The sequence below is a fragment of the Streptomyces sp. NPDC107550 genome, assembly GCF_055639095.1.
In genome coordinates, this window is record NZ_JBVKBC010000036.1 from 1 (window position 1) to 56,374 (window position 56,374).

Annotated in this window: 49 protein-coding genes and 2 pseudogenes (1 of these 51 cut by a window edge); 22 read left to right on the forward strand and 29 right to left on the reverse strand. The window is 73.2% G+C overall.

Going from position 1 to position 56,374, the window contains the following annotated elements:
* From ACZ7LY_RS30125 to ACZ7LY_RS30240, 24 genes and pseudogenes are all read right to left on the reverse strand, one after another.
* Positions 1–161: pseudogene (locus ACZ7LY_RS30125) on the reverse strand (methylmalonyl-CoA carboxyltransferase); the annotation flags it as partial.
* Positions 158–982 carry a 4'-phosphopantetheinyl transferase family protein gene (locus ACZ7LY_RS30130; protein WP_471627899.1) on the reverse strand — a complete coding sequence of 275 codons (825 nt, stop codon included), beginning with the start codon at positions 980–982 and terminating at the stop codon, positions 158–160. The pseudogene ACZ7LY_RS30125 and the gene ACZ7LY_RS30130, both read right to left, overlap by 4 nt.
* Positions 979–1,938: a Gfo/Idh/MocA family protein gene (locus tag ACZ7LY_RS30135; RefSeq protein ID WP_471627900.1), complete on the reverse strand. Its 960-nt coding sequence runs from the start codon at positions 1,936–1,938 to the stop codon at positions 979–981. Before ACZ7LY_RS30135 ends, ACZ7LY_RS30130 begins: the two co-directional genes overlap by 4 nt.
* Positions 1,935–3,335 (reverse strand): NDP-hexose 2,3-dehydratase family protein, encoded by a 1,401-nt coding sequence (locus tag ACZ7LY_RS30140; protein ID WP_471627901.1) that lies wholly within the window; start codon positions 3,333–3,335, stop codon positions 1,935–1,937. Before ACZ7LY_RS30140 ends, ACZ7LY_RS30135 begins: the two co-directional genes overlap by 4 nt.
* Positions 3,336–3,465: 130 nt before the next feature.
* Positions 3,466–4,212 carry an NAD-dependent epimerase/dehydratase family protein gene (locus ACZ7LY_RS30145; RefSeq protein ID WP_471627902.1) on the reverse strand — a complete coding sequence of 249 codons (747 nt, stop codon included), beginning with the start codon at positions 4,210–4,212 and terminating at the stop codon, positions 3,466–3,468.
* Positions 4,213–4,280: 68 nt separating this feature from the next.
* On the reverse strand, positions 4,281–5,585 hold the full coding sequence (gene rfbH, locus ACZ7LY_RS30150) for a lipopolysaccharide biosynthesis protein RfbH (RefSeq protein WP_471627903.1): 1,305 nt from the start codon (positions 5,583–5,585) through the stop codon (positions 4,281–4,283).
* Positions 5,582–6,640 (reverse strand): NAD-dependent epimerase/dehydratase family protein, encoded by a 1,059-nt coding sequence (locus ACZ7LY_RS30155; protein ID WP_471627904.1) that lies wholly within the window; start codon positions 6,638–6,640, stop codon positions 5,582–5,584. Before ACZ7LY_RS30155 ends, rfbH begins: the two co-directional genes overlap by 4 nt.
* Positions 6,630–7,613: a dTDP-glucose 4,6-dehydratase gene (rfbB, locus tag ACZ7LY_RS30160; protein WP_471627905.1), complete on the reverse strand. Its 984-nt coding sequence runs from the start codon at positions 7,611–7,613 to the stop codon at positions 6,630–6,632. Before rfbB ends, ACZ7LY_RS30155 begins: the two co-directional genes overlap by 11 nt.
* Positions 7,610–8,677, reverse strand: coding sequence for a glucose-1-phosphate thymidylyltransferase (locus ACZ7LY_RS30165; RefSeq protein ID WP_471627906.1), 1,068 nt, complete (start codon positions 8,675–8,677; stop codon positions 7,610–7,612). The genes rfbB and ACZ7LY_RS30165 overlap by 4 nt, the downstream gene beginning before the upstream one ends.
* A 25-nt stretch (positions 8,678–8,702) precedes the next feature.
* Complete coding sequence (locus tag ACZ7LY_RS30170) at positions 8,703–9,830, reverse strand: nucleotide disphospho-sugar-binding domain-containing protein (RefSeq protein ID WP_471627957.1); 1,128 nt, start codon at positions 9,828–9,830, stop codon at positions 8,703–8,705.
* Between the two features lie 2 nt (positions 9,831–9,832).
* The gene (locus ACZ7LY_RS30175) at positions 9,833–10,414 is read right to left on the reverse strand and encodes a dTDP-4-dehydrorhamnose 3,5-epimerase family protein (RefSeq protein ID WP_471627907.1); all 582 of its coding nucleotides are present in this window, start codon (positions 10,412–10,414) and stop codon (positions 9,833–9,835) included.
* The gene (locus ACZ7LY_RS30180) at positions 10,396–11,628 is read right to left on the reverse strand and encodes a nucleotide disphospho-sugar-binding domain-containing protein (RefSeq protein WP_471627908.1); all 1,233 of its coding nucleotides are present in this window, start codon (positions 11,626–11,628) and stop codon (positions 10,396–10,398) included. The genes ACZ7LY_RS30175 and ACZ7LY_RS30180 overlap by 19 nt, the downstream gene beginning before the upstream one ends.
* Positions 11,629–11,665: 37 nt before the next feature.
* On the reverse strand, positions 11,666–12,958 hold the full coding sequence (locus ACZ7LY_RS30185; protein ID WP_471627909.1) for an activator-dependent family glycosyltransferase: 1,293 nt from the start codon (positions 12,956–12,958) through the stop codon (positions 11,666–11,668).
* 79 nt (positions 12,959–13,037) lie between these two features.
* Positions 13,038–14,249: an MFS transporter gene (locus ACZ7LY_RS30190; protein WP_471627910.1), complete on the reverse strand. Its 1,212-nt coding sequence runs from the start codon at positions 14,247–14,249 to the stop codon at positions 13,038–13,040.
* Positions 14,250–14,269: 20 nt separating this feature from the next.
* On the reverse strand, positions 14,270–16,303 hold the full coding sequence (locus ACZ7LY_RS30195) for an SDR family oxidoreductase (RefSeq protein ID WP_471627911.1): 2,034 nt from the start codon (positions 16,301–16,303) through the stop codon (positions 14,270–14,272).
* Positions 16,304–16,305: 2 nt separating this feature from the next.
* Positions 16,306–17,241 (reverse strand): aromatase/cyclase, encoded by a 936-nt coding sequence (locus tag ACZ7LY_RS30200; RefSeq protein ID WP_471627912.1) that lies wholly within the window; start codon positions 17,239–17,241, stop codon positions 16,306–16,308.
* Between the two features lie 67 nt (positions 17,242–17,308).
* Complete coding sequence (gene fabG, locus ACZ7LY_RS30205) at positions 17,309–18,094, reverse strand: 3-oxoacyl-ACP reductase FabG (RefSeq protein WP_471627913.1); 786 nt, start codon at positions 18,092–18,094, stop codon at positions 17,309–17,311.
* 124 nt (positions 18,095–18,218) lie between these two features.
* Positions 18,219–18,488, reverse strand: a complete 270-nt coding sequence (locus ACZ7LY_RS30210; RefSeq protein WP_471627914.1) for an acyl carrier protein — start codon at positions 18,486–18,488, stop codon at positions 18,219–18,221.
* Between the two features lie 242 nt (positions 18,489–18,730).
* Entirely contained in the window at positions 18,731–19,957 is a 1,227-nt protein-coding gene (locus ACZ7LY_RS30215) for a ketosynthase chain-length factor (RefSeq protein WP_471627915.1), read from the reverse strand.
* Positions 19,954–21,234, reverse strand: coding sequence for a beta-ketoacyl-[acyl-carrier-protein] synthase family protein (locus ACZ7LY_RS30220; RefSeq protein WP_471627916.1), 1,281 nt, complete (start codon positions 21,232–21,234; stop codon positions 19,954–19,956). The genes ACZ7LY_RS30215 and ACZ7LY_RS30220 overlap by 4 nt, the downstream gene beginning before the upstream one ends.
* Positions 21,231–21,557, reverse strand: coding sequence for a TcmI family type II polyketide cyclase (locus tag ACZ7LY_RS30225; RefSeq protein ID WP_471627917.1), 327 nt, complete (start codon positions 21,555–21,557; stop codon positions 21,231–21,233). The genes ACZ7LY_RS30220 and ACZ7LY_RS30225 overlap by 4 nt, the downstream gene beginning before the upstream one ends.
* Positions 21,558–21,570: 13 nt before the next feature.
* A complete protein-coding gene (locus tag ACZ7LY_RS30230; RefSeq protein ID WP_471627918.1) occupies positions 21,571–23,058 on the reverse strand; it encodes an FAD-dependent monooxygenase in 1,488 nt (495 codons plus the stop codon).
* 303 nt (positions 23,059–23,361) lie between these two features.
* Positions 23,362–24,222, reverse strand: coding sequence for a hypothetical protein (locus tag ACZ7LY_RS30235; protein ID WP_471627919.1), 861 nt, complete (start codon positions 24,220–24,222; stop codon positions 23,362–23,364).
* Between the two features lie 169 nt (positions 24,223–24,391).
* Positions 24,392–25,129: a TetR/AcrR family transcriptional regulator gene (locus tag ACZ7LY_RS30240; RefSeq protein ID WP_471627920.1), complete on the reverse strand. Its 738-nt coding sequence runs from the start codon at positions 25,127–25,129 to the stop codon at positions 24,392–24,394.
* A 120-nt stretch (positions 25,130–25,249) separates the two neighbouring features.
* Here ACZ7LY_RS30240 and ACZ7LY_RS30245 point away from each other — a divergent pair, with 120 nt between their 5' ends.
* The 3 genes from ACZ7LY_RS30245 (at position 25,250) to ACZ7LY_RS30255 (ending at position 28,722) form a co-directional block, all read left to right on the forward strand.
* Positions 25,250–25,849, forward strand: a complete 600-nt coding sequence (locus ACZ7LY_RS30245; protein ID WP_471627921.1) for an NADPH-dependent FMN reductase — start codon at positions 25,250–25,252, stop codon at positions 25,847–25,849.
* Positions 25,850–25,879: 30 nt separating this feature from the next.
* A complete protein-coding gene (locus ACZ7LY_RS30250) occupies positions 25,880–27,502 on the forward strand; it encodes an MDR family MFS transporter (RefSeq protein ID WP_471627922.1) in 1,623 nt (540 codons plus the stop codon).
* Between the two features lie 101 nt (positions 27,503–27,603).
* Positions 27,604–28,722 carry an NADH:flavin oxidoreductase gene (locus ACZ7LY_RS30255; RefSeq protein WP_471627923.1) on the forward strand — a complete coding sequence of 373 codons (1,119 nt, stop codon included), beginning with the start codon at positions 27,604–27,606 and terminating at the stop codon, positions 28,720–28,722.
* 69 nt (positions 28,723–28,791) lie between these two features.
* Here the strand turns inward: ACZ7LY_RS30255 and ACZ7LY_RS30260 are convergent.
* Positions 28,792–29,863 (reverse strand): annotated as a pseudogene (locus ACZ7LY_RS30260) (Rv2578c family radical SAM protein).
* Between the two features lie 196 nt (positions 29,864–30,059).
* Here ACZ7LY_RS30260 and ACZ7LY_RS30265 point away from each other — a divergent pair.
* The 10 genes from ACZ7LY_RS30265 (at position 30,060) to ACZ7LY_RS30310 (ending at position 43,840) form a co-directional block, all read left to right on the forward strand.
* A complete protein-coding gene (locus ACZ7LY_RS30265) occupies positions 30,060–30,503 on the forward strand; it encodes an SRPBCC family protein (RefSeq protein WP_471627924.1) in 444 nt (147 codons plus the stop codon).
* A gap of 274 nt (positions 30,504–30,777) precedes the next feature.
* On the forward strand, positions 30,778–33,228 hold the full coding sequence (locus ACZ7LY_RS30270) for an MFS transporter (RefSeq protein WP_471627925.1): 2,451 nt from the start codon (positions 30,778–30,780) through the stop codon (positions 33,226–33,228).
* A gap of 416 nt (positions 33,229–33,644) precedes the next feature.
* On the forward strand, positions 33,645–36,050 hold the full coding sequence (locus tag ACZ7LY_RS30275) for an ATP-binding SpoIIE family protein phosphatase (RefSeq protein ID WP_471627926.1): 2,406 nt from the start codon (positions 33,645–33,647) through the stop codon (positions 36,048–36,050).
* Between the two features lie 156 nt (positions 36,051–36,206).
* Positions 36,207–36,932: a class I SAM-dependent methyltransferase gene (locus ACZ7LY_RS30280; RefSeq protein ID WP_471627927.1), complete on the forward strand. Its 726-nt coding sequence runs from the start codon at positions 36,207–36,209 to the stop codon at positions 36,930–36,932.
* 181 nt (positions 36,933–37,113) lie between these two features.
* On the forward strand, positions 37,114–37,947 hold the full coding sequence (locus ACZ7LY_RS30285; protein WP_471627928.1) for a M55 family metallopeptidase: 834 nt from the start codon (positions 37,114–37,116) through the stop codon (positions 37,945–37,947).
* Complete coding sequence (locus tag ACZ7LY_RS30290) at positions 37,940–39,310, forward strand: M20/M25/M40 family metallo-hydrolase (RefSeq protein ID WP_471627929.1); 1,371 nt, start codon at positions 37,940–37,942, stop codon at positions 39,308–39,310. The genes ACZ7LY_RS30285 and ACZ7LY_RS30290 overlap by 8 nt, the downstream gene beginning before the upstream one ends.
* A gap of 83 nt (positions 39,311–39,393) precedes the next feature.
* The gene (locus ACZ7LY_RS30295; RefSeq protein ID WP_471627958.1) at positions 39,394–41,418 is read left to right on the forward strand and encodes an LpqB family beta-propeller domain-containing protein; all 2,025 of its coding nucleotides are present in this window, start codon (positions 39,394–39,396) and stop codon (positions 41,416–41,418) included.
* Positions 41,415–42,335, forward strand: a complete 921-nt coding sequence (locus ACZ7LY_RS30300) for a S66 peptidase family protein (RefSeq protein WP_471627930.1) — start codon at positions 41,415–41,417, stop codon at positions 42,333–42,335. The genes ACZ7LY_RS30295 and ACZ7LY_RS30300 overlap by 4 nt, the downstream gene beginning before the upstream one ends.
* Positions 42,336–43,011: 676 nt before the next feature.
* On the forward strand, positions 43,012–43,254 hold the full coding sequence (locus tag ACZ7LY_RS30305; RefSeq protein ID WP_471627931.1) for a LapA family protein: 243 nt from the start codon (positions 43,012–43,014) through the stop codon (positions 43,252–43,254).
* 28 nt (positions 43,255–43,282) lie between these two features.
* A complete protein-coding gene (locus ACZ7LY_RS30310) occupies positions 43,283–43,840 on the forward strand; it encodes a GNAT family N-acetyltransferase (RefSeq protein ID WP_471627932.1) in 558 nt (185 codons plus the stop codon).
* Here ACZ7LY_RS30310 and ACZ7LY_RS30315 read toward each other — a convergent pair.
* On the reverse strand, positions 43,809–44,159 hold the full coding sequence (locus ACZ7LY_RS30315) for a DUF6204 family protein (protein WP_471627933.1): 351 nt from the start codon (positions 44,157–44,159) through the stop codon (positions 43,809–43,811). The two genes, ACZ7LY_RS30310 and ACZ7LY_RS30315, sit on opposite strands and share 32 nt — an antisense overlap.
* A 201-nt stretch (positions 44,160–44,360) precedes the next feature.
* On the opposite strand from ACZ7LY_RS30315, the gene ACZ7LY_RS30320 reads away from it, so the two are divergent.
* The gene (locus ACZ7LY_RS30320) at positions 44,361–46,310 is read left to right on the forward strand and encodes a DUF5107 domain-containing protein (protein ID WP_471627934.1); all 1,950 of its coding nucleotides are present in this window, start codon (positions 44,361–44,363) and stop codon (positions 46,308–46,310) included.
* A 293-nt stretch (positions 46,311–46,603) separates the two neighbouring features.
* Here the strand turns inward: ACZ7LY_RS30320 and ACZ7LY_RS30325 are convergent, their stop codons facing one another.
* From ACZ7LY_RS30325 to ACZ7LY_RS30335, 3 genes are all read right to left on the reverse strand, one after another.
* Positions 46,604–47,929, reverse strand: a complete 1,326-nt coding sequence (locus tag ACZ7LY_RS30325; protein WP_471627935.1) for an amidohydrolase — start codon at positions 47,927–47,929, stop codon at positions 46,604–46,606.
* A 35-nt stretch (positions 47,930–47,964) separates the two neighbouring features.
* Positions 47,965–49,281: an amidohydrolase family protein gene (locus ACZ7LY_RS30330; RefSeq protein ID WP_471627936.1), complete on the reverse strand. Its 1,317-nt coding sequence runs from the start codon at positions 49,279–49,281 to the stop codon at positions 47,965–47,967.
* 345 nt (positions 49,282–49,626) lie between these two features.
* Positions 49,627–49,983 (reverse strand): VOC family protein, encoded by a 357-nt coding sequence (locus ACZ7LY_RS30335; protein WP_471627937.1) that lies wholly within the window; start codon positions 49,981–49,983, stop codon positions 49,627–49,629.
* 89 nt (positions 49,984–50,072) lie between these two features.
* On the opposite strand from ACZ7LY_RS30335, the gene ACZ7LY_RS30340 reads away from it, so the two are divergent.
* From ACZ7LY_RS30340 to ACZ7LY_RS30375, 8 genes are all read left to right on the forward strand, one after another.
* Positions 50,073–50,426: a phage holin family protein gene (locus tag ACZ7LY_RS30340; RefSeq protein WP_471627938.1), complete on the forward strand. Its 354-nt coding sequence runs from the start codon at positions 50,073–50,075 to the stop codon at positions 50,424–50,426.
* Between the two features lie 425 nt (positions 50,427–50,851).
* Positions 50,852–52,732, forward strand: coding sequence for a transketolase (locus ACZ7LY_RS30345; protein WP_471627939.1), 1,881 nt, complete (start codon positions 50,852–50,854; stop codon positions 52,730–52,732).
* A gap of 46 nt (positions 52,733–52,778) precedes the next feature.
* Positions 52,779–53,714 carry a non-homologous end-joining DNA ligase gene (ligD, locus tag ACZ7LY_RS30350; RefSeq protein ID WP_471627940.1) on the forward strand — a complete coding sequence of 312 codons (936 nt, stop codon included), beginning with the start codon at positions 52,779–52,781 and terminating at the stop codon, positions 53,712–53,714.
* Positions 53,715–53,759: 45 nt separating this feature from the next.
* A complete protein-coding gene (locus tag ACZ7LY_RS30355) occupies positions 53,760–54,131 on the forward strand; it encodes a gas vesicle protein GvpO (RefSeq protein ID WP_471627941.1) in 372 nt (123 codons plus the stop codon).
* Between the two features lie 89 nt (positions 54,132–54,220).
* Positions 54,221–54,640, forward strand: coding sequence for a gas vesicle structural protein GvpA (locus ACZ7LY_RS30360; RefSeq protein ID WP_471627942.1), 420 nt, complete (start codon positions 54,221–54,223; stop codon positions 54,638–54,640).
* Complete coding sequence (locus tag ACZ7LY_RS30365) at positions 54,637–55,386, forward strand: GvpL/GvpF family gas vesicle protein (protein WP_471627943.1); 750 nt, start codon at positions 54,637–54,639, stop codon at positions 55,384–55,386. The genes ACZ7LY_RS30360 and ACZ7LY_RS30365 overlap by 4 nt, the downstream gene beginning before the upstream one ends.
* Positions 55,387–55,390: 4 nt before the next feature.
* Positions 55,391–55,618: a gas vesicle protein GvpG gene (locus tag ACZ7LY_RS30370; protein WP_471627944.1), complete on the forward strand. Its 228-nt coding sequence runs from the start codon at positions 55,391–55,393 to the stop codon at positions 55,616–55,618.
* Positions 55,615–56,374, forward strand: the 5' portion of a protein-coding gene (locus ACZ7LY_RS30375) for a DNA primase (protein ID WP_471627945.1). It continues 41 nt past the right edge of the window; the window shows 760 of its 801 coding nt (coding positions 1–760); it begins with the start codon at positions 55,615–55,617; the stop codon falls past the right edge of the window. Before ACZ7LY_RS30370 ends, ACZ7LY_RS30375 begins: the two co-directional genes overlap by 4 nt.

The following is a 56,374-nucleotide window of genomic DNA, read 5'->3' on the forward strand; positions in this document are numbered from 1 at the left end:
CGCTCGCGCGCCGTCAGCTTGCCCTTGGCGTGCTGGGCCGCGGTCGCCTTCTCACTCGGGCCGGCCAGAGCCTGCTCACGGATCGCGTGCAGCTCGGCCGTACGCCCACGGGAATCGGTGGGTCCGGCCGCGGCCGGGGGCCGGTCGTCCAGTGTGGTCATGGGAGTTCCTCCTCACGCGTGTCACACGCATCGAAAGCAAGGGCGGGTGCGGGGCCTGGGGAGACGGGCGAGAAGCTGCCGCGGCCCAGGTGGCGGCCCGTGAGCACCGCCTCGGGGGCGAGCCGGCGCACCACGGCCCGGGGTGCGGGCCCCCTGATCGCCGCGGCCGCCGCGTGCCGGGGGCCGTACGGCACGTCGAGGACGCTCCAGCCGTTCGGCCGGGTCGGCGCGTCCGGGCCTCCCTCACCGAGGTACACCTCGGACGTCCAGCCGCCCACCCCGGCGCCCGTCCCCTTCAGATACGCCTCCTTGCGGGCCCAGAGCCGCGCGAAGAATGGCGGGCGGTCCGGTGCGCCGAGCCCGTCCAACTCCCGCTGCTCGTGCGGGTGGAGCGCCGAGCGGCAGAGGTCCACCCGCTCCGGGCCCGGCACCCCCTCGACGTCGACGCCCACCGGTGCGCGGGCCACGCCGATGAGCACCGCCCCCCGGCTGTGCGACAGGGAGAAGTGCGGGGCGCCCGGCCCGGCGCCGGTCAGCACTGGACGGCCGTGCGGGCCGCCGCACCGGGGGCAGTCCGCTCGGGTGAACGCCAACTCCCGTGGCGGCGTGCGCAGATAACCGCCCAGCAGGCGGCGCAGCGCGACGTGCGCGGCCACGTACAGGGCGCGGTCGCCGGGCCGCCGGAAGGCGTCTGCGCGGCGCCGCTCACCCGCGTCCAGTTCGTCGGACGCGAGCGGCCCCTGCCGTGGCGGCGTCAGCAGCCAGAGGGCCAATTCATCTTCGTCCAGATGGAGTTCATCGGGTCCGGGCGTGGTCGTCATGTGCCGTGGTGGCGTACGTCGTCCAGCAGGGCCGCCTGCCGGAGCGTGTCCGTGCGCGGGGCCGACCCGGCGCGGACGGCGGTGACGAACGCGGCGACGGTGGCCGCGACCTGATCGGCGGGCTCAAGGCGGATCTCCTCCGTGCCGCCGCCCCGGTGCAGCCCGATCACGGGCACGAAGTCCGCCGGCGGGGTGAAGGCGCGGTCCACGGTGATCCGGCCCTCGCTGCCCCACAGTTCGTACCGGGACGCGTACGCGTGCTCCATGCCGAACGTGACGTGCGCGGTGACCCCGCCGGGCGTCGCCAGCAGCGCGGCGCCGGACGTCTCGACCTCCCGCCCGGCGCCCCGGGTGAGGCGGGCACCGGCCACGGCGAGATCGTGCCCGAGGAAGTGCAGGGCGGCCCGCAGCGGATAGAGGCCGACGTCCGCCAGCGCGCCGCCACCGAGCCCGGCGGAGTACCGGATGTCGTCAGCGGGGAACGGCGGGACGGCGAACTCCGCGCGCAGGACACGGAGTTCGCCGATCCGCCCGTCGGCGACGAGGCGCCGCACCGCCTCGTGCCGGGGATGGTGGACGAACATGACGTTCTCCATCAGGGCCACGCCCTGCTTCGCCGCGAGGTCCAGGAGCCGCCCGGTGCTCTCCTGGTCCAGGGTCAGCGGCTTCTCGGCCAGGACGTGCTTGCCCGCGTGCAGCGCCGACTCCACCCACGGGGCGTGCAGCGCGGCCGGCAGGGGCACGTACACCGCGTCGATGTCGTCGGCGCCGAGCAGTGCCTCGTACCCCTCGACGGGACGGCAGCCGAAGGTGGCGGCGACCTGTTCGGCCCGGGCCCGGTCGCGGCTGGCGACCGCGGTGAGCGCCAGATCGGGGGAGGCGGCGAACGCGGGCAGCATCCGGCGCACCGCGATGTCCGCGCAGCCGAGCACGCCGATCCGCACCGGCCCGCTCATCGGGGCGCCCCCGTGGTGGCGTTGAGGCAGGCCAGCAGGGTGCGGGCCTGGACGTTGAGATAGTGGCCGTGGCGCACCAGCCAGGTGAGCTGGTCCGGCGTCACCCAGGCGTACCCGGCCGGCGGCTCGTGCGGGACGCCGAGGGCGTCGGCGTCGACGAGCAGGTACCGGCTCTCGGCGTTGAGGAACCGGCCGCCCTCCTCCGAGTGGACGGCCTCGTACCGGATGCTGTCCGCCGGGGCCGCGAGCACGGCGTCGAGGAACGGCGGACGCTGGTCGGCGGGCACGTGCGCGTAGTTCCCTGGCGTGTACTGGACCGTGGGGCCCAGCTCGACCGTGTCCAGGAAGCCGCCCTCGACCCGGGCGTGCACCAGGACGTGCGGCACCCCGTCGAAGGCGCGGGTGAGGAACGCGGTGACGCCGAGGCCCACCGGTTCGAACAGCGGCTGGGCCCAGCCGGTGACCTCGCGGTTGCCGGCCTGCACGGCGACGGCGACCACCTTGAAGTACCGGCCCTCCTCGTGCTCGACCGTCATCTCGTCGCGCCGCCAGCCGGGCAGAGCGGCCAGCGGGACGCGCTCGGCGTGCACATCGTGCCGGGAGCGCTCGGCGGTGATCCAGGACAGCAGCTCCGCGTCGGACAGCACGGCGCCGGACGCCCGCTCGGGGACGGGCAGGCAGGACAGGACCGTACGCGCGTCCATGTTGACGACATTGTCGCGGTGCAGGAGCTGCGCGATCTGCCCGAGCGTGAGCCAGCAGAAGTCGTCGAGGAGCGGCACCTCGCCGTCCGTCAGCACGATCATGTTGCGGTTGGACTTGTGGAAGAACCACGAGCCGTGCTCGGACTGGAGGACGTCCGCGACGACCCGGCCGCGGCCCGGACCCACGAAGTGCTCCAGGTACTTCACGTCCGCGCCCTTGTGGACCTTCGTGTAGTTGCTGCGGGTGGCCTGCACGGTCGGGGAGAGCTGGAGCAGGTTCGGGTTGCCGGGCTCCATCTTCGCCTGCATCAAGAAGTGCAGGACCCCGTCGAACTCCTTGGCGAGGATGCCCAGGATGCCGACCTCGGGCTGCTTGATGATCGGCTGGTGCCACTCCGCGTACGGGCCGTCGCCGAACGGGGCGCCCCGCTCGGTGACGTGCAGGCCCTCGACCGTGAAGAAACGGCCGCTGCGGTGTTCGAGGTTGCCGGTCGTGCCGTGGAACGACCAGCCGTCCAGCTCGGCGAAGGGGATCCGGTCCACGCGGAAGGTGTTGGCGCGGCCCCGCTCGGCGAGCCAGTCGGCGAAGCCGGCGGTCGTCAGATGGGCGCCCCGGGTGGTGGCGGCCGACAGCGCGAGCCGGTCCGCCAGCAGCTTCACGTCCTCGCGCGGCTGAAGGGTCAGTGGCGGCATCGGAGAACTCCCTGTGTTCGACGTGTGCGACGGGATGGACGTGTGCGACGGGATGGTGGAGGAGCCGGGGCCGAGGTCGTGGCCCGCGGCCCGTCAGATGTCGGCCGGGTACGGCGTGGCGGTGCCCCTGTCACACGTACAGGGAGGCCGTGAAGGCGCCGAGGACCCGGCGGTGGTAGTCGGGGCCGAAGCCCATCCGCGCGACCTGCGGGACGAGGGCGCGCAGCTTCTCGGTGGAGATGACGTGCTGGCGCACGCCCGTGTCGTGGAACTCCTTGCGCGCCGTGAGCCCGAGGTCCCGCGCGAGATGGTCCACGATGTCCTCCACCGGCACCGCGAAACCCGACGCCACGTTGACCGTCTCGGCGCGCAGGTCCGCGGCGAGCAGCCGGTCGACGACGGTGATGACGTCGCCCACGTCGATCAGGTCGCGGGCCGCGCCCCGGTGCACGCGGACCACGCCTTCGCGCAACTGCCGTACCAGCGTGGGCAGTAGTTGGTGCTCGGGCTGGTCCGGGCCGACCAGATGGCCGAGCCGGAGGATGAGGTGGTCCGTCCCGGTGCCGCGCAGCAGTTCCTCCAGGGCGAGCTTGTGCGCGCCGTAGGGGGTGCAGGGCGTCACCGGGACGTCCTCCCTGCCGGGCCCTTCGGCGAGCCCGTACATGCCGGTGGCCGCGGTCGAGAAGAACAGCAGCCGCCGCCCCTCGTCCGCGCACCGCTTGGCGACCTCGCCCACGAGCGCCGCCTCGCGGGCGAAGTCGTCGTCCGAGGTGCCGCTCGCCCAGGACACCCCCGCCGCCAGGGCCACGGTGTCCGGGTGCCGGTCGGCCAGCGGGCGCAGGTTCCGCGCCAGGAAGCCGGTTCCCACGATGTCCATACGTCGTCGTCCCGATCTGTGGAGGGGTAGGGGCCGCATCTGCGGAGAGAGGTGAGGAGCCGGCCGGCTCAGCCGCGCGCGGCCACGAACTCCTTGATCGAGGCGGTGACGTAGTCCAGCATCTCGTCGGTGAGCCCCGGGTAGACCCCGATCCAGAAGGTGTGCTCGGTGATGAGGTCGCTGTTGGTCAACTCGCCCACGATCCGGTGCGGTTGGTCGATGTAGGCCGGGTGGCGGGTGAGGTTGCCCGCGAAGAGGCGGCGGGTGCCGATCTTGCGCTCCTCCAGGAAGTCGACCAGTTCGGCGCGGCGGAACGGCGCCTGTGGGTCCACGGTGATCACGAAGCCGAACCAGCTCGGCTCGGAGCGCGGGGTCGGCTCGGGCAGCAGCAGCCCCGGGACGCCGTCCAGGCCCTCCCGCAGCCGCCGCCAGTTGCGCTGCCGGGCCTCGATGAAGGAGTCCAGCTTGGCCAGCTGGGTCAGGCCGAGCGCGGCCTGGATGTCGGTCGCCTTCAGGTTGTAACCGACGTGCGAGAAGATGTACTTGTGGTCGTAGCCGGCGGGCAGCTTGCCGAGCTGGTACTTGAACCGCTTCAGGCACCGGTCGTTCTCGCCCGGCTCGCACCAGCAGTCCCGGCCCCAGTCCCGCAGCGACTCCACGACCCGGGCCAGGGCCAGGTTGGATGTCAGGACGCAGCCGCCCTCGCCCATGGTGAGGTGGTGGGCCGGATAGAAGCTGACGGTCGTCATGTCGCCGAAGGTGCCGGTGAGCTTGCCGTCGTACAGCGAGCCGACCGCGTCACAGTTGTCCTCGATGAGGAACAAGTCGTGCTGCTCCGCGAGTTGGGCGATCTCGGTGACCTCGAAGGGGTTGCCGAGCGCGTGGGCGATGATGATGGCCCGCGTCTTCGGGCCGATCGCCGCCGCCACCCGGTCGGCGGTCGCGTTGTACGTGGTGAGGTCCACGTCCACGAACACCGGGACCAGGCCGTTCTGCAGGATCGGGTTGACCGTCGTCGGGAAGCCCGCCGCGACGGTGATGATCTCGTCGCCCGGCTTCAGCCGCCGGTCCTCCAGGGTGTGCGAGGTGAGGGCCGACACCGCCAGCAGATTCGCCGACGAACCCGAGTTCGTCAGGTGCGCCTTGCGGCGTTTGAGGCGCCGGGCGAACGCCGACTCGAACTTGCGCGAGCTGGTCCCCGCCGCGATGCGCATCTCCAGGGCCGCCTCCACCAGCGCCGCCCGGTCGTGCTCGTCGAGGACGGCGCCGGACGGCCAGATCTCCGTCGTGCCCGGGACGAACTCCCGGGTGGGGGAGACCTCGTGGTGGTACGCGCGGACGCCGTCGAGGACCAGGTCCTTGCGGTCGCTCATGATCGTTTCCCTTCTTCGGCCGGTGCGTCGGCCGGGTGCGGAAGTGGCGGGGCGGGCAGCGCGTGCCCCGGCGGCAGTACGGAGGCGAGCAGGTCGTGCAGGGAGTCGTCGAGCGCGTGCAGCGGGCGCCAGCCGAGCAGGCGCCGCGCGCGGGTGACGTCCAGGCACTGCCGTGCGACGTCGGTGCGGGAGTTCGGCGCCTCGGCGGCCTCGCTCACCGGCAGGTCGATCCCGCTGAGCGTGATCATCCGGTGGATCAGGTCCCCCATGGGTACGGCGGTGCCCCGGCCGATGTTGACGGCCTTCCCGGCGACGGCCGCCTCCGGGGCGGCGATGGCGGCCAGCACCGCCGCCGTGGCGTCGCGGGCGTCCACCAGGTCGCGGGCCGCGCGCAGCGGGGGGAGCCGCAGTTCGTCGGGCTTCTCGCCGCGCGCTTCGGCGCGGGCCGCGGCGCCGAGATGCGCCGCGACCCGGCCGAAGAGACTGCCCTCGGGGACGCCGGCGCCGATCACGTTGGCGAGCCGCAGCACCACGCCGTCCACCCCCCGCTCCCGGGCGCGCAGGACGGCCCGCGTGCCCTGGAGCTTGGTGCGGCCGTACGGGGTGACCGGCGCGGGTTCGTGCTCCTCGCCGGTCGCGGCGTCCGGGGCGCCCGCCCCGTACTCGTGGACGGTGCCGAGCTGGACCAGGCGTACCGGCGGACCTGGCAGCGCCGCGAGCGCGGTGACGACCCGCTCGACCAGCTCGGCGTTGCCCGCCGCCATCTGCGCCTCGTCGGCCTGCCAGGCCCGGCCGGCCGCGTTGACCACGGCATCGGCGCCGGCCGTCGTGAGGACCGCCGCGATCTCCCGCGCCGACGCCGTCACCAGATCGAGGCTCACGGCCGACACACCGGGTGCGACGGCCGCCGCGGACAGCGCCGACGCGGTACGGGAGACCAGGTGCACCCGGGCGCCGCCGGCCGCGCACGCCGCGCCGACGCGGCGGCCGAGGAACCCCGTGCCGCCGAGGACCACGACCGAGCGCCCGGCCAGGGGTCGCGCCTCAGAGCGCATGGCTCGTCCCGTGCTTCACGGTCTTCCACCAGTCGGGGTTGTCGCGGTACCAGGCGACCGTGTCGGCGAGGCCCTGCTCGAAGCCGATCCGGGGCGCGTAGCCGAGCTCCTCGCGGATCTTCGACTCGTCGATCGAGTAGCGCAGGTCGTGCGCCTTGCGGTCGGCGACGCGGCGGATCATCTCCTCGCCCGCGCCCGTCAGCTCCAGCAGCCGCTCGGTCAGGGCGAGGTTGCTGTACTCGTTGCCGCCGCCGATGTTGTAGATCTCGCCCGCGCGGCCCCCGTTGAGCACCAGATGGATGCCGCGGCAGTGGTCGTCGACGTGCAGCCACTCGCGGACGTTGCGGCCGTCCCCGTACAGCGGGACCTGGCGGCCCTCCAGCAGGTTGGTGACGAACAGCGGGATGACCTTCTCGGGGTGCTGGTAGGGCCCGTAGTTGTTGGAGCAGCGGGTGATGGACAGGTCCACGCCGTGGGTGCGCCAGTAGGTCCGCGCCACCAGGTCCGAGCTGGCCTTCGACGCGGCGTAGGGGGAGTTGGGCAGCAGCGGCCACTCCTCCGTCCAGGAGCCCTCGGCGATCGAGCCGTACACCTCGTCCGTCGACACGTGCACGACCCGCTCGATGCCGCTCTCCAGCACCGCGTCGAGCAGCGTCTGGGTGCCGAGCACGTTCGTACGGAAGAACTCGCCGGCGCCCTCCAGGGAGCGGTCGACATGCGACTCGGCCGCGAAGTGGACCACGGCGTCGTGGCCGGGCAGCAGTTCGCGCAGCAGGTCGCGGTCGCACACGTCGCCGCGGACGAACACCAGCCGCTCGTGCGCGGCGGGCAGGTTCTCCCGGTTGCCCGCGTAGGTCAGCTTGTCCAGGGCGGTGACCTGGGCGCCTTCCCAGCCGGTGTACTGGTCGGCCAGCAGGCCGCGTACGAAGTGGGAGCCGATGAAACCGGCCGCTCCGGTGACCAGGATCCTCATGCCGCGACCTCCACTCGGGTGTGATCTCCGACGACCAGGCAGTGATGGCCCGTGCCCTGGCCGGTGGTGCCGATGGACGCGGCGCGCCCGATCAGCGAGTCCCGCAGGCCGCGCACGCCGGTGACCGACGCCTCGTCCAGCGCGATGGAGCCTTCGAGCCGGCTGTCCGTCACCGCGCAGTCGCGCCCGATGGACGTGTAGGGGCCCACCTGGCTGTCCTGGACGACCGTGCCCGCGCCGATGAGCGCGGGCCCCTCGATCCGCGAGCGCACGACGCGCGCCCCCGCCTCGACCACGACCTGGCCGACGAGGACGCTGTCGGCGTCGACCTGTCCCTCGACGCGCGGGGCCAGACCGTCCAGGAGGTGGTTGTTGCACTCCAGGACGTCCTCGACCCGCCCGGTGTCCTTCCAGTAGCCGTCGTAGAGGCTGGCGCGCACGTCGGCGCCGGAGGAGACCAGCCACTGGACGGCGTCGGTGATCTCCAGTTCGCCGCGGGCGCTGGGCGCGATGGACGCCACCGCCTCATGGATCGCGGCGGTGAAGAAGTACACCCCGATCAGGGCCATGTCGCTGCGCGGCTGCGCCGGCTTCTCCACCAGGCGCAGCACCTCGCCGTCGGGGCCGAGTTCGGCGACACCGAACGCGCGCGGGTCGGGGACCTTGTGCACGACGACCTGGGCGGCCGGGCGCCTGCGCGCGAACTCCTCGCCGATCTCGGTGACGCCGTCGGGCAGCATGTTGTCGCCGAGGTACATCACGAAGTCGTCGTCGCCGAGGAAGCCGCGGGCGACGGAGACGGTGTGGGCCAGGCCGCGCGGCGCGTCCTGGGGGATGTAGGTGATGCGGACGCCGAGCCGGTCGCCGTCGCCGAGGACGGCCTCGATCTCGGGGCCGCGGTTGCCGACGATGACGCCGACCTCGGTGACCCCCAGCTCCCGGACACTGTTCAACACATGCACGAGCACGGGGGTGTTGGCGATCGGGATGAGTTGTTTGGGCATGGAATAGCTGAAAGGCCGCAGGCGGGTCCCAGATCCGCCGGCGAGCACCAGAGCCTTCATCGAGAGGTCCTCTCGGTTCGTGTGTTCATGCCGGTACGAGCGTGTCGACCACGCTCGCGGGCGAGGGCATGGCGGCGATCTCCCTGGAGAGGTCGCGGGCCCGTTCGCCGTAGGTGTCCTTGGACAGCAGTTCCTGGCAGGCGTCCGCGATCGCGTCGGCGGTGTCCTCACCGGGCAGCAGCGTGATCGCGGCCCCGTGATCGGCGACGCGGCGGGCCGGCTTCTCCAGCACGGCGCCGCGCGGGATGAGCAGTTGGGGGATTCCGGCGTTCAGCCCGGTCAGGGTGGAGACACCGCCCCCGTGGTGGACGAGCGCGTCGCAGGTGGGCGCCACCACGTCGAGCGGCACCCAGCCGGCGCGGACGCCGGGCAGGTCCGCGCGCAGGGCGTCGGCGACCGAGTCGGGCGCCGCGACGATCAGTTCGACGTCCCACGCGGCGACGTCCTTGGCGAGACCGCGCAGGAAGGCGAAGTTGTGGTCGTAGCTCTCCTTGGCGACCCGGCTCCCGGACGTCACGAGGACGCGGCGCCGCTCGCCCCTGCCGTACATCCAGGGTTCGAGGCGCCGCTGGGCGTTGGCCGGGACGTACCGCATCGGCCGGGCCGGGGCGGCGCCGGCGGGTCGCAGGCTCGGCGGGCAGATGTCGACGAAGACATCGGGGTCGGGCAGCCGGTCGAGCCCGAACCCGGCCAGTTCCGGGCGGAGTTCGGCGTCCGCGCCGGGATGGATGCCGTCGGCCTCGATGGCGTCCCAGGTCTGGCGCACATGCGGCACGCCCAGGTGCAGGGCGAGCAGCGGGGCGACGTAGCTCATCGTGCCGCCGACGATCAGCTCGGGCCGCCAGGCACGGCAGAACTCCAGCATCCGGGGGAGGCTGGACGCGGCCATGCGGGCGAACCAGCGCCCGGTGAAGAGGGCCTGCTCGGCCGGGTCGGAGGGGATCTCCTCGGGCCGCCCGGCGCGGTCCGTGGTGATGAAGTGCCGGATCGGCAGCTCGGTGGTGGCGACGCCGGGCAGGCCCGACGCGGTGATGACCGGGACCATGTCGTCGTTCGCGGCCATGACGACCTGGTGGCCCGCGTTGCGGGCGGCGGTGGCCAGCGGCGCGAGGGCGAAGACCGTCGCCGGGCTGCCCGCCGCCACGAAGAGCATTCTCACGCTGTTCCCGCCTTGCTGAATCGGGGCAGGAGACCTGCCTGTACGGCCTCGGCCACGGTCGGCGCCTTCGCGTCCTTGTCCGAGATGAGGGGTGCTTCGGGGCAGTTCCAGGGCAGCGCGAGATCCGGGTCGAACGGGTTGATGTCGATCTGCGTGCCCGGCACGTACGCGGAGGAGACGACGTAGCAGATGCAGGCGTCGTCGGTGAGCGCGAGGAAGCCGTGGCCCACGCCCTCGGGGACGTAGAGGGACCGGCCGGAGTCCGCGTCGATCTCGTTGACCTGGTGCTCGCCGAAGGTGGGGGAGCCGACGCGCAGGTCCACGACGATGTCGCGCAGCACCCCCCGCACGCAGGTGATGTATTTGGCCTGCCCGGGGGGTATGCGCACGCTGTGGATGCCGCGCAGGGTGTGCCGCCGGGAGACGGAGTAGTTGATCTGCCGGGGCTGGAACGCGGCCCCGGTCGCCTCCTCCAGCAGGTCGCCGCGCCAGGACTCGTAGAACGCCCCGCGCTCGTCCGGGATCTGGTCGGGAGTGATCAGATAGGTGCCGGGGATGGTCATTTCCTCGATGTGCACGGCACGTTCGCCTCTCTCGGTTCGGTGGCCGTCCGCGCCCGTCGTACGAGATCGGCGGCCACGTCGGCGGGGGACGGCATCGCCGCCATCTCCGCGCCGAGCCGCCGGGCCGATCCGGCGTAGCGCGGGTCGGACAGCAGCTCGTCCAGGGCCAGGCCGACGAGCCGCGCGTCGTCCTGCTGCTCCGGGGTCTCGAAGGCCAGCGCGGCGCCGGCCGCGGTGAGCCGGTCGGCCAGGGGGAAGTGGTCCGCCAACTGCGGCAGCACCAACTGCGGGAGCCCGAACGCGGTCGCGGTCATCGCCGTACCCGCGCCGCCGTGGTGGACCATCGCGTCGCAGGTCCCGAGGAACAGGTGCAGGGGCAGCGGATCGACGACGCGCACGTTCTCCGGCAGCGTGCCGACGCCCGCGCGGTACGCCGGCGGCAGCGTGACGAGGAGTTCGGTGTCAGGGCGGGCGGCGAGGGCGTGCAGCAGACCCCGGATGAACGGCTCGCCGTGCAGGGACGGGGTGTTGCCGAGCGAGACGGCGACGCGCCGCCGCCCGGCGCCCGGGCCCGGGTCCGCCCGCACCCAGGCCGGCGTCTCGGCGCCCCCGCTGTAGGGCACGTACCGGATCGGCACGCCCGCGTCGCCGCCCGGGATCCGCAGGCCCGGCGGGCTCGGGTCGAGCAGCACGGCCGGGTCGGGCAGGCCTGCGGGGTCCGGCGCCCCGGACGGGCCGGGGCCCTGCGTGGGCGCGGGAGCGTCGGCGCGTACGAAACGGCGGGCGGGTCCGGAGATCGCGTCCACCGTCCACCGGTGATGCACCACCGGCACACCCCGCCGGGCGCCGATGAGCAGGGAGCAGTACTCCAGCGGGTCGGCGACGATCAGGTCGGGGCCGTACGCGTCGGCGAGGGCGCTGTAGCGGTCGAGGTGGGCCGTGGCGTGCGCCCACCACAGCCTGCCGTAGCCGCCGAGCACCTCGGGCGCGGGCCGGGGCCGGGCCTGGAGGGGCCGCTGCCCGGCGGGCAGGCCCCGCAGCAGCATGGCGTCGACGTCGAACGGCTCGCCCACCGCGACGGCGGTGAGCCCGGACGCCCGGACCGCGCCCACCACATCGGGCTGGCAGAGCACCGTCACCTCGTGGCCGGCCGACCGCAGCGCCCACAGCAGGGGCACCAGGGGGAGATAGTGGGACGGGACTGGGGTGGTGATCACCAGTACGCGCATCGGGGAGTGGGTCCTTTCCGGCGCCGCGGGCACGCGGTCAGCGGCGCTCGGCGGTCAGGCGCTCCAGCAGAGGCACGATGTCCTTCGGCGCGGGCGCGGCGAGCATCTCGTCGTACAGGCGGCGGGCGCCGAGCGAGAACGACGGCTCCTGGAGCAGCCGTTCGAGCTGCTTGTGCAGGCCCGCGACGTCCAGCGCGCCGGGGTCGGCGACCAGGCCCGCACCCATCTCCTCCACGTAGCGGGCGGTGACCATCTCGTCCCACATCGGCAGCGGCACGACGAGCTGGGGCACCTGGAAGTGGACGGCGGCGGCGAACGTGCCGCCCCCACCGTGGTGGATGACCGCCGAACTGGTCGGCAGGACCTGGTTGAGCGGCACGTACTCGACCGCGCGGACGTTGTCGGGCAGGGTGCCGACCGCGGCGAGCTGCTCGTCGTTGAGGGTGGCGACGACCTCGATGTCCTGCGCCGACACGGAGTCGAAGAACTCGCGCATGGGGAAGCCGCTGTACTTGCCGAACAGCTTGCGGCGGCTCACCCCGAGGGTGAGCACCACGCGCGGCCGTTCCGGCTGGTGGTGCAGCCAGGCCGGCAGGGGGGCCGCGCCGGTGTAGGGGACCCGGCGCACCGGGACGTGCGTGAGGTCGAGCGGCAGCCGCATCCGGGACTGGGTCAGGTCCACGGTCCACTGCCCGAGCAGCATCTCGTCGCTGAACTCAAGACCGTACTGCTCCAGGATCGGCCCGTACCAGCCCGCCCACGGGTGCTCGGTCAACTCGGCTTCCGGGTCGGCCAGTTCGCGCTTGGTCCGTTCGTGGATGAGGGCGATGTTGTCCGTGCCCCACACCAGCCGGGCGTGCGCGGCGCCGGTGACACGCGCGGCCACCGGCGCGGGGAACATCAGCGGGTCCCACAGCACCAGATCGGGCTGCCAGGCGCGGGCGAAGTCGACGAGGTTGTCCAGGACGGGCCTGCGGCCGCCCGGCTCCGCGGGCTCGGGGTAGTGCATCCGGAACATGCCGGTGAGGATCGCGCGCGCCGTCCGCCAGCTCTGCGACTCCTCCGGCTCGAACGCGTCGAAGGCGAGCGAGGGACGGTTCGGCGCGCTGTCCCCGGTGTTCTTGCTCAGGGCCTCCGGCAGTTCCTCCGGCGAACCGAGCGGGACGGCCGTGAGCCCGGCCGCGCCGATGTTCGTGATCACCCCCGGGTCCACGACGCCCGCGTGGCTCGCCACGACGACCTCGTGCCCGGCGCTCTGCAGCGCCCAGGCCAGCGGGACGACGGGATACAGGTGTGCCGTCGCCGGGAAGATGGTGAACAGGACACGCATCGTTGAGACTCCGTTCGGATTCGAGTGCGCCGGGGCGCGCCGATGGGGGAGGAACCGGGGTGCGTGCGGAACCGTGCCGTCAGGGCGTGGCGCCGCGAGCGCCGGGGCGGGCCGTGCAGGCGACGAGTGCGCCCGTCACCGACAGGGCTGTCAAGAACGCGAGGGCGCCCCGGTAGCCGCCGCCGAGGAACACGGCCGTCGCCGGCAGCGCGAGCACCGCCCCGAGCTGCACGGCCGTCTGGTAGACCGGCACCGCGCCGGCCCGCTCCCCGGCCGCGATCCCCGCCGTGGCCTGGAGGTTGAGAGCCGCGAAGGACAGCACGAAGCCGGCCTCCACGAGAAGCAGCGCGGGCAGCACGCCCGTGACGTACGCGGTGGGCGCCCCGGTCAGCAGGGCGGTCCCGCAGCCGAGCGCCGCGGCACCGCTCCCGGCCCTGATCAGCCGCTCGGTGCCGAAGCGCGCCACCATCCGGCCGGCGAAGGGCAGCGCGAACGCCAGCGGCACGCACGCCGGGAGGAACGCGAGCGCCGTGCGCCAGGCGTCCCACCCCCACTGCTCGTGCAGCCGGTGGCTGAGCAGCATCAGCAGGCCCAGATACGTGCCGTTGAGCGTCGCCGCGCACAGGGCCGAGCGCAGGAACGGCGCGTTGTGCCGCAGCCGTGCCAAAGTCGCCCCGAGCGGTGTCGCGGGCGCCGGAGCGGTGTCGCGCGGGATGAGCCGGGCGCCGGCCACCAGCAGCAGCAGGGCGACGGGGGCGGGGAACACCGGGTTCCAGCGCCAGCTCAGTGCGGTCAGCGCCCCCGAGCAGAGCAGACCGGCGGTGAACCCGGCCGCGCCGAACAGGGAGTAGACCGACACCGCCCGGCGCTGTGCGGCACCCGGGCGGAACGTGGTGCTGATGATCGCCAGTCCGGTGGGCGCGGTCAGTGCCGCGCACATGCCCTTGACCACCCGGGTGGCGACCAGCAGGGCGCCGCCGTGGGCGAGGCCGCCGGCGACCGAGGCGAGGATGAACACCGGCAGCGCGGCCAGGTACACGCGCCGCCTGCCGAACCGGGCGACGAGCCGGGGTCCGAGCAGCAGCAGGGCCGCGAAACCGGCGGCGAAGCCGCTCATCACCCACTGGCCGCCGAGCGTCGAGAGCCCGAGGTCACGTCCCATCGCCGGCAGGGCGACCAGCATGACGGAGACTTCGAGCGCGTCGATCAGCATGTTGCCGGCGAGCACGAAGAGCAGGGCCCGCCGCCCGGCGCCGGCGCGGGGCGGGGAGGTGGAGGAGAGCGTCGTCATCGGCTCGGCCGTCCGCCCGCTCAGCCGAGCAGCGTGCCGCCGCTGGCGTCCAGATAGGAGCCGGTGAGCCAGCGGGAGTCGTCGGAGGCGAGGAACGCCACCACGTCGGCGATGTCCCGCGTCTCGCCGACCCGGCCGAACACCGAGTAGTTCGCCATGGCCGCCACCGCCTCCGGGTCGTCGAAGACCGGGGTGCCGTTGTCGGTGATGCCGGGGCCCACGCTGTTCACGGTGATGTTCCGGGGGCCGAGGTGCTTGGCGAAGTGCAGGGTGAGCTGGTCGATGGCGCCCTTCGTCATCGCGTACGCCACCTCCTGCGGGTTGGCGACGCGGGTCAGGCCGGAGGAGATGTTGATGATCCGGCCGCCGTCGGGGAGGTTGTCCAGCGCGCGCTGCACGAGGAAGTACGGCGCCTTGGCGTTGACGGCGAAGAGGCGGTCGAACGCCTCGGGCGTCAGGTCCTCGGGGGCCACACCGCCCATGACGCCCGCGTTGTTGACGAGGATGTCGAGCGTGGCGGAGCCGGTGCGCTCCTTCAACTCCCGCTCCAGGGCGAGGAACAGCTCGTGGACGTCGCCGGGCACACCCAGCTCGGCCAGGACCGGGAAGCCCCGGCCGCCCTCCTTCTCGATGGCGGCGACGGTCTCGTCGGCGGCCTCCCGGTTGCGGGAGCAGTGCACCGCGACGAGGGCGCCTTCGCGGGCCAGCCGGATCGCCGTGGCCCGTCCGATGCCGCGGCTGGAACCGGTGACGAGCGCGGTCTTTCCGGTCAGCTTGCCCATGGTGAGTCTCCTGTGCGTCGTGTGCTGACGATGGGGTACGTGGGGTACGTGGGTGCCGTGCGGGCCGTGCGTGTCGATCGGGGCGTGCGTGTCGTGCGGTACGCGGGTGCCGGTCTGCGCCGCCGCGGCGGGGCCGCCGCCGTCGAGCCCGCTGATCATCGCGGCGAGATGGCGGCGGGCCGCCGGGATGCCGAGCAGTTCGCGGAACACCGCCCGCACGCCGTCCACCTCGGGCTCGCCGAACAGCAGCTGCGCCTGCGCCTCGATGTTGCCGAGCACGCGGGCGCCCACCGGGTGGCGCACGGCGTGATACGTGTCGAGCAGTTCCTCACCGGCCCGGCCGGTGAGATGGGCGGCGAGCTTCCCGCCGAGGTCCGCCGCGTCCTGGAGGCCGAGGTTGAGCGCCTGCCCGCCCACCGGCAACTGCACATGGGCGGCGTCCCCGGCGAGGAAGACGCGCCCGACGCGGTAACGGGCCACCTGGCGGCGGGCGTTGTGGAACGCGTTGAGCCAGATGGGCTCGGCGCCGCCGAGGTCCTCGCCGGTGACGTCCGCCCACACCGCGCGGACCTCGTCGAAGGACGGGGTCCGCGCCGGACCGGGCGTCCGGCCGAACGCGTGCACCATGATCCGGGTGACGCCGTCCGGCCCGCGCCGCGCGTTGGCCACCCCGCGCGGGTGCCGCTCGAAGCGCCGCTCCCGCAGCTCGACGCCCCGCAGATCCGCGCGCAGCAGCTCCTTGGTGGGGCCGGCGCCGGGGAACGCGAAGCCGGCCAGCCGCCGTACGTCGCTGTCCTCGCCGTCGCAGCCCACGACGTACGCGGCGGTCAGCCGCAGCCGCCCGCCCGCCGGTGTGGTGGCGACGACATGGACCCGGTCGGGCGCCTCGGCCAGCGCCGTCACCGTGTGCCCGCGCCGCACCTGAGCGCCGAGCCCGGTCGCCCAGGCGCCGAGGACGGCCTCGACGCGGGTCTGCGGCGCCTTCCACTGGCCGGCGTACGCGCTGTCGCCCGCGTCGGCCAGATCGAGGGGAATGCCGCCGAAATGGCCGGGCCCGGCGTCCGGCGGCGGCCCGAGCCGTTCGGTCAGGCCCCGCTCGTGCAGCAGTTCCATGGTGCGGGCGTGCAGGATCGACGCCCGCGACTCGGTGGTGGGCTCGGCCCGCCGCTCCAGCACCGTCACCCGCGCCCCGCCCGCGCGCAGCTCACCGGCGAGCAGCAGGCCGACCGGTCCGGCGCCCACGACGAGCACGTCCGTGTCCGGCGCGGCCACGGTCAGCGCTTGTTCTCGGCGTAGGTCTTGGCGTGCCCGAGCGTGGCGCGGCTGTTGGTGCTCAGCGCGCCCTGGACGTACGCCCGCGCGTCGGCGACGGTCGCGTCCGGGCCGAGGACCGCCGCGATGTTCTCCGTGTTGAGGACGACGGTGTGCTGCGAGGTGGCGGCGACGCCGTCGGCGTTCTCCGTGAACGTCCACAGACCGGTGTGCAGCGTCATCAGCGCGGGCAGGGTGACCTGCTTGTACGCGATCCGGTGGTGCGGGAAGACCACCCGGTACGACTTCGTGGTGTGGGTCGAGCCGTCCTTGGCGCGGGTGTCCATCTCCAGGGTCTGGAGGCCCGGGGAGTCCTCCGTGAAGCGGACCGACGCCACGTGCGGGAGCCGTTCCGCCCACAGCCCGGCCTCGTTGACGAAGTCGTAGGCGTCCTTGGCGGCGCCGGCGATCTGCACGGTGTCCTCGAAGGAGAAGGTGAGCTCCTCGGAGGCGTGGGCCAGTTCGACGTTGGTCTTCAGCGCGGCCAGCTCCGAGCGGGAGTTGCTGTCGACGGCCTGGTCGATCCAGCGCAGGCCCTCGGGGTCGTCGTCGACGGCCCGGTAGTCGTGCAGCAGCCGCACCCGCGAGGACGTCCCCGACAGCGGCTCGATGATCCACGTGCCGCCCATGGCGGCGACCGGCGGGGTGGAGACGTCCTGCCGGAACGTGATCCGCAGGTTCTCGGCGTCCAGGGTCCGGCGCGAAGTCCAGTTCTTGGGCTCGCCGTTGGCGGTGGCCCAGATCCGGATGCGCTCCTCGCCCGCGCCGCGCTCGACCTGGTCGACGTGGATGGTGGGCGGGAAGATCCGCGGCCAGTTCTCCACCTCGGCGATCAGCCGGTAGACGGCGGCGGCCGGCGCCTCGACCGTGATGGTGTGCTCGACCTGACGGGTCGTCATGATGTGCTCTCCTCCGTGGCTCTGAAGTTGCCCAGGGTGACCGGCGGCCGGGGAGCCGCCGCGCGGCTCAGAAGTTGCCCAGGCCGCCGCAGACGTTCAGCGCCTGGGAGGTGATGGAGGCGGCGGTGTCGGACGCCAGATAGCCGACCAGGCCCGCGACCTCCTCGGGCGTCGAGTAGCGGCCGAGCGGGATCTTCGCCTGGAACTTCTCCAGGATGGCGTCCTCGCTGGTGTCGTACGCGGCCGCGTAGCCCTGGCGTACGCGCTGCGCCATCGGCGTCTCGACATAGCCGGGGCAGACCGCGTTGACGGTGATGCCGGTGGGCGCCAGCTCGTTGCCGAGCGCCTTGGTGAAGCCGACGACGCCGTGCTTGGACGCCGAGTAGGGGGCGCCGAGCACCACGCCCTGCTTGCCGGCCGTGGAGGCGATGTTGATGATGCGGCCGCGGTCCTTGTCGGCCATGCCGCCCGTGGTGAGCACCTCGCGCGTCATCAGGAAGACGCTGTCGAGGTTGGTGGCGATGACGTCGTGCCACAGGTCGTCGGCGATCTCGGCGGTGACCCCGCCGCCGGAGCGGCCCGCGTTGTTGACGAGCACGTCGACGGGGCCGAAGCGCTCGACCGCCTGCCGCACGAACCGCTGTATGTCCTCGGCGGAGCGTACGTCGCAGGGGGCGCCGTCCACGTCGAGGCCCTCGTCGAGGAGTTCCTTGACCGTACGGGTCACGCTCTCCTCGGTGCGGGCGCACACGAACACCCGGTGGCCCTGCTCGGCCAGCAGCCTGGTCACGGCGAGGCCGATACCGCTGGTCGCCCCGGTGACGAGGGCGACCTTCGGGTTGTGCTGCGTCATGTCTGTCTCCTGCGGGAAGTGGGGGCGCGAAGCGCGCGGGGGGAAGCGAGGGGAGCGGGCGGCGCGCGCCGCCGGCCCCCGTCGAAGGCGTCGACGGGGGCCGGCGGCGGGACGCGGGCGTGGCTCAGCCGACCTGGGCGGGCACCAGCAGCGCGTTGACGGTGTCGATCAGCGCGCGCGGGGTCTTGGCGTCGGTCAGCGTGTCGTCGTCGAGGGTGACGCCGAACTCGCGCTCGATGCGGCCGCCGGTCTCCAGCATCGCCAGGGACTCGTAGCCGAGCGACTCGAAGTCAGTGTCGATGATGTCCCCGTCGAGGTCGACGCTCTCGTCCGCGCCGGCCCCCTCGCGCAGGATGCGCTTGAGATCGTCGAGGGTGAACTCATGTGTGGCCATGGGGGAGTTGTCCTTTCGTTGCTTCGTTGCTTCGTTGCTGCGATGGGGGGTACGTGCGAACCGTGATCCGAAGGAAGGTCCTAGGGTCTTTCCTTCGGGTCAGGCCGGATCAGGGAGCGGGCTCTGGTGCCGTGCATCGCAAGGCGGAGGAGGGCGTCATGGCGGAGCCATGGCAACCGACGACAACGCCGCGAGGTGCGGTGCCAGGGCCCGCGACCCCGGCATGATCCGAAGGACAGGCCCTAGTCGGCCGCGCGGACCACGACCGCCGAGTTGAAGCCGCCGTGGCCGCGGGCGAGCACCAGCGCGGAGCGCACCGTGGCGGGCCGCTCCTGGCCGACGACCAGGTCGAGGCCGTGCTCGGGTGCCGGGGTGACGCCGACGGACGGCGGGATCACCCCGTCCCGCATGGCGAGGAACGCGGCGGCCAGGTCCAGCGGGGCCGCCCCCGAGTACAGCCGCCCGGTCATCGTCTTGGGCGCCGTGACCGGCACCGCCCCGGCCCCGAACACGTCGTTGACCGCCGCGGCCTCGGTCCGGTCGAGCTCGGGGACGGCGGCCGCGTCGGCGAACACCACGTCGATCTCTTCCGGCGCCGCCCCGGCGTCGGCCAGCGCCAGGTCGATCGCCTTGCGCAGCCCCGCCGGACGCCCACTGCCGGGCCGGGGGTCGAGCGTGGACCCGTATCCGGCGATCTCGCCGTACACGTGCCGCGCGCCCCGGGCCCGCGCCTGCTCCAGCTCCTCGAGGACGAGCAGCGCGCCGCCCTCGCCGGAGACATGGCCGCGCGCCCCCGCGTCGAAGGGCAGATAGGCCCGCTCCGGATCGGCGGACGTGCTCAGCCGCCCGCTCGCCATCTGGGCGACCCAGCCCCACGGGCAGATCGAGGCGTCCACGGCCCCCGACATCACCAGCCGGGTGCCCTTGCGGATCTGGCGGCGCGCCTGGGCGACCGCGTCGAGACCGCCGGCCTGGTCGCTGACGACCACACCGCTCGGACCCCGCATGCCGTTACGGATGGAGATCTGGCCGCTGTTGACCGCGTAGAACCAGGCGAACGACTGGTACGCGCTGACGTACCGGCTCCCCTGGCTCCACAGCGCCTGCAACTCGCGCTGACCGAACTCGAATCCGCCCGACGAACTGGCCGTGATCACACCCATCTCGAACTCGGGCAGCTCCTCGGGGCGCACCGCGGCGTCCTCGAACGCCCAGTCCGCGGCCACGAGTGCGAGCTGAGTCATCCGGTCGGTCTGCGGCAGCAGCCGGCCCGGCAGATGCTCCTTCGCGTCGAACTCCCCGATCTCCCCGGCCAGTTGGGCGGGGTACCCGTCGGGGGCGAAACGGGAGACACGGCCGATGCCGCTCACCCCCTTGCGGGTCGCCGTCCAGTACGCCTCCGTGCCGAGGCCGTTGGGGGCGACCACGCCGAGGCCGGTGACGGCGACCCGTACGCGAGAGCTGCTCACGCCGCCCTCCGCTCGGGCCGGGCGAGCACCATCGCGCTCTGGAAACCGCCGAAGCCGCTGCCCACGGAGAGCACGGTGTCGGTGCGCCAGTCCCGCGCGGTACGCGGTACGTAGTCGAGGTCGCACTCGGGGTCGGGGGTGTGCAGATTGGCGGTCGGCGGCACCACGTCGTTCTCCATCGCCAGGACGCTCGCCGCGATCTCGATCGAGCCGATCGCGCCCAGGGAGTGCCCCACCATCGACTTGATGGAACTGACCGGCACGGCGTACGCGTGCGCGCCGAGGCTGCGCTTGAACGCGGCGGTCTCGTGCCGGTCGTTCTGCTTGGTGCCCGAGCCGTGCGCGTTGACGTAGTCGACGGCCTCCGGAGCGAGCCGGGCCTCGTCGAGGGCGACGCGGATCGCCTCGGCCATCTCCCGGCCGTCGGGGCGCAGGCCCGTCATGTGGAATGCGTTGCTGCGCGTCGCGTACCCGGCGATCTCCGCGTACACATGGGCGCCGCGCCGCCGGGCGCTCTCCAGCTCCTCCAGGACGAAGACCGCCGAACCCTCGCCGAGCACGAAGCCGTTGCGCGTCCCGTCGAAGGGGCGGGAGGCGTGCTCCGGGTCGTCGTTGCGGGAGGTGGTGGCCTTGATCGCGTCGAAGCAGGCCACGGTGATCGGTGAGATCGGGGCGTCCGCCGCGCCGGCCACCATGACGTCGGCCGACCCCTCGCGGATCAGCTCGGCGGCGTAGCCCACGGCGTCGAGGCCCGAGGTGCAGCCGGTGGAGACCACGGTGGTGGGGCCTTCGGCGCCCACCGCCCAGGCCACCTCGGCGGCGAAGGAACTGGGCACCATGTAGTCGTACAGATGCGGGACCGCGTACGTGTGGTCGACCAGTTCGAGTCGTCCGCTGTCGCTGACGGTCCGGTACTCCTCGTCGAGCCCCATCGTCGCGCCGACCGCGCTGCCGATGGTCACGCCGGTCCGGTGCGGGTCCAGGGCGTCGAACGCGAGCCCGCTGTCCGCGACCGCCTCGCGCGCGGTGACCACGGCGAACTGCGCGGCCCGGTCCATGCGCCGGATCTCTTGGGCGCCGAGGCCCATCAGTTCGGCGTCGAAGTCGACCTCGGCGGCGACCTGCGAGCGGAACGGCGCCGGGTCGAAGAAGCTGATGCGGCGGGTCGCGGTGCGCCCGTCGGCCAGCAGGCTCCAGAAGTCCTTGGCGCCGACGCCGCCCGGCGCGGTCACGCCGAGGCCGGTGATCACGACCCGCCTGCCCCCCGCCCCGCTCATCGGGCGGTCCAGTGGTAGAAGCGCTGCGCCATGGCGTCGGCGGGGGAGCGCCAGGTGGCGGGGTCGTAGGCGGTGATGAAGGGCTTGAGGTCGTCGCTGATGCCGACGAACCGCGGGTCCGTACGCGCCTGCTGTATGCGCTCGCCGCCGTCCTCGGAGTCGAAGTCCTGGAGATGGAAGTAGAGGCCCCGGTAGGCGAAGAGCTGCCGGCGCCGCGTGCCCATCAGGTCCGGCATGTCCGTGCCGTCGAACTCGCCGAAGAGGCGGGCGACGTCGGCGGCCGACTGCGATTCCATCCGGGCCACGATCAGTGTGCTGTGCATACGTCTCTCCTTGTCAGGCCTGCTGTATCCGGGACGGGCCGAACCAGCGCTCCAGTGCCATGGGCAGGTCGTGGTGGCTGCCCGGCGCGGCCCAGGCCACGTGGCCGTCCGGGCGGACCAGCACCGCCGACGTGCCCGAGAGCGGGCTGCCGTCCTGCACGCCGTGCGGCTCCGCGGTGACGAGGTCCACGCGGTCCGACCAGCCGGCCGCGCGCTCGCGCAGGACGGCGTTGTCCTCCAGGTCGAGCAGCACGCCCCGCCCCGCGCGCAGCAGTTCGGTGCTGTTGGTCTTGCGCCGGTCGCCGACCAGTTCCAGGTGCGGCATCCGCAGCCCCAGCAGGGGGTGGCGGCCGGGGCCGACGTCGTAGCGGATCTCCAGTCCGCTGACCATGCCGGCGAGGTGGCGGCTGACCTCCTCGTACCGGATCAGCTCCGCCAGCACGTCGCGCAGCGGCTGGACCTCGTCGCCGCTGAGGAAGAGCAGGCCCTGCGCCCGGGTGTTCATCATCAGCCGCTCGCCCACCGCGTGCCGTTCGCCGTGGTAGGTGTCGAGCAGGGTCTCGGGCGCGGTGGCGCGGACCACGGCGGCCAGCTTCCAGCCGAGGTTCAGGGCGTCCTGGATGCCGGTGTTCATGCCCTGGCCGCCCGCCGGGAGGTGGATGTGCGCGGCGTCGCCGGCGAGCAGCACCCGGCCGCGCCGGTACTCGGTGGCGAGCCGGGTCGCGTCGCCGAACGCGCTGACCCACTCGTGCTCGGCGTGCGAGATGTCGATGCCGGTGATCCGCTGCCAGGCCGCGGCCACCTCGGCGTACGCGGGCGGCTCGGTGCGCCGGCGGGCGGGCGTGCCGCGTTCGCAGACGATGATGCGGGTGACCCCGCGGTCGCCGAGCGGGCCGCACATGACCATGCCGCCGGAGTACGTCTCGCCGATCAGCCGGGGCTTCAGGTCGACGCCCTTGATGTCCGCCAGGAACATCTCCATCGTCGCCGCGGTGCCGGGGAAGTCGAACCCGGCGGCCTTGCGTACGGTGCTGCGGCCGCCGTCGCAGCCCACGAGGTAGGAAGCCGTCAGCCGGGTCTCCTCGCCGTCGGGACCGCGCACCTCGACCTCGACATGGTCGCCGTGATCGCGCAGGGTGATCAGCTCGTGGCCGCGCCGCAGGTCCGCGCCCAGCTCGCGCACCCAGCCTTCGAGCATGGTCTCGGTGTCGGACTGCGGCACGGTCTTGGCCGCCTGGTGGATGCTGTCGAGGACGCCGAAGTTCACCGGCAGCCCGCCGAAGTGGCCGGCGTTGCTGGTGCCCATGTCGCCGAAGCGGTGCAGCAGCCCGCGCTGGTCGAAGACCTCCATCGTCCGGGTCGTGAAGCCGAGGCCGCGGGACTCACCGGTGCGCTCCCGGAGCCGGTCCAGCACGATGACGTCGACTCCCGCGAGCCGTAGCTCCCCGGCGAGCATGAGTCCCGTGGGACCCGCGCCGGCGACGATGACGGAAGCGTCCATGGATGTGTCCTCCGGGCGTCGAAAGGGTGGGAACGACGAAGCGGCACACCGGAATATGACTTCGGTGCGCCGCTTCAAGCTTTTCCGCGATGACGTCCGTGCCGGGTGAGCGGCACAGTTCTGCGGAAGCTAATGAGAAGCTTCTTCGGAATCCCGGCGGATGTCAATACCCGTATTCCAGTACAACGACATGCTTGAGTCAGAACCTTGTTAAATCACGAATTCACGCCAGTGCCGAAAAAGGCCCCACCGGGGCTGGTCCGCCCTGGTGGAGCCGTGAGTGCGAGGTTGTCGTGGCGCCCGTCAGGCGCGGGTTCTGGCCGACGCGTGGACATCCTGCTCGTGGTAGTAGGTCCGGCCGCCCACCGCGCGGCGGCGCCACCGGTCCTCGCTGGCGCGCCGGTAGACGCTGCCCGGCGCGACGCCCCACAGCGCCGCGATGTCCCGGGCGCTCATCCAGCGCACCGCGGACCGCGCGGGCTCAGGCTCGGGCCGTCCGTCGCGCCGCAGCCACTCCTGCCCGGACCAGCGGTGCGCGGGCTCCGCGTCGCAGGAGACCTCGACCTCGGGCCCGGCGCCGCCGGTCCTGACGGCCGCCGTGAGCGTGCCGGCACAGCCCGGCGCGACGCAGTCGCCGACCGGGACACGGCGCCTGGGAGCCGGGTCGATGACCCGGCGGGCCGCGCGGACACACCGCGCCACCTCGACGGACAACTCACCGGCGGCCCGGTGCGTGTGCAGCCAGGCGCCGTGCAGCAGCAGGAAGTCCGCGATCCGCGCCGGGCTGTCCCCGGGGGCGCCGACGCGCCGCTCCTCGACCACCAGCGCGGCCCATGAGCGCAGCGTCCCGGTGATCGCCGAACGGGCCTCGGAGGCCGCCGTGTTGAAGGGCAGCCCCGGCATGGAGCCACCGCCGGAGGTCCGGTCGCGGGGGCGGTCCGCGCCGGTGAGCAACTGCCCGCACTCCTCGTGCAGACGCGGCAGCCGCCGCAGGTCGTGGGTGAGCCGGAGCCGGCAGTTCGGGCAGAGCCGGCTGCCGGCGACGGCCAGCTCCGGGGTCCGTCCGGCGGCGGCGCTGCGCCGGCAGGCGGCGCCCTCGCACTCCGTCGGTCCCATGGTCGTCGTACGGTCGGTATGCGTGTCGTCCTTGAATCCGTGCGTCATTTCCCCCACCGCTTCTCAGTGCGGCGAATCTATTTCCTGGATTCAACGACGGACAAGCGAAGGCCCGCTACATGTAATTTCTCTGTAGCGGGCCTTCGCTTTTCCGGACGGGCTTGTCCTCGTGATGTCGTCGCGGGCGGAAGCGGCGGTTCCCGCCGCCGGGGCCGCCTCAGATCGCCAGGCGCGCGGCGATGCCGTCGAGGACGGCGTCGAGGCCGGCCTCGAACTGCCACTGCGGGTCGTCCTTGCGCCGGGCCTCGGTCATGTAGCGCGCGTACATCGGGTACCGGCCGGTGTCCATCAGCCAGGACATCTGGGAGGCGAGCCCGGCGCGCGCCTCCTCGCGGTTGGACCAGCCGCGCACGCGCAGCATCTGCGTGAGCCCGATCTCCGAGTCCACCGCGCCGTGCACATACGACATGAGCGTGTTGTAGACCGCCATGGCGTCGTCCGCGTCGAGGCCGAGGCCGTCGAGCGCGGCGAGGCCGGCCTCGGTCACGGCCAGCTGGTTCGGGGTCGGCGCGCACCATGTCGCCCGCGTCACCCACGAGTGCCGCAGCAGGACCTCCCTTATGCGCACGGCGACCGACCGCAGACTCGTGCGCCAGTCCTCCTCGGCGTCCGGCAGCTCCAGCTCCGCGTAGACGAAGTCGACCATCAGCTCAAGGAGTTCGTCCTTGCCGGTGACATAGCGGTAGGCGGCCATGGGGGCGACGCCCAGCTCGGTGGCGAGGCGGCGCATGGTGACCGCGTCGAGGCCCTCCGCGTCCGCGATGGCGACGGCGGCCTTGGCGATCCGCAGGGGGGCCAGGACCGTGCGCGGGGTGGGCGCCGGCCGCTCCAGCCGCTCCCACACGGAGACGTGGTCCTTGCCGTCGCTCGCTGCTTGTCTCTCCCGGGCGGTCATCGCTTCGGTTTCCTTCCGACGGACAGTGCTGTGTACATCGTATCAGGAGTAGACAACGTACACCCGGCTGTGTACGTTGTACGAGAAAGAGATACGGCGTACACAAACGAGGAGCCCCCCATGGCCGACGCGACGGACGAGACCCTGCGCATCGCGGTGATCATCGGCAGCACCCGGGACGGGCGGTTCGGCCCGGTCGTCGCGGACTGGATCACCGGACACATCAATGAGCGCGAGGACATGGAGGCCGACGTGATCGACCTCGTCGACACGCCCCTGCCCACCGTCTTCCCGGCGTTCGGGCAGCCCCCCAGCGACGAGGTCGTCTCCCTGCTCGGCGCGGTCACCCCGCGCCTGGCCGACGCCGACGCCTTCGTGATCGTCACGCCCGAGTACAACCACAGCTTCCCCGCGCCCCTGAAGAACGCCATCGACTGGCACAACGAGCAGTGGCACGCCAAGCCGGTCGGCTTCGTCTCCTACGGCGGCATCGCCGGCGGCCTGCGCGCCGTCGAACAGCTCCGTGTCGTCCTCGCCGAGGTGCACGCGGTCACGATCCGCAACACCGTCAGCTTCCACAACTACGGCGAACTCTTCGGCGCCGACGGCAAGCCGAGCGACCCCGCGAGCGATGTCGCGGCCAAGGCCATGCTCGACCAGCTCACCTGGTGGGGCCAGTCCCTGCGCGCCGCCCGGCAGGCCCGCCCCTACGCCGTCTGACATCCCTCCACTCGTGCCCTGGGGGCAGCGATGAACGACCCCGCAACCGACACTCCCGCACCCGACCGGCCCGGCCTGCCCCGCCTCGGCGTCTTCGGGCTGATGCTCAGCATCTTCCTGGCGACCCTCGACGGACAGCTCGTCAGCACGGCGCTCCCCACGATCGTCGGCGACCTCGGCGGCCTCGAACACTTCTCGTGGGCGGTGACCGCCTACCTGCTCACCATGGCCGCGTCCACCCCCGTGTGGGGCAAGCTCGGGGACCTGTACGGGCGCAAGGGCGCCTGCCTCAGCTCCGTCACCCTGTTCCTGGTCGGCACGGTCGCGTGCGGCCTCGCGCAGAGCATGGGGCAACTCATCGCGTTCCGCGGCCTCCAGGGCCTCGGCGCGGGCGGCCTGATGGTCGGCGCGCTCTCGGTCATCGGCGTGGTCGTGCCCGCGCAGGACCGCGGCCGCATCCAGTCGATGGTCGGCGTCATGATGCCGGTCGCGTTCGTCGGCGGCCCCCTGCTCGGCGGGTTCATCACCGACTACATGAGCTGGCGCTGGGCGTTCTACGTCAACGTGCCCATCGGACTCGCCGCGCTCCTGGCGATCACCAAGGGCGTCCGGCTGCCCCCCGCCCGCGTCACGGGCCGCATCGACTGGCTCGGCACGGCCCTGCTCACCACCGGCATCCTGGCCCTCACCCTCCTCGCGGGCTGGGCCGGCACCACCTACGCGTGGACGTCCTGGCAGATCGCCGTCCTCGCCGTGGTCGTGGTCCTCGCCCTGGCCTGGTTCGTACGCGTGGAACTGCGCGCCGCCGAACCCGTCACGCCGCCCCGGCTGTTCGCCCGCCGGGACTTCACCCTCGCCCAGATCCTCAGCTTCCTCGCCGGCGCGGTCCTCTTCTCCGTCGTCAACTACCTTCCGCAGTACATGCAGTTCGTCCAGGGCTCGTCGTCCACGGCCAGCGGCCTGCTCATCCTGCCGCTCATGTTCGGCATGCTGACGGCCCAGCTGGCGACCGGGCGGCTCATGGACCGCGGCGGCATGGACCGCGTCGTGGCGCTCGCCGGCGGCGGGACCGCCCTCGCCGGCGCGCTGGTGCTGCTCCTGCTCGGCACCGACACCCCGCTCGCCGCGGCCTCCGCGTACACCCTGGTCATCGGGGTGGGGATCGGCGCGCTGATCCAGGCCACCATGGTCGCCACCATGAACAACGCGGACCTGCGCGACATGGGCGCGGCCACCGGCACCGTCACCCTGGTGCGCACCATCGGCGGCTCCCTCGGCGTCGCCCTGCTCGGCGCGTTGCAGAGCAGCCGTATGAGCGAGGTGCTGACCGAGCGTCTTGGCTCCGCCGCGCAGCAGCGGCTCACCGCGGGCGGCGCGCTCACCCCGGCGCAGCTGAAGGACATGACGGCCGCCACCCGTGACGCGGTCAAGGACGCCGTCAGCAGCGGTCTGCACGGCGTACTGCTCGGCGCGGCCGTCGTGTCCGCGCTCGCGTTCGGGGCGGCCTGGTTCGTCCGCGCGACGCCGCCCCTGATCCCGGCCCCCGCGGGACCGCCGGACATCGGGACCGAAACCGAGGCCGGGAAGGACTCCGCCCGCGCCGCCTCGACCGAGGCCGGGAAGGACTCCGCCCGCGCCTCTTCGGGGGACTGAGCGCGGCCCCGCTCCGCCTCGCCCCCGCCCACCCAAGCAGCCGGCCGCACGACACATCCCCCGTCGCCGTGCGGCCGGCCCCTATCCGAAGGCGAACACCGATGCCCAAGTACTCCGTCGACCGTGCCAGGGACGTCCTGGACCGTCCGTTCTCCCTGGGAGGTCTCACCCTGCCCAACCGGGTCGTGATGGCCCCGATGACCCGCGAGTTCTCGCCCGGGGGAGTGCCCGGCGAGGACGTCGCCCGGTACTACGCCCGGCGGGCGGCGGCCGGGGTCGGCCTGATCATCACCGAGGGCACCTACGTCGGCCACGACTCGGCGGGCAGCAGCGACCGCGTCCCCCGGTTCCACGGCGACGAGGCGCTGGCCGGCTGGGCGGCCGTCGCCGAGGCCGTCCACGAGGCGGGCGGCCGGATCATGCCGCAGCTCTGGCACGTCGGCATGGAGCGCGCGGCGGGCGCCCCGCCGGTCCCCGACGCCCCCCGGGTCGGCCCCTCGGGCATCGCCCTGGACGGCTCGCAGTCGGGCAAGGAGATGAACCAGGCGGACATCGACAACGTCGTCGCCGCCTACGCCACCGCCGCCGCGGCCGCCGAGTCGCTGGGCTTCGACGGGATAGAGATCCACGCCGGACACGGCTATCTCATCGACCAGTTCCTGTGGGCCTTCACCAACCGGCGCACCGACGCCTACGGCGGTGACATCGCCGGCCGCACCCGCTTCGCCGCCCAGATCGTCGCCGCCTGCCGCGACAGCGTCTCGGAGGACTTCCCGATCTCCTTCCGGTTCTCCCAGTGGAAGCTGAACCACTACCAGGCGCGGGTCGCCGAGACCCCGCAGGAACTCCAGACCATGCTGGGGCTCCTGGTCGACGCGGGCGCCGACGCCTTCCACTGCTCCACCCGGCGCTTCCACCTCCCCGAGTTCGAGGGCTTCGACCTCAACCTCGCGGGCTGGGCCAAGAAGCTCTCCGGCAAGCCGGCCATCAGCGTCGGCTCGGTGGGCCTGAGCAACGAGTTCCTGGACGTGTTCCAGGGGGCGCAGGCCGCGGTCACCGACATCGGCGAGCTGCTCGACCGCATGGAGCGCGACGAGTTCGACCTCGTGGCGGTCGGCCGGGCGCTGCTCGGGGACCCGGAGTGGCTGCGCAAGGTCCTCGGCGGGCAGGTCGACGCCCTCACCCCGTTCGACAGGACCCGGCTCGGCAGCCTCCACTGAGGCCGCAGGCCCGGCCGCGTACGTGAGGCGGCGGCTCCGCTCCGTCCGACGCGCGGCCCCGGGCCACGGTCACATGAGCGTCAGTTGGGTCGGTTCGGCCGGCCGGGGCGCGCCGCGCTGCTCGGGGACGCGCGGCGCGCGGAACCCCGCTGCCCGCGAGGGCCCGATGCCGAACTCCTCCGCCAGCTCGTGCACCTGGCGGGTCACCCGGCGCTGGTACCACTTCGGCGCGTAGGCCCCCTCCGCGTACAGCCGCTCGTACCGGCGTACGAGGTGGGGGTGGGTGCGCGCGAGCCAGCTCATGAACCACTCGCGCGCCCGGCCGCAGATGCAGCACGAGCGGCGTCACCGAGGTCGCCCCGGCGCGCGCGACGGCCGCCACGGTCGCCCGCAGTTGCTCGGGGCGGTCGCCGAGGAAGGGGATCACCGGAGCCATCAGCACCCCGCACCCGATGCCCGCGTCGCTCAGGGCCCGTACGACGTCGAGGCGGCGCTCGGGGGCGGGGGTGCCCGGCTCGACCGTGCGCCACAGCTCCTGGTCGACGAAGCCGACCGACACGGAGATCCCGACATCGGTGACGTCGGCGGCCTGCCGCAGCAGATCGAGGTCGCGCAGGATCAGGGTGCCCTTGGTGAGGATGCTGAACGGGTTCGCGTAGTCGCGCAGCGCCTCGATGATGCCGGGCATCAGCCGGTAGCGGCCCTCGGCCCGCTGGTAGCAGTCGACGTTGGTGCCCATGGCGATGTGCTCGCCGTGCCAGCGCCGGGAGCCGAGGTGGGCGCGGAGCAGGCTCGGCGCGTTCACCTTCACCACGATCTGGCTGTCGAAGCCGAGGCCGGTGTCGAGGTCGAGGTAGCGGTGGGTGTTGCGGGCGAAGCAGTACACGCACGCGTGCGTGCAGCCCCGGTAGGGGTTGACGGTCCACTCGAACGGCATGCGGGACGCGCCCGGCACCCGGTTGACGATCGAGCGGGCCCGGATCTCGTGGAACGTCACGCCACGGAACTCGGGCGTGTCGATGGTGCGGCGCACCACCGCGTCGGCCCCGAACAGCGCGGCGTCGGCGGCCCGGCCGTGTTCGACCCGGTCGTCGGTCGGGGCCGTGGGGCCCGTGGGGTCCGTGAGGTTCTCCCAGCGCATGACGCCTCCTCGCTAGCACTGGACCCAGAATAGAACAGATGTTCCCTTGATCGTGCGCGCCCGTTCCCGGGACCCCGGATTTGGAGGCCGCACCCGGGGGTGGTTGGCTTGGCGCAGCCCCGGGGCGGCGCCCGCGCGTGACGAAGGCGATCTCCGCAGGCGGACCCCTGAAGAACCAAGTGCTGGAGGAAGAGTCATGGCGCAGGTCGAGGCCACCACGGAGCGGGTCGTCGCCGCGAAGCCGGACGATGTGTTCGACGCCCTCGCCGACTACAGCGGAACGCGCGCGAAGCTGCTGCCCGAGCACTTCAGCGAGTACGAGGTCCGCGAGGGCGGCGACGGCGAGGGCACCCTCGTCCACTGGAAGCTCCAGGCCACCAGCAAGCGCGTACGCGACTGCCTCCTCGACGTCACCGAGCCCACCGACGGCGAGCTGGTAGAGAAGGACCGCAACTCCTCGATGGTCACCACCTGGCGCGTCACCCCCGCCGGCGAGGGCCGCTCCCGCGTCGTCGTGACGACCGTGTGGAACGGCGCGGGCGGCATCGGCGGCTTCTTCGAGAAGACGTTCGCCCCCAAGGGCCTCGGCCGCATCTACGACGCCGTCCTCGCCAACCTCGCCGCCGAGGTCGAGAAGTAGCCGACGCGAGGCCGAGAAGTAGCCGACCCGGGGTCGAGAAGTAGCCGACGCGGAGGGCGACTTCACCCGCGAAGGCACCGGCGCCCGCCCCGCGAGAGCGGGTCGGGCGCTCACCGTTTCGAGTGGTTCTTGTTTCGCTCCCGTTGTACGCCGTAGGGCTCCTACCGGCGCATACGTCACTTCTGCCCGCCCCCGGCGCACGCCGTCTCGCTTGCCCCCTGTTGTCGCGTAATGCGAGAAATGGGCGGCGCAAGTGCGACGAGGGGAGCAGCAGGTGGGCACGACGACACTGGTGACCGAGGCCGTCGGGGAGCGGGTGAGCGCCCCGCAGCCGCGACCGGTGGACGCCCCGCCCGAGCCGCACCCCGCCGGAGGGGCCCCGGACCCGGCCGCCCGGCCCGCGCACGGACTGAGCCCGAGCCGGGTGCGGATGGTCTTCGTCGGCCTCATGCTCGCGCTGCTGCTCGCCGCGCTGGAGCAGATGATCGTCGCCACCGCGCTGCCGAAGATCGTCGGCGAGCTGCACGGCCTCGACAAGATGTCCTGGGCGATCACCGCCTACCTGCTGACCTCCACGATCGGCCTGCCGATCTACGGCAAACTCGGCGACCTCTTCGGCCGCAAGGGCGTCTTCCTCTTCGCCATCGTCGTCTTCGTCATCGGCTCAGGACTCGCCGGGCGCGCCCAGAGCATGGACCAGCTCATCGCGTTCCGCGCCGTCCAGGGCGTCGGCGCGGGCGGACTCATGATCGGCGTCCAGGCGATCATCGGCGACATCGTGCCGCCCCGCGAACGCGGCCGCTACATGGGGCTGATCGGCGCCGCGTTCGGCCTCGCCTCCGTCGCGGGCCCGCTGCTCGGCGGCTACTTCACCGACCACCTGTCCTGGCGCTGGTGCTTCTACATCAACGTCCCCTTCGGCCTGCTCACCCTCGCCGTGACCGCCGTCGTCCTCAAACTCCCGAAGCCCGCAACCAAGCCCCGACTCGACGTGCCCGGCGCCCTGTTGCTCGCCGGGGCCTCCACCTGCCTGGTCCTGCTGACCAGTTGGGGCGGCACCGAGTACGCGTGGGGCGACCGCGTCATCATCGGGCTCGGCGCCGGGGCGCTCGCCTGCGCCGCCCTGTTCGTCGTCGCCGAGAAGTACGCGGCCGAACCCCTCATCCCGCTCCGGCTGTTCCGCGACTCCGTGTTCAACCTCAGCGGGCTCATCGGTATGGTCGTCGGCGTCGCCCTGTTCGGCGCGGCCAGCTATCTGCCGACCTTCCTCCAGATGGTCGAGGGCGCCAGCGCCACCGAGTCCGGGCTGATGATGCTCCCCATGATGGGCGGCGTCGTCCTCGCCTCCGTCGCCTCCGGCCAGCTCATCAGCCACACCGGCCGCTACAAGGTCTTCCCCGTCATCGGCGGTGCCCTGTCCACCCTCGGCATGTACCTCCTGTCCCGCCTGGAGGTCGACACCCCGCGCCTGGAGTACAGCGCCTATATGGCGGTCCTCGGCGCCGGCATCGGCCTGATCATGCCGGTGCTCGTGCTCGCCGTGCAGAACTCCGTGCGCCCCGCCGACCTCGGCACCGCCACCAGCGCCAACAACTACTTCCGGCAGATCGGCGGCAGCGTCGGCGCCGCGATCTTCGGCACCCTCTTCGCGAACCGGCTCGCGGACGCCCTCGCCGAGCGGCTGCCCGCCGCCGGGGCGGGCGCCGGGCTGCCCGACGGCAAGTCCATCACCCCGCAGCTCGTGCACGCGCTCCCCGCGGCCCTGCGCACGCCCATCATCCAGGCGTACGCCGACGCCATGCCGCGCATCTTCCTCTACCTGGTCCCGGTCCTCGTCCTCGGACTGGTCCTCGCCTTCTTCCTCAAGGAGACACCCCTGTTGTCCAGCGCCGCCCCCTCCCCGTCGTCCGAGCAGCCCCTCGTCGTCCCGGCGCAGGAGCGGATCGGCTCCCTTCCGCACACCGCCGCCGGCGTCCCCGTCTGCGGCACCGTCCAGCACTCCGACGGCTCCGCCGTGCCGCGCGCCGCCCTCACTCTCATCGACGTCGGCGGTACGCAGGTCGGGCGTGGCGCCAGCGGTGACGACGGGCGGTACGCGCTGTCGACGCCCGGCGCGGGCTCGTACGTGCTCATCGCCGCCGCCGGCGGACACCAGCCGCAGGCCGTCACGGTGACCGTGGGGGAGCGGCCCGTCGAGCTGGACGTCGTGCTCGGTGGCGCGGGGCGGCTCGCCGGGAGCGTGCTCACCGCGGACGGGACGCCGGTGCGGGACGCGACGGTCACCCTCACCAACGTGCACGGGGAGGTCGTCGCGGCGACCCGCAGTGGGCGTGAAGGGGGCTATGTCATCACGGAGTTGGTCGCCGGGGAGTACACCCTCGCCGCGAGCGCACCCGCGTACCGGCCCGCCGCGCTGCCCGTGACCGTCATGGCCTCGCGTGAGACGCGGCAGGATGTCGAGCTGGCCGGCGGGGCGGTGTTGCGGGGGACCGTGCGGGCGGGGGGCGGGCGGGTCGTCGAGGATGCGCGGGTCACGCTCCTGGACGCCGCCGGGAATGTGGTGGATACGCTCACCACGGGGGCTGACGGGACGTTTCGCTTCGTCGATCTGTCGTCGGGGGAGTACACGGTGATCGCCGCGGGGTATCCGCCGGTGGCTACGGTGCTTCAGGTTGCCGGGGGCGGGCGGACGGAACGGGACCTTCAACTCGGCCACGAGGACTGACCCGGCGTTTCCCGGCGCCGCCGAGGTGAGTGCCCCTTCGGGCGAGTTCTTCATCTGACGGTCGCGTCGTGGTTGCTCGCGCAGTTCCCCGCGCCCCTGATGGAGCGGGGCTTCGCCCCTGCTCCCCCAGGGGAGGAGGTGGCGACGTAGTCGCCCCTCCAGGGGCGCGGGGAACTGCGCGACCAGCCACGATGCACCCGCAGAGAACAACGCACGGTCGTGCCCCGACAGGATCGCGGGGAACTGCGCGAGAAGCCCCACCCACCCGCAGGTGAACGGGATACCCAAAGGCGCACGGAGCGGGTTGTCAAGCGGGGGAGGGAAGATTGGGGAATCGGGGATCGCGGGGCGGACCGACCCGTACCGTGGGAACGGCGGCACGGACACCCCGCCCGCCGAAGGGAAGGAACGCGGCGATGCACGGCACCGGTCAACCCCCGCACGCCCGCGTCCCCCTGGCCGTCATCGTCGTGGACGCCGACTCCCGCGTATCCCACTGGAGCACCGGCGCCCGCCGCCTCTTCGGCCCGTCCCGGGAGGCCGCCGTGGGCCGCCCCGCAGCCGACCTCCTGCCCGTGGGAGGCGCCCTCCCCGACCCGGCCCCCGGAGCGGACGGGGGCGACGACCCCGGGATCTCCGGGCCGCAAGACCCCCTGGACGCCCGCACGGCCTACGGCTACCCCGTATCAGGCCGCGCCCGCCTGGACACCAGCACCGTCCCCAGCGACCGCATCGACGTCCTGTGGTGGGCGTACCCCCTCGTCGGCCCCGGCCCCGAGCGCCTGCTCGTCCTGGCCGCCGACACCCGCCCCCTGTGCTCCGAACCCGGCCCCCGCGGCGACCGCATCGCCCCCGGTTTCGCGCTGCACACCGACTTCCCCGGCGCGGACGAACTGGCCGGGGCCCTCCCCGAGATTTTGCCCAGCATGAGCGTGCGCGAGAGCGCGCGGATCGTCTCGCAGGTCCTCGAACTCGGCTACCCCGTCATCGAGTTCAGCGACTACGAGCGCGTCCCGGTCACCGCCGACTGGGGCGTGGCCCGCCGCGCGCAGCGCAGGGAGCGCCGGGCCGCGGCGGCCAGAGCGGCGGCGGCCGGCATCCCCGTACCCCGGGAAGCGGACGAGGACGCCGAAGACCTGGAGTACGCGGCGGTCCGCGAGCGGCTGGAGTTCCTGAACGAGGTGAGCGGGCGCATCGGCACCTCCCTCGACCTCGCCCGGACCGTCGTGGAGGTCAGCCGCGCGGCCGTGCCCCGCTTCACCGACGTCGCCGGCACCTATCTGCGCGAGCAGGTCGTCGCGGGCGAGGGCTTCCCCGAGGGCGCGCCGGACGCCACGACGATGTGGCACCGCGTGGCGCTGGAGCACACCGACGAACCGGGCCGCTGGGACGACGTGGTGCCGGTCGGCGAGTCGATGCCGTTCCCCGTGCACACGCCGTTCTTCCAGTGCATGACGAGCGGCGAGCCGGTGCTCGTGCCGTACATCTCCCCGGAGATGGGCGACAAGATCGCCTCGCAGTTCGAGAAGCGGGACATCCGGCCGCTGATCACCCACCGCTCGATGCTGGTCGTACCGCTGAAAGCACGTAACGTCGTGCTCGGGTTCATGATCCTGCTGCGCCACCGGGAGCGGCCCGTCTTCAACGACATGGACCGCGTCACCGGCGCCGAACTCGCCGCGCGCGCCGGGCTGGTGCTCGACAACGCCCGCATGTACACGCACCAGGAAGCCGTCGCCGAGACGCTCCAGGACAGCATGCTCCCGCGTATCGAACCGAGGCTGCGCGGCTGCGAGATAGCCACCCGCTATCTGCCCGGCACGCTCCTCGGCCGGGTCGGCGGCGACTGGTTCGACTCCGTCGAGCTGCCCGGGGCCCGTACCGCGCTCGTCGTCGGTGACGTGATGGGCCACGGCCTCAACTCGGCGGCGATGATGGGCCAGTTGCGGACAGCGGTGCAGACGATGGCCGCGCTCGACCTGCCGCCCGCACAACTCCTGCGCAATCTCGACGACTTGGCGCAGCGCCTCGGCGAGCACTACCTCGCCACCTGCCTGTACGCGGTCTACGACCCGATCGCCGGTGAACTCCACCTGGCCAACGCGGGACACATCCCGCCCGTCGTCGTACGCGCCGCCGACGGCCGCAGCGACCTGCTCGACCTGCCCACGGGCGCCCCCATCGGCGTCGGCGGCGTGCCCTTCGAGTCCGTACGGGTGCCCGTCGCGCCCGGCGACCGGCTCGTGATGTGCACCGACGGCCTCGTCGAGATGCGCGGCGAGGACATCGGCGTCGGCCTCGCCACCCTCTGCGCGTCCGCCGCGCACCCGGCCGCGTCCATGGACGACGCCTGCGACACCATCATCCGCACCCTCGCACGGCGCGGCGGCCGCAAGGACGACGTGGCGCTGCTGATGGTGCGCATGAGCGGCATCGCGGCCGACGACGTCGCGCAGTGGAGCCTCGACGCGCACCCGCGCGAGGCGTCCCGGGCGCGCGCTCTCGTCCGCGACCAGCTCGCGCTGTGGGGGCTCGCGCACCTGGAGTACGCGGCGGAACTCGCCGCGGGGGAACTCGTCGCCAACGCGCTCCGGCACGCGCCCGGCGGCCCGGTGCGGCTGCGGCTGGTGCGCGCGCGGACCCTGCTGTGCGAGGTGGAGGACGGCGAGCACACCCTGCCGACGCTGCTCGGCACGGGCCCCGGCGACGAGCGCGGGCGCGGACTGCGCGTCGTCGACCGGCTGACGCGACGGTGGGGCACGAGCCGTACCGCGCGTGGCAAGACCGTCTGGTTCGAGCTGACCGCCGACCGCTCCCGCTGACCTCCCGCCCCCGGCCTGCGTCCGGCCCCGGCCCGCCCCCGGCCCGCGTCCGAACAGGGCGTGAAGGTGTCGGGGGCGTTCTTGCCCGTGGCCTGTGCACGCGGTAGACCGAGGGAGCACATGCGCCGAGTCCGCCGAGCGCCCCCGGGAGGGTCCATGAGCGTGTCCGACCGCTACAGGAAGGCGTGGGAGGGCTTCTGGCAGGACGCCCCCGACGAGCGCGGCGGTGTCTTCTGGGACGCGGAGCCCGCCGTCACCGCCGCCCGCCATCTCGCCCTGTTCGAACCGCTGTTGGAGGCGCCGACGCTGCCCCTCGTGGACCTCGGCTGCGGCAACGGCACCCAGACCCGCTATCTCGCCGACCGCTTCCCCAAGGTCGTCGGCGCCGATCTGTCGGCCGCCGCGCTCGACCGCGCCCGCGCCGCCGACCCGGCCGAACAGGCCGAGTACCGGGCCCTCGACGTCACCGACCGCGACCAAGTGGCTCTGCTGCACGCCGAGTTGGGGGACGTCAATGTCTACATGCGGGGCGTGCTGCATCAGAGCGAGCCCGAGGACCGGCAGGCGGTGCTCGACGCCGTCGCCGCCCTCCTCGGCGCGCGCGGGCGCGGCTGCCTCGTCGAGCCGTCGCAGCGGTCGCGGGAGGTGCTGCACGGGCTCGTCGGCGGTCCCGAGGGCCCGCCCCCGAAGGTCGCCTCCGTCCTCGCGCACGGCATCGCGCCCGGCGAGGTCAGCGACAGCGCCGTCACCGAGCATGTCGCCGCCGCCGGCCTGACCGTACTCGCCGCCGGTGACATGCCGCTGGCGACGACCGAGACCGCGCACGACGGCGGACGTGTCGAACTGCCCTCCCTCTGGCTCGTCGTCGGCCGCACCCCCTGACCGCCGCGCGCCGTACCCCCGACCGCGCGCCGCACCCTGACCGCGCGCCGCCCCCGCGCTCCCGGGCGCGCCCCCCTCTGACGAGGGACGATCCGCCCGGGAGCGCCATCATTGGTCTAGACGCCTGAGAGTTATCCACAGCCCTGGTGGCGTGCGGCCCGATCCGCGTACGGTGCTGGCCATGAAGATCCTCATCAGCGCCGACATGGAGGGCGCCACCGGCGTGACCTGGCCGGCCGACGTGCTCCCCGGCACCCCGCAGTGGGAGCGGTGCCGCGCCCTGTTCACCTCCGACGTGAACGCGGCGGTGCAGGGCTTCTTCGACGGCGGCGCCGACGAGGTCCTCGTCAACGAGGCCCACTGGACCATGCGCAATCTGCTGCTGGAGCGGCTCGACGACCGCGTCGAGATGCTGACCGGCCGGCACAAGTCGCTGTCCATGGTCGAAGGCGTCCAGCACGGCGACGTCGACGGCATCGCCTTCGTCGGCTACCACGCGGGCGCGGGCATGGAGGGCGTCCTCGCCCACACCTACCTGGCGAACCAGATCACGGGCGTGTGGGTCAACGACGTACGGGCCAGCGAGGGCCTGCTCAACGCGCATGTGGTCGCCGAGTACGGGGTGCCCGTCGTCCTCGTCACCGGCGACGACCACGCCTGCGACGACGCCCTCGGCTACGCGCCGCAGGCCCGCAAGGTCGCCGTCAAGGACCACGTCTCGCGGTACGCGGCGGTCTGCCGCACACCCGCCCGCACCGCCGCCGACATCCGCGCAGCCGCCAAGGACTCCATGGAGCTGGCCGGGCGCGGGGAGCCGGTGCGGAGCGGGCCGTTCACCGTCGAGGTCGAGTTCGACGCCGAGCACCTGGCCATGGCGGCGACGGTGGTGCCCGGGGTCCGGCGCACCGGCGAACGTAGGATCGCGTACACGCACGAGACCATGTACGACGGCATCCGCACCTTCAAGGCGGTCACCACGATCGCCTCGGCCGCGGTGGAGGAACAGTATGGCTGAGCGTCTTCTCACGGCGACCGCGACCGAGGGCCACTGGGACGCCCCGCACGTGGACGGCCAGGCCCTCGACGAGGTCGTCGCCTTCACCTCCGAGCTGATCCGCTTCGACACCACCAACCGGGGCGGCGGCGACTGCCGGGAGCGGCCCGCCGCCGAGTACGCGGCGGCCAGGCTCGCCGAGGCCGGACTCGACCCGGTGATCCTGGAGCGCACCCCCGGCCGGGGCAACGTGGTGGCGCGGATCGCCGGCACCGACCCCGGCGCCGACGCGCTCCTCGTCCACGGCCACCTCGACGTCGTACCGGCCGAGGCCGCCGACTGGAGCGTCGACCCGTTCTCCGGCGAGGTCCGCGACGGCGTCGTGTGGGGCCGGGGCGCCGTCGACATGAAGAACATGGACGCGATGATCCTCGCCACGGTCCGCCAGTGGGCCCGCGTCGGCTACCGGCCGCGCCGGGACATCGTGATCGCCTTCACCGCCGACGAGGAGGCCAGCGCCGAGGACGGCTCCGGGTTCCTCGCCGACCGGCACGCCGACCTCTTCGAGGGCTGCACCGAGGGCATCAGCGAGTCCGGCGCCTTCACCTTCCACGACGGCTCCGGCAAGCAGATCTACCCCATCGCCGCGGGCGAGCGCGGGACCGGCTGGCTGAAGCTGACCGCGCGCGGCAAGGCCGGCCACGGCTCCAAGGTCAACGGGCAGAACGCGGTCAGCAGGCTCGCCGCCGCCGTCTCCCGCATCGGCGCGCACCAGTGGCCCCTGCGGCTGACGCCCACGGTCAGCGCGGCCCTCACCGAACTCGCCGCGCTGTACGGCATCGACGCCGACGTGGACGCGCCCGGCTTCGACGTGGACGCGCTGCTCGCCGCGCTCGGCCCGGCCGCCGACCTCGTCGCGCCGACCGTCCGCAACAGCAGCAACCCCACGATGCTCTCCGCCGGCTACAAGATCAACGTGATCCCCGGCGAGGCCACCGCGCACGTGGACGGGCGCTATCTGCCCGGCTACGAGGACGAGTTCCGCGCGACCCTCGACGAACTGACGGGCCCGGACGTGGACTGGGACTTCCACCACCACGAGGTCGCGCTCCAGGCGCCGGTCGACTCGCCGACGTTCGCCAAGATGCGCGCCGCCGTCGAGGCGTTCGCGCCCGAGGGGCACACCGTCCCGTACTGCATGTCGGGCGGCACCGACGCCAAGCAGTTCTCCCGGCTCGGCATCACCGGCTACGGCTTCGCCCCGCTCAAGCTCCCCGAGGGCTTCGACTACCAGGCACTCTTCCACGGCGTGGACGAGCGGGTGCCGGTGGAGGCACTGCACTTCGGCGTCCGCGTGCTGGACCGCTTCCTGCGCTCGGCATGACGTACGCCCGGATCGGACGCGACACGGACTGGGAAAAGATGACAGACGCGCGGAACATGGGGGGCACAGTGGCCACGGCGTCCATGGGGGGCGGGGACGAGATGGTGCAGACGCGGGCGTACGGGTCCTGGCCGTCGCCGATCGACGCACGGCTCGCCGCCGCGCACGACGGTCAGCCCGAGTACGTCGGATTCGTCGGCGACGAGGCGTGGTGGACCGAGCCGCGCCCCGCCGAAGCGGGCCGTCGTGCCCTCGTGCGGCGCACCGCCGAGGGCACCGAGCAGGTCGTGCTGCCGGCGCCGTGGAACGTGCGCAGCCGCGTCATCGAGTACGGCGGCCGCCCCTGGGCCGGCGTGGAGCGCCCCGAGGGCCCGCTCGTCGTCTTCGTCGACTTCTCCGACCAGCGGTTGTACGCGTACGAGCCCGACGCCCCGGGCGGCGCGCCCCGGCCCCTGACCCCGCTCGGCACGGCCGGCGGCGGACTGCGCTGGGCCGACCCGCGCCTCCACCTCGACCGGGGCGAGGTGTGGTGCGTCCTGGAGGAGTACACCGGTGAGGGCCCCGGCGACGTACGGCGCGTCGTCGCGGCCGTCCCCCTCGACGGCTCCGCCGCCGACGACCGCGCCGCCGTACGCGAACTGACCCACGAAGCCCACCGGTTCGTCACCGCCGCGCGCCTGTCGCCGGACGGGCGGCGCGCCGCGTGGATCGCGTGGGACCACCCGCGCATGCCGTGGGACGGTACGGAACTGCTGCTCGCGGAGGTCCGCGCCGACGGCACGTTCGGCCCCGCGCGGCCGGTCGCGGGCGGCAGCGAGGTCTCCGTCTGCCAGGCCGAGTGGGCCCACGACGGCACCCTCCTGTACGCCGACGACCGCACCGGCTGGTGGAACCTGTACCGGCTCGACGTGCGCGGCGACGGCCCCGGGCAGCCTGCTGCGGCGCGGCCCCTGGGCGCGCGGGAGGAGGAGTTCGGCGGGCCGATGTGGAAGATCGGCCTGACCTGGTTCATGCCGCTGGAAGCGGGCCTCGTCGCCGTCGTGCACGGCGTCGGCTCCACCGCCCTCGGCATCCTCGACCCCGAGACCGGCGAGGTCGTCGACACGGCCGGGCCCTGGACCGAGTGGTCCTCCACCCTCGCCGTGCACGGCACCCGCGTCGTCGGCGTCGCGGCCAGCCCCCGCAGCGCCGCCGAGGTCGTCGAGCTGGACACCTGTACCGGCCGCACCCGCGTCATCGGCGCCGCGCACAGCGACCCCGTCGACCCGGCGTACTACCCGGAACCGCAGATCCGCACGTTCGCCGGGCCCGACGGGCGGGACGTCCACGCCCACATCTACCCGCCGCACAGCCCCACGCACGCCGCCCCCGACGACGAACTGCCGCCGTACGTCGTGTGGGCGCACGGCGGACCCACCGGGCACGCGCCACTCGTCCTCGACCTGGAGATCGCCTACTTCACCTCGCGCGGCATCGGCGTCGCCGAGGTCAACTACGGAGGCTCCACCGGGTACGGGCGCGCGTACCGCAACCGGCTGCGCGAACAGTGGGGCGTCGTCGACGTCGAGGACTGCGCCGCCGTCGCCCTCGCGCTCGCCGAGGAGGGCACCGCCGACCGCGACCGGCTCGCCATCCGGGGCGGCAGCGCCGGCGGGTGGACCAGCGCCGCGTCCCTGACCAGCACCGACGTCTACGCGTGCGGCACGATCATCTATCCGATCCTGGACCTCGCGGGCTGGGCCGAGGGCGAGACCCACGACTTCGAGTCCCGCTACCTCGAAACGCTCGTCGGGCCGCTCGCCGAGGTGCCCGCCCGGTACGCGGAGCGCTCGCCCGCCGAGCACGCCGACCGGCTCACCGTGCCGTTCCTGCTGCTCCAGGGCCTCGACGACGTGATCTGCCCGCCCGTCCAGTGCGAGCGGTTCCTCGCGCGGGTCGAGAGCGAGGGGCGGCGAGTGCCGCACGCCTACATCGCGTTCGAGGGCGAGGGGCACGGGTTCCGGCGCGCGGACACCATGGTCCGCGCCCTGGAGGCCGAACTGTCCCTGTACGCCCAGGTGTTCGGGCTCGAACCGGGCGGTGTCCCGGTGCTGGAGCTGACCAAGTGAAGCCGCTGACACGGCCGGAGCGGCTGGCGGCCGGAGCCCGGGTCGCCGTCGTCGCGCCCAGCGGGCCCGTGCCCGAGGACCGCCTCGCCGCCGGGCTCGACATCCTGTGCGGCTGGGACCTCGATCCGGTCGTCATGCCCCATGTGCTGGACGTGCACGGGGAGTTCGACTACCTCGCGGGGCGGGACGCGGACCGTGCGGCCGACCTCCAGGCCGCCTGGTGCGATCCCGCCGTCGACGCCGTGCTGTGCGCGCGGGGCGGGTACGGGGCGCAGCGCATGGTCGAGCTGGTCGACTGGGACGCGATGCGCGCGGCGCGGCCGAAGCCGTTCGTGGGGTACAGCGACATCACCGCGCTGCACGAGGCGTTCGCGTCACGGGTCGGGGTCGTCACCCTGCACGGGCCGATGGTCGCCGCCGCGGACTTCCTGAAGACGGCGCGGGCGCAGGAACATCTGCGGGCGACGCTGTTCGCGCCGGAGACGGTACGGGTGATCACGGGCGGGCCCGGGTGCGGGGCGCTCGTGCCCGGGGTCGCGCGCGGGGTGACCGTGGGCGGGTGCCTGTCGCTGCTCGCGGCGGAGGCGGGGACGCGGGGGGCGCGGAGTTCCGCGCGCGGGGGGCTGCTGTGTCTGGAGGACGTGGGGGAGGAGACGTACCGGATCGACCGGTATCTGACGCAGTTGGAGCGGGCGGGGTACCTGGACGGGGTCGCCGGGGTGCTGCTGGGGTCCTGGGCGGAGTGTGAGCCGGTGCGGGGGCTTTTCGCCGAGCGGTTCGGGGGGCTCGGGGTGCCGGTGGTGGAGGAGTTCGGGTTCGGGCATGGTGCCGGGGCGGTGACACTGCCGTTCGGGGTGGCGGGGGTTTTGGATGCGGGGGCGGGGGTGCTGGCCTTCGACGAGCCGGCGCTCAGCTGATCGGGCGGGTCGTTCTCGTCACCGGGGCGGTGGGGTGCGGGCCGGCCCATGCCTAGGTGCGCGGTTCCTCGCGCCCCTGAGGGGGGGGTGCCCCCGGGGGTAGGTCGTTCGTCTGCGGCTGCGTAGTGGCTGGTCGCGCAGTTCCCCGCGCCCCTGACGGGGCGGTGCCCCTGGGCGTGGTCGTTCACCTGCGGGCCGGTGGGGCTGATCGCGCAGTTCCCCGCGCCCCTGGAGGCGGGGCTTCGCCCCTGCCTCCCCAGATGGAGGTAGCGCACGAAGTGCGCACCGAAGGGGCGCGGGGAACTGCGCGATCAGCCACGACGAGAGCCGAGGAGGTCCACCGGGCGGGACCGCCCACTCACCTCAGGGGCGCGGGGAACTGCGCGATCAGCCACGACGAGAGCCGAGGAGGTCCACCGGGCGGGACCACCCACTCACCTCAGGGGCGCGGGGAACTGCGCGAGACGCCCCACCCACCGTTGGACAACGAACCACGGGCAGGCCCACTCACCCAGGGGCGCGGGGAACTGTGCGGGCGGCTACTACGGACCCGCACACGAGGAACCGGCGCCAAGAGGCACACGACCGCTCACCCGGACGGAGGTCCTGGCGTGCCGGCCCGCGCAGCGCCCCGCATGCTGAAAGGCCACGCACGGACCGAAGGAAAGGGCACCGGATGAGCCCGAAGGACACCGCCAGCTCATCGAGAAGCGGCAGCTCCAGCGCCGTCACCCCGGCCAGGATCGGCGTCCTGATCCTCGCCGTGCTCGCCCTCGTGTTCATCTTCGAGAACACCCGCCAGGTCAAGATCCGGCTGCTGATCCCCGAGGTCTCCATGCCGCTCTACCTCGCCCTCGCCGCCGTCTTCGTCATCGGCGGCATCTGCGGCGGCTACGTCATGGGCAGGCGCCGCAAGTAACACCCGTACGGAGCCATAGGGTGGCCGCATGGCTGACTACCTGGCCGTGGGCCCGCGCGTGGCGATCAGGCCGTTCGCCCTCGACGACGCCGAGGAGTTCACGGCCCGCGCCCGCGAGAGCACCGGCCTCCACCGCCCCTGGCTGTTCCCGCCGCAGACCCCGCAGGCGTACGCCGCCTACGCGAGCCGCCTGATCGAGGACCCCACCAAGCACGGCTTCCTCGTCTGCGCCCGCGACACCGGAGCCATCGCCGGGTTCATCAACATCAACAACATCGTGCAGGGCGGCTTCCGCTGCGGCGCCCTCGGCTACGGCGCATTCGCCCACGCCGCCGGACACGGCTACATGTCGGAGGGCCTCGGCCTCGTCGTCGCGTACGCCTTCGGGCCGCTCGGCCTGCACCGCCTGGAGATCAACGCCCAGCCCGCGAACACCGCGTCACTCGCGCTCGCCCGCCGCGCCGGCTTCCGCCTGGAGGGCTACTCGCCCGACTTCCTGTTCATCGACGGCGCCTGGCGCGACCACGAACGCTGGGCGCTCACCAGCGAGATGGTCAGCGCCCGGACCGCCCCGCCTTCCGGTTGACCTTCATCGTGTCCATGTCCGTCACCGTCGAGCGCAGCGCCCCGTGCCCGTACCCGCGCTCCGCGAGATACGCCTCGGCGCGCTCCTCGGCGAGCGCCGCCGCCATCTCGTCGCCGTCCTCGGGGTCGGACTCGACGACGTACCGCATGGAGAACGCCTTGAGGGAACGGTCGTAGGCGAGCGAACCCTCCGGCCCGAACCGCATCCCCGCGATGCCCTCGTGCGCGGCCACCTCCGCCAGCAGCCGCTCCCGCGCCGCGTCGGTCAGGGCCTCGAATGTGCCGCGGACGATCACTCGATAGGTGTGGCTGTCGGCCATGGGGGGCGTGCTCCTCGTACGTGTCGCTCGGAAACCGCCAGCGTACGACGGCCGCCGCGCGCGGCCCACCGGGTTTCCGCGTGGCGGGCGGTGCGGGCTTTTGCGTAATCCTGACCGGGGAGAGCCCTGGTCAGGGCGGCGGTCAGCCTGTTCCATGGTCATCGGGGCGGGTCCGCCCCCTGGCACCGGGAGGCGACGGACGTGACCGAGATACGGCGTGAGGTACTGACCCTGCCGGGCGCCGGGCTGGGGCCGGTGAACCCGCTGCCGCCGCTGCGCCCGCTCGACGAGGCGCACCAGCTCGACGACCGCGCGCTGGACGACCTGCCCCCCGACATGGCCCGCCAGCTCCGCTACGGCACGCTGCGCAGCGTGCTGCCCACGCGCCTGCTCGACGGGTACGGGCGTGAGCGCCGCGAACTCGCCCTGGACAGCGTCGTCCTGGAGAATGACCGGCTGCGGGTGACCGTGCTGCCGGGGCTCGGCGGGCGGATCGCGTCCCTGTTCCACAAGCCGGCCGGGCGTGAACTCCTGTACCGCAACCCGGTGTTCCAGCCCGCCGCGTTCGCCCTGAACGGGGCCTGGTTCTCCGGCGGCATCGAGTGGAACCCCGGCGCGACCGGCCACACCACGCTCACCTGCGCCCCGCTGCACGCGGCGCTCGTGCCCGCGCCGGACGGCGGCCGGATGCTGCGGATGTGGGAGTGGGAGCGGCTGCGCGACCTGCCGTTCCAGGTGGACCTGTGGCTGCCGGACGGCTCCGATCATCTGTACGTCGGCGTCCGCGTCCGCAACCCGCACGAGAAGGCGACCCCGCTGTACTGGTGGTCCAACACCGCCGTGCCCGAGGAGCGCCGCGTCTACGCGCCCGCCGACGAGGCATGGCACTTCGGCTACGAACGGTCCCTGCGGCGGGTGCCGATGCCCGTGCACGGCGGCGTGGACCGCAGCCGCCCGCTGAACAGCGAGTTCGCCGCCGACTACTTCTACGAGGTGCCCGACGGACGGCGCCGCTGGATCGCCGCGCTCGACGACACCGGGTACGGGCTGGTGCAGACGTCCACGGACGTGCTGCGCGGACGGAAACTGTTCGTGTGGGGGCACGGGACGGGCGGCCGGCGCTGGCAGGAGTGGCTGACCGAGCCCGGCACCGGCGGCTACGCCGAGATCCAGGCGGGCCTGGCCCGCACCCAGTTGGAGCATCTGCGGCTGGAGGCCGAGGGCGAGATGTCCTGGCTGGAGGCGTACGGGCCGCTCGACGCGGAACTCGGCGGCGACGACTGGCACGCCGGCGTGGACGCCGCCGAACACGCCCTGGAACGTGCCCTGCCGCGCGCCGCCGTGGACGCCGCGTACGAGGCGTGGCGGGCGTACGCCGATGCCGAGCCGGGGGAGCGGATCTCCACCGGGTCCGGCTGGGGTGCGCTGGAAGTGCTGCGCACCGGCTGGAAGTTGCCCGGCACGCCCTTCGACGAGTCGACCCTCGGCGCCGAACAGGCCCCCTGGCGCGAGCTGTTGGACACCGGGGTCTTTCCCGAGCAGCGGCGCGTCGGACCGCCCGGACCCTCGCTCGTCGCCCCCGCCTGGCGGGACACGCTGGAGACCGCGCCGGCCCGGCCGCTCTCCGAGTACCACCTCGGCGTCGCCCAGTGGCACGCGGGGGATCGCGCGCAGGCCGTACGCAGTTGGGAGCGCGGGCTCGAACTCGCGCCGTCGACCTGGCCGTTCCTGCGGTGCCTCGCTGTCGCGGACGCGGCGGACGGGCATCGGGAGCGGGCGGCGCAGCGGTACGCCGAGGCGTTCGACGACCTTTGCGCCGAGCGGCGGGACGAGGGGGAGGCGTGGGTGGCGGTGACGGCGGCGCTGGGGCGGGAGGCGATCGAGGCGCTTCTTCTTGTGGGGCGGGTCGAGGAGGCGGGGGGTGTGTGGGAGCGGGTGCATGTGGCTACGCGCCGGCGGGGGCGGTTTCGGTTGCTGGAGGCGGAGTTGGCGCTGGCGCGGGGGGACGTGGGTGCCGCGCGGGGGATCTTCGAAGCGGGCTTCGAGGTGGCGGACCTCCGGGAGGGCGCGGAGATCATAGGCGCCCTATGGACCCGAATCGCCCCGAACACCCCCCTCCCCCCAACCTACGACTTCCGCATGCGCCCCTGAACAACGGCCGTCGAGGCCAGCCCCGTGACGGTTCCCGCTGGGAGGGACGCTCAGACCAGCCCCGCAAGGGGCGCGGGGAACTGCGCGCCCAGCCACGACGCACCCGGCACTCTGGGGCTCCGCCCCAGCCCCCGCTCCTCAATCGCCGGAGGGGCTGGGAGTTGGCGCTGAGGTCAGCCCCGCCCTCCAGGCACGCCAGGGCCGGAGGCCGGGGGTTGGCGCTGAGGCCGGTTTCCTCAGGGGCGGAACTGCGCGAGACACGAAACACCGAAGCCGCAGCCGAGGCACACGCGTCACGCTCCCGGCGCTGGGGGCCTCGTCAGTTCGCCGGCTCGGGCCACTACTCGGCCCGCATGGACGACCAGGTCACGGGGAGGCATGTCGACGAGGACCTGCGGCACATTCTCACCCCGTACCAGGATGAAGTCCGCCGGATCCCCGGGACGGAATTCCGCCCGGGCGAGCCCCATCACGTCCGCACCCCCACGGGCGCCCACCGTGTAACACGCCGTCAGTTCCTCATCGAGCCGCACATCGGTGACCCAGCCGAGCAGATGCGCCCGGTGCAACATGTCCGCGTTGCCGAACGGACTCCAGGAGTCCCGCACCCCGTCGGACCCCAGCCCGACCCGCACCCCGTGCCGCTGAAGCGCGGTGACCGGCAGCACCAGCGACTCGCTCGGCGCGACCGTCGTCAGCGCGATGTCGAGTTCGGCGAGATCCACGGCCATGACGTCGAGTTCGGCCTCGCTCAGGAACGGCAGACAGAAGACATGACTGACCGTCACTTTCCCGCGCAGCGACAGCGCCCTGGTCCGTTCGATGATCCCGCGCAGCACCTCCGTACCCTTCGCGTCCCGGTCGTGGAGGTGGATGTCCACGCCGACGCCGTACTTGTCGGCGAGGCCGAAGACGAGGTCGAGCTGTTCGTCGAGGGCGTGGTCGAAGCTGATCGGGTCGATGCCGCCGACCATGTCGACGAGCCCCTCCCGGGCCGCCTGCTCCAGCAGCTTCGCCGTACCCGGGGTGCGGACCACCCCGTGCTGCGGGAAGCCGACGATCTGCACGTCCAGCGCGTGCGCGAGACGTTCCCTGGCCTGCGCGATGCCCTCGACGCCGGCCAGGCCGTACGCCGGGGCGACGTCGGCGTGCGCCCGCATGGCCCGCGTACCGCGCGTCACGGCGTGCGCCATCAGCCCGTACGCGCGCTCGCCCACCGATCGCTTCTGGGACCTGAACAGTTCGACGTCCCGCTCGCAGTAGTCGGCGATGCCGTCGGCCGGCTTGCGCGTCACCCACGAGCCGCCCCAGCTCGTCTTGTCGGGGTGGATGTGCGCGTCCACGAGCGAGGGCAGGGCGATGCGGCCGTCGCCGTGGACGACCTCAGCCCCCTTGGGTGCGGGCCCCTGAGCGATCTTGCCGTCGACCACGGTCAGGTCGACGGGCGTGGCCGCGCCGAAGGGCCGTACGTCACGGAAGACGACCGCGCGCCGGGGCCGCCGGTCCGCGCCGGAGACCGACGCCGCCTGGGCGGTGGCCGGCGTGCCGAGCGCGGTGCCGAGCGAGGCGGCACCGGCGAGGACACCGCGACGGGGCAGCGGCGGGGGAGGGGGAGTCATGCGGGGCTCCTGACGGGGGTGGCGGGCAGGGACGTTCAGAGGGGGAGGCCCGAACGCACCACGCGCGTGGGGGACGTGAGGACGGAGAGGTCGGCGAGCGGGTCGCCGGGGACGAGGACGAGGTCGCCCGCGAATCCCCGTACCGGACGGCCCACCGTGTCGGCGAGCCCGAGCAGCCTCGCCGCGTTCGTCGTCGCGGTGCGGATCGCGTCCAGCGGGCTGAACCCGGCCTCGTGCATGAGGACGATCTCGCCGCCGATCGGATCGACCGTGCCGCCCGAGGAGTCCGTGCCCGCTACCACCGGCACGCCGAGCCGGTGCGCGGCCAGCGCCGCCTTCTTCAGCAGCGGCAGATACGTGCGGCCCCGCTCGTCGAGGACCGGGTCCGAGGAGCCGATCATCCCGGCGATGGCGCCGAGCGTCGGCGTGAAGTACGTGCCGCGGCGCCGCATCTCGTGCAGCGTGCGCTCCCCGACGAACGCCCCGTGCTCCAGCGAACGGATGCCCGCGCGCACCGCGTCGTCGCAGCCCTTCTCGCTGTAGCTGTGGCACAGCACGTCCTTGCCGTGGCGGCGGGCTGTCGCCACGATCTCGGAGAGCTGTTCATAGGAGTAGACCTGTTCCAGCGGGTCCTGCTCGGCGAGCCCGGCGCGCGGGTTGACGCGGGTCTTGATGACGTCGGCGCCGTGTGCCACGTTCACCTCCACGACCCGGCGCAGCGCCGCTGCCGACCGCACGCCGTCCTTCAGGCGGGCCAGGGGGGTGAGGTCCGGGTCGCCGAGGACGGTGTCGCCGAGGTCGGGGGAGACGAAGATGCCGGCGGCCTTCAGGCACGGCGCCCACTGCGGTACCTGGCGGGCGAGTTCGCGTACCGCGATGTCCTGGTAGAAGTTCGTGGAGCCGCTGCGCGCGGTCGTGGCGCCCTGTCGGACGGTGTCCTTGGCCTCGGCCACGGAGTTGAGGTGGATGTGCGCGTCGACCAGGCCGGGCAGGACCCAGCTCCCGTGCGCGTCCAGGCGCGGGGCGTCCTTCGGTACGGAGACCTTGTCGCGGTGGCCGGCGCCCTGGATCACGCCGTTCCGGATCACGACGACGGCGTTCTCGACGACGGCGCCGGTGGCGGGGTCGAGGAGCGTGCCGCCCTCCACGACGAGGTCACCGGCGGGGCCGGGCGTGCCCGGGCCTTGCCCCTGGCCCTGCGGGCGGCGCGGTGCGGGGGTGCCTGAGGCGGCGGTGGCGGAACCCGCGCCGGCGGCCAGGGCGGTGGCGGTGCCCGCGAGCACGGCGGAGGCGGCGAGGACGCCGCGGCGGGTCAGTCTGTCGGGCGGGGGCGGGGCGGGCTCGACGCACATGGGGGCTCCTTGCGGGGAGGAGTGGCCTGGCCCGACTTTTTGTATACCAAAATTGAAGGGGGTGGCAAGGATGGGCCCTCGCGGGCGGTTCCGGTTGCCCGGTGCCGGCTGGTCGGTTGCCTTTCGGTCGGTGGGGGCTTCCGGCACTCTGGGGCTCCGCCCCAGCCCCGCTCCTCAATCGCCGGAGGGGCTGGGAGTCGGCGGCGAGGCCAGCCCCCCATGGCCCCAGGGCCGGAGGCCGGGAGCGGGCGCTGAGACAAGCCCCGTAAGGGGTGCGGGGAACTGCGGTCACGTTCGCATGATTGGTATACCGAAAGATAGGCAGGCCACCCCCACCCGGCAGGGCTACGCCCTCGTCGCCCGGCGATCCGCGTACTCGAAGACCGAGCCGTCCGGGTGCACCGCGATCATGCTGCGGCCCGCCGGCGTCGCCATCGGCCCCGCGATCACCCGCCCGCCCGCGCCCGCGAGCACCGCCCCCGCTTCGTCGATGTCGGCGACCGCGACCGTCGCCGTCACCTTGCGCAGGATGTCGAGCGCCTGCTCGGGCCCGCTCATCAGCAGGAAGCAGCCGACGGCGGCCACCGCCACCCCACCGCGCTCCGAGCGCTGTGCCGTGCTTCCCGTGAGCTGTTCGTAGAACCGCACCGAGGACTCCAGGTCCTCGACGCAGATGCGCAGCGTGGTGCCCAGGATCTCCATGCCCGAAAGCCTAGTTGGCGTCGCGCCCGTACGTGATCACTTCCGCCGAGCGGCCGTTACTCCCCGCCCGCGCCGGGTACCCGCAGCCCATGGAACGCATCGACCGACCCCTGACCGAGGAGCTGACCGGACACGTCACGCACGCCGTGCGGGAGGCGGTGCGCGAGGAACTGGCCGAGGCCGTCCGTGAGGGCGCCGCCCGCCGGCGGCGCACCATGACGCTGAACGCCGCCGCCGCGGCCGCCGCACTGTACGCGGGCGCCGCGCTCGCCCTGACGCTCGGGCTCGTCCTCTCGCTCGGCCTGCCCGGCTGGGCCGCCGCCCTCATCATGGCCTCCGTGCTCGCCGTCGCCGCCTTCCTGCTGCGCGGCGCGGCCCGCCCCGAGCGGCCCACGGCACCCCGCGTGCCGCCGATGCCGCCCACCCCGCCGCCCGGCACCTGAGCCGCCCAGCACCTGATCCGCCCCGCACCTGACACGGCGTGCGTCCGCGGCGGCCGAGAGTGACCGTACGTTTGGGTGCCGCGCCACCGGGGACGCGGGAGGTCTGCCCCGATCCCGAACCCGGAGGAGACCGTGAGCCGACCCCGCGTCGCAGTGCGCGCCGAAGCCGGGACCGCCGTGCGCGCCGAAGCCGGGACCGCCGAGTACACCGGGTTCCGCCGGGCACCGGCACCGGCACCGGCCCCTGCCGCGTCCCTCGCTGCCCGGGCGGGCCTCGGCGTCACCCCGTACGGCACTGACGTGACCCCACCCCGCACGGCCGGCCGCGCTCCGTACCCGCCGCCGCCCGCGCGGGCCCGCGCACTCCCCTCCGAGGGCGCCCGGGCGGACGCGAGCGACCCCCACACGACCGACGGAGGTACCCCATGACCACCACCGCCCCTGCCCCCACCGACGCCGAACTGCGGGAACTCGGGCAGCAGTTGAGGGTGGACGCGGTGCGCGCCGCCGACGCCGCCGGGTCCGGCCACCCCACCTCCTCGATGTCCGCCGCCGATCTGATGGCGGTGCTGCTCGGGCGCACGCTGCGTTACGACTTCAGCCGCCCCGCCCACCCCGCGAACGACCGGTTCGTCCTGTCCAAGGGCCACGCGACCCCGCTGCTGTACGCCGCGTACAAGGCCGTCGGCGCCATCGACGACGACGAACTGCTGACCTTCCGGCGGCTCGGCAGCCGCCTCGAAGGGCACCCGACACCGCAGCGGCTGCCCTGGGTGGAGACCGCCACCGGCTCGCTCGGCCAGGGCCTGCCCGTCGCCACCGGTATCGCCCTCGCGGGCAAGCGCCTCGACCACCTCGACTACCGCGTGTACGTGCTGTGCGGCGACAGCGAACTCGCCGAGGGCTCCGTGTGGGAGGCCGCCGAACACGCCGGATACGAGCACCTCGACAATCTGACGGCCATCGTCGACGTCAACCGGCTCGGCCAGCGCGGACCCACCCGCCACGGCCACGACCTCGACGCGTACGCACGCCGCTTCCGCGCCTTCGGCTGGCACACCGTCGAGATCGACGGCCACGACGTGGAGGCCATCGACCGCGCCTACGCCGAGGCCGCCTCGACCACAGGACAGCCCACCGCCATCCTCGCCCGCACCCTCAAGGGCAAGGGCGTCGCCGCCGTCGAGGACCAGGAGGGCAAGCACGGCAAGCCGCTGCCCGACGCCGATGAGGCCGTCGCCGAACTCGGCGGCGACCGCGGCGCCCGCGTCAGCCCCCAGGCCCCGCCCGACGCCCACGCCCCGCACATCGCCCGCGACGGCGCCCCCGACCTGCCGCGCTACGAGGTGGGCGACGAGGTCGCCACCCGCGACGCGTTCGGCAAGGCCCTCGCCGCGCTCGGCACCGCGCGCGGCGACGTCGTCGCCCTCGACGGCGAGGTCGGCGACTCGACCCGCGCCGAGATGTTCGCGGACGACCACCCCGAGCGGTACTTCGAGTGCTACATCGCCGAACAGCAGCTCGTCGCCACCGCCGTCGGCATGGCCTCGCGCGGCTGGCTCCCGTACGCGACGACGTTCGCCGCGTTCCTCACCCGCGCCCACGACTTCGTCCGCATGGCGGCCGTCAGCGGCGCCGGCGTCAACCTCGTCGGCTCGCACGCGGGCGTCGCCATCGGGCAGGACGGGCCCTCGCAGATGGGCCTCGAAGACCTCGCCATGTTCCGCACGGTCCACGACTCGACCGTCCTGTACCCGTGCGACGCCAACCAGGCCGCGCGCCTCGTCGCCGAGAGTGCCCGTCTCGACGGCATCCGCTATCTGCGCACCTCGCGCGGCGCGAGCCCCGTCATCTACCCGCCCGAGGAGGAGTTCCCCGTCGGCGGCAGCAAGGTGCTGCGCTCCGGCGACGCCGACCGCGCCACGATCGTCGCGGCGGGCGTCACCGTCCACGAGGCGCTGCGCGCCGCCGACGAACTCGCCTCCTCCGGCATCCCCGTACGCGTCATCGACCTGTACTCGGTCAAGCCCGTCGACCGCGACACGCTGCGGGCGGCGGCCCGCGAGACCGGCTGTCTGATCACCGTCGAGGACCACCGGCCCGAAGGCGGCATCGGGGACGCCGTCGCGGAGGCGTTCGACGACGGCGAGCCCATGCCGCGCCTGGTCCGCCTCGGCGTACGCACCATGCCGGGCTCCGCGTCGCCCGAGGAGCAGCTCGCCGCCGCCGGGATCGACGCGGCGGCCGTCGTCGCCGCCGTCGCCCTGCTCGACAAGGAAGGCGTCACGGGCCCCCGCGCCCACTGACCGGGGCGCGCCCACGACGCCGTACGACGCAGGGAGGCAGCGCCCGATGACGAGCGGCACCCGCACGATCCGCGCCGGACGGCGCAGCGTGGAGGTGCACCGGCCCGACAAGGTGCTCCTCCCCGGCGACCCCGCCCGGGGCCGCGACGAGGTCACCAAGGAACGCCTCGCCGCGTACCACCGGGCGGTCGCCCCGCACATGCTGCCGCACCTGCGCGGCCGGCCCCTGATGCTGGAACGGCACCCCGACGGGCTCGACGGGCCCCGCTTCATGCAGAAGGACACCCCCGCGCACTACCCCGACTGGATCCACCGCGCGCGGGTCGGCAAGGAGGGCGGGACGGTCACGCACACCGTGTGCGACGACACCGCGACCCTCGTCTTCCTCGCCGACCAGGCCGCGCTCACGCTGCACCGCTGGCTCTCGCGCGAGGGCCACGTCAGCGAGCCGGACCTGCTGGTCTTCGACCTCGACCCGCCAGGCGACGACGCCTTCGACGAGGTCCGCGCCGCCGCCGGGCACGTGCGCGCGCTGCTCGACGCGATCGGGCTGCCCAGCGCGCCGATGACCACCGGATCGCGCGGTCTGCATGTCGTCGTACGCCTCGCTCCGCACCAGGACGTGGACGACGTACGGGAGTTCGCCAAGGAGGCAGCCGACGTGCTGGCCGCCGGGCATCCCGACACGCTCACCACCGCGCCCCGCAAGAAGGACCGCGGCGACCGTCTCTACCTCGACGTGATGCGCAACGCCTACGCCCAGACCGCGGTCGCCCCCTACACCGTCCGCGCGCTGCCCGGCGCCCCCGTCGCCACTCCGCTGACGTGGGACCGGCTCGCGGACCCGGACCTCGACGCGCGCTCCTTCGGTCTCGACGAGGCGCTCGCGCAGGCCCGCACCGACCCCTGGCGCGACCTTCCCGGCCGGGGCCGCGCCCTCGGTCCCGCCCGCCGCAAACTGCTTACGGTTCACGGGAGTTGAAGGTTTGGCCGGCGATCGACGGGTCACCCGCAGTCCGAGGCTCCCATGACGAATACGAAGAAGAACACCGCATCCCGAACCGACCACGACGACGACAACGACACGGAGAACACGTCCGGCACCGCGTCGGACGGCAAGGCCGGAGCGGACGCCGCACCGGGTCCCATGCAGGTGCTGCGCGAAGCGCGCGCCCAGCTCGCGGAGCTGACCGGCAAGGAGGCCGAGACCGTGTCGTCCTTCGAACGCACGGAGGACGGCTGGGAGTTGGAGATCGAGGTCCTGGAAGTGGCCCGCGTCCCCGACACCATGAGCCTGCTTGCGAGCTACCGCGTGAGCCTGGACCCGCAGGGCATGCTCACCGGCTATCAGCGCGTGCGGCGCTACGAGCGCGGCCGCGCGGAGTCCCGGCGGGGCTGAGCTGCCGGGCGGCCAGGCGGCCGCCGGCGTCCCGAGCCGGGCGGCGCGCCCCGAGGGCGCGCCCCACCAAGACAGAGAGGAGCGGACTCATGACCGTAGTCCCTGCACAGCAGTCAGGCGGCGGTGGCGGCACCAGTGGTCTGTACGACGTCCTCGAACTCGTGCTGGACCGCGGACTCGTCATCGACGCGTTCGTACGCGTGTCCCTCGTGGGCATCGAGATCCTCAAGATCGACGTCCGGGTCGTCGTGGCGAGCGTGGACACGTATCTGCGCTTCGCCGAGGCGTGCAACCGGCTCGACCTGGAGGCCGGCCCGCACCGTGACCCGGGTCTTCCCGACCTCGTCGGCGAGATGACCGAGTCGGGCGCGCGCGGCAAGACCAAGGGCGCCCTGTCGGGCGCGGCGCAGACCGTGTCCGACGCGTTCAACCAGGCGCGCGAGGAGAGCCAGTCCGAGCCCCGTCGCGCGCGCCGCGGCACCAGCCGCCGGAAGGAGGAGCAGGAGTGAGCAGCACCTACATCTACGGCATCGCGAGCGCCGAACACCCCTCGCTGCCCGACGGCATGGGAGGCATCGGCGACCCCGCGCGCAAGGTCCGGCTCGTCAAGGAGGGCCCCCTCGCGGCGATCGTCAGCGAGGCCCCCGACGACCTGCGGCCCAAGCGCCGCGACCTGCTCGCCCATCAGAGCGTGCTCTCCGAGGCGGGCGGCGGCGGACCCGTGCTGCCCATGCGGTTCGGCTCCCTCGCGCCCGACGACGAGGCCGTCGCCGCGGTGCTCGCGGAGCGCGCCGAGCACTACCAGGAGCGCCTCGGCGCCCTGGAGGGCAAGGTCGAGTACAACGTGAAGGCCCAGCACGACGAAGAGGCCGTCCTGCACCGCGTGATGTCCGAGAATCCCGAGGTGCGCACGCTGGCCGAGGCCAACCGCAAGAGCGGCGGAGGCAGTTACGAGGACAAGCTGCGGCTCGGCGAACTCGTCGTCGGCGCCGTCCAGGCCCGCGAGGCGGAGGACGCGGTCGAGTTGCAGCAGCTCCTCCAGCCGGCCGCCCACGCCATGTCGACGGGCCCGGACAGCACCGGCTGGCTCGCCAACCTCTCCTTCCTCGTCGACCAGAAGTCCTCCGAGCACTTCCTGGCCGCCGTGGACGAGCTGCGCCGCAGCCACCCGCATCTGGAGCTGACCGTCAACGGCCCGCTGCCGCCCTACAGCTTCGTCGAGCCCGGGCCCGCCTCCTCCTCGGGAGCGGAGTGAGCCCATGGGGCTCATCAAGGAAGTACTGCTGCTCCCGCTCGCTCCGGTCCGCGGCTCGCTGTGGGCCATGGAACAGGTCCTGAGCGAAGCGGAGCGTCAGTACTACGACCCCTCCGCCGTGCGCGCGGAACTCGCGCGCCTGGAGGAACAGTTGACGTCCGGTCAGATCGACCAGGAGACGTTCGACCGTATCGAGGACGAACTCCTCGACCGGCTGGAGGCACAACAGTGAACCGAGCAGCGCTCGGCCTCGCGGTAGGGGCCGGATACGTCCTTGGACGTACGAAGAAGATGAAGCTGGCGTTCGCCGTCGGCACGATGGTCGCGGGCAAGCGGCTCAAGCTGAGCCCGCGCGCGCTCGCCGAGATGGCGCAGACGCAGTTGCAGAACAACCCGCAGTTCAAGGAGATCGGCGACCAGCTCAGGCAGGACCTGCGCGGCGTCGGCAAGGCGGCCTCCGGCGCGCTCGTCGAGCGCCAGATCGAGGGCCTCGCGGGTCGGCTGCACGACCGTACGGCAGGTGTCCGCGACCAGCTCGCGGGCGTCGCCCCGGACACCGACGACGTACGCGAGGCCGGGGGGCGGGCCGGCGGCCTGCTGCGCGGCAAGCGCGGGCGCCGCCAGGAGCCGGACGACGAGGAGGCCGACGAGCGCGACGAGCGCGACGAGGACGCCCGGGCCTACGACGACGAGCCGGACGAGGGCGGCGACACGGACGCCGAGGACACCGGCCGCGACGGCCGGGACCCGCGCGGCCGGGACGCCGACGACGGCGACGCCGCCGACGAGGACTCCGACGACGACGGGGAACGCGGCGCGCGGCGCGGCCGGAGCGGGCAGGCGCCGCGGAAGAAGGCTCCCGCCAAGAAGGCCCCCGCGAAGAAGACCGCCGCCAAGAAGACCTCGGCGAAGAAGCCGCCCGCGCAGCGCACCGCGTCCAAGACGGCGTCCGCGGCGAAGAAGACCGCGGCCAAGAAGACGGCCGGCT

Excerpts from the sequence above, each read along its gene's own strand:
- ACZ7LY_RS30305 (WP_471627931.1), top strand. The coding sequence starts at position 43,012 with ATGAGCCCGAAGGACACCGCCAGCTCATCGAGAAGCGGCAGCTCCAGC.
- ACZ7LY_RS30170 (WP_471627957.1), bottom strand. The coding sequence starts at position 9,830 with ATGCTCTTCGTGGCGGCGGGCAGCCCGGCGACGGTCTTCGCCCTCGCG.
- ACZ7LY_RS30325 (WP_471627935.1), bottom strand. The coding sequence starts at position 47,929 with ATGACTCCCCCTCCCCCGCCGCTGCCCCGTCGCGGTGTCCTCGCCGGT.
- ACZ7LY_RS30370 (WP_471627944.1), top strand. The coding sequence starts at position 55,391 with ATGGGGCTCATCAAGGAAGTACTGCTGCTCCCGCTCGCTCCGGTCCGC.
- ACZ7LY_RS30360 (WP_471627942.1), top strand. The coding sequence starts at position 54,221 with ATGACCGTAGTCCCTGCACAGCAGTCAGGCGGCGGTGGCGGCACCAGT.
- ACZ7LY_RS30240 (WP_471627920.1), bottom strand. The coding sequence starts at position 25,129 with ATGACCGCCCGGGAGAGACAAGCAGCGAGCGACGGCAAGGACCACGTC.
- ACZ7LY_RS30230 (WP_471627918.1), bottom strand. The coding sequence starts at position 23,058 with ATGGACGCTTCCGTCATCGTCGCCGGCGCGGGTCCCACGGGACTCATG.
- ligD (WP_471627940.1), top strand. The coding sequence starts at position 52,779 with ATGACGAGCGGCACCCGCACGATCCGCGCCGGACGGCGCAGCGTGGAG.
- ACZ7LY_RS30345 (WP_471627939.1), top strand. The coding sequence starts at position 50,852 with ATGACCACCACCGCCCCTGCCCCCACCGACGCCGAACTGCGGGAACTC.
- ACZ7LY_RS30130 (WP_471627899.1), bottom strand. The coding sequence starts at position 982 with ATGACGACCACGCCCGGACCCGATGAACTCCATCTGGACGAAGATGAA.
- ACZ7LY_RS30275 (WP_471627926.1), top strand. The coding sequence starts at position 33,645 with ATGCACGGCACCGGTCAACCCCCGCACGCCCGCGTCCCCCTGGCCGTC.
- ACZ7LY_RS30310 (WP_471627932.1), top strand. The coding sequence starts at position 43,283 with ATGGCTGACTACCTGGCCGTGGGCCCGCGCGTGGCGATCAGGCCGTTC.
- ACZ7LY_RS30280 (WP_471627927.1), top strand. The coding sequence starts at position 36,207 with ATGAGCGTGTCCGACCGCTACAGGAAGGCGTGGGAGGGCTTCTGGCAG.
- ACZ7LY_RS30145 (WP_471627902.1), bottom strand. The coding sequence starts at position 4,212 with ATGGACATCGTGGGAACCGGCTTCCTGGCGCGGAACCTGCGCCCGCTG.
- ACZ7LY_RS30210 (WP_471627914.1), bottom strand. The coding sequence starts at position 18,488 with ATGGCCACACATGAGTTCACCCTCGACGATCTCAAGCGCATCCTGCGC.
- ACZ7LY_RS30295 (WP_471627958.1), top strand. The coding sequence starts at position 39,394 with ATGGGGGGCGGGGACGAGATGGTGCAGACGCGGGCGTACGGGTCCTGG.
- rfbB (WP_471627905.1), bottom strand. The coding sequence starts at position 7,613 with ATGAGGATCCTGGTCACCGGAGCGGCCGGTTTCATCGGCTCCCACTTC.
- ACZ7LY_RS30165 (WP_471627906.1), bottom strand. The coding sequence starts at position 8,677 with ATGAAGGCTCTGGTGCTCGCCGGCGGATCTGGGACCCGCCTGCGGCCT.
- ACZ7LY_RS30220 (WP_471627916.1), bottom strand. The coding sequence starts at position 21,234 with ATGAGCGGGGCGGGGGGCAGGCGGGTCGTGATCACCGGCCTCGGCGTG.
- ACZ7LY_RS30340 (WP_471627938.1), top strand. The coding sequence starts at position 50,073 with ATGGAACGCATCGACCGACCCCTGACCGAGGAGCTGACCGGACACGTC.
- ACZ7LY_RS30225 (WP_471627917.1), bottom strand. The coding sequence starts at position 21,557 with ATGCACAGCACACTGATCGTGGCCCGGATGGAATCGCAGTCGGCCGCC.
- ACZ7LY_RS30200 (WP_471627912.1), bottom strand. The coding sequence starts at position 17,241 with ATGACGACCCGTCAGGTCGAGCACACCATCACGGTCGAGGCGCCGGCC.
- ACZ7LY_RS30335 (WP_471627937.1), bottom strand. The coding sequence starts at position 49,983 with ATGGAGATCCTGGGCACCACGCTGCGCATCTGCGTCGAGGACCTGGAG.
- rfbH (WP_471627903.1), bottom strand. The coding sequence starts at position 5,585 with ATGAGCGACCGCAAGGACCTGGTCCTCGACGGCGTCCGCGCGTACCAC.
- ACZ7LY_RS30290 (WP_471627929.1), top strand. The coding sequence starts at position 37,940 with ATGGCTGAGCGTCTTCTCACGGCGACCGCGACCGAGGGCCACTGGGAC.
- ACZ7LY_RS30245 (WP_471627921.1), top strand. The coding sequence starts at position 25,250 with ATGGCCGACGCGACGGACGAGACCCTGCGCATCGCGGTGATCATCGGC.
- ACZ7LY_RS30330 (WP_471627936.1), bottom strand. The coding sequence starts at position 49,281 with ATGTGCGTCGAGCCCGCCCCGCCCCCGCCCGACAGACTGACCCGCCGC.
- ACZ7LY_RS30250 (WP_471627922.1), top strand. The coding sequence starts at position 25,880 with ATGAACGACCCCGCAACCGACACTCCCGCACCCGACCGGCCCGGCCTG.
- ACZ7LY_RS30155 (WP_471627904.1), bottom strand. The coding sequence starts at position 6,640 with ATGCGCTCTGAGGCGCGACCCCTGGCCGGGCGCTCGGTCGTGGTCCTC.
- ACZ7LY_RS30315 (WP_471627933.1), bottom strand. The coding sequence starts at position 44,159 with ATGGCCGACAGCCACACCTATCGAGTGATCGTCCGCGGCACATTCGAG.
- fabG (WP_471627913.1), bottom strand. The coding sequence starts at position 18,094 with ATGACGCAGCACAACCCGAAGGTCGCCCTCGTCACCGGGGCGACCAGC.
- ACZ7LY_RS30140 (WP_471627901.1), bottom strand. The coding sequence starts at position 3,335 with ATGCCGCCACTGACCCTTCAGCCGCGCGAGGACGTGAAGCTGCTGGCG.
- ACZ7LY_RS30185 (WP_471627909.1), bottom strand. The coding sequence starts at position 12,958 with ATGCGTGTCCTGTTCACCATCTTCCCGGCGACGGCACACCTGTATCCC.
- ACZ7LY_RS30190 (WP_471627910.1), bottom strand. The coding sequence starts at position 14,249 with ATGACGACGCTCTCCTCCACCTCCCCGCCCCGCGCCGGCGCCGGGCGG.
- ACZ7LY_RS30265 (WP_471627924.1), top strand. The coding sequence starts at position 30,060 with ATGGCGCAGGTCGAGGCCACCACGGAGCGGGTCGTCGCCGCGAAGCCG.
- ACZ7LY_RS30135 (WP_471627900.1), bottom strand. The coding sequence starts at position 1,938 with ATGAGCGGGCCGGTGCGGATCGGCGTGCTCGGCTGCGCGGACATCGCG.
- ACZ7LY_RS30180 (WP_471627908.1), bottom strand. The coding sequence starts at position 11,628 with ATGCGCGTACTGGTGATCACCACCCCAGTCCCGTCCCACTATCTCCCC.
- ACZ7LY_RS30285 (WP_471627928.1), top strand. The coding sequence starts at position 37,114 with ATGAAGATCCTCATCAGCGCCGACATGGAGGGCGCCACCGGCGTGACC.
- ACZ7LY_RS30235 (WP_471627919.1), bottom strand. The coding sequence starts at position 24,222 with ATGACGCACGGATTCAAGGACGACACGCATACCGACCGTACGACGACC.
- ACZ7LY_RS30255 (WP_471627923.1), top strand. The coding sequence starts at position 27,604 with ATGCCCAAGTACTCCGTCGACCGTGCCAGGGACGTCCTGGACCGTCCG.
- ACZ7LY_RS30355 (WP_471627941.1), top strand. The coding sequence starts at position 53,760 with ATGACGAATACGAAGAAGAACACCGCATCCCGAACCGACCACGACGAC.